This window comes from Vibrio sp. T3Y01 (genome assembly GCF_013114525.1).
In the GTDB taxonomy this organism is placed as follows: domain Bacteria; phylum Pseudomonadota; class Gammaproteobacteria; order Enterobacterales; family Vibrionaceae; genus Vibrio; species Vibrio chagasii_B.
In genome coordinates this window covers 1-57,671 of sequence record NZ_VTXJ01000017.1, presented here as the reverse complement: position 1 = coordinate 57,671, position 57,671 = coordinate 1, and the positions used below count along the sequence as shown (strand labels likewise).

The 57,671-nt window shown below is 43.4% G+C and carries 48 protein-coding genes (1 of these 48 running past the window's edge); 36 read left to right on the top strand and 12 right to left on the bottom strand.

Annotated features, from left to right (window positions below):
• From der to ureG, 17 genes are all read left to right on the top strand, one after another.
• On the top strand, nucleotides 1–70 hold the end of the coding sequence (gene der / locus F0232_RS17485) for a ribosome biogenesis GTPase Der (protein ID WP_004740325.1). The gene continues 1,412 nt to the left of window position 1, outside the view; the window shows 70 of its 1,482 coding nt (coding positions 1,413–1,482); its start codon lies beyond the left edge, outside the window; it ends in the stop codon at nucleotides 68–70.
• 131 nt (nucleotides 71–201) lie between these two features.
• Nucleotides 202–1,101: a metal-dependent hydrolase gene (locus F0232_RS17480; protein ID WP_105059079.1), complete on the top strand. Its 900-nt coding sequence runs from the start codon at nucleotides 202–204 to the stop codon at nucleotides 1,099–1,101.
• Between the two features lie 289 nt (nucleotides 1,102–1,390).
• Entirely contained in the window at nucleotides 1,391–2,392 is a 1,002-nt protein-coding gene (locus tag F0232_RS17475) for a sensor domain-containing diguanylate cyclase (protein ID WP_105059080.1), read from the top strand.
• 36 nt (nucleotides 2,393–2,428) lie between these two features.
• Nucleotides 2,429–2,656, top strand: a complete 228-nt coding sequence (locus F0232_RS17470; protein WP_105059081.1) for a zinc ribbon domain-containing protein — start codon at nucleotides 2,429–2,431, stop codon at nucleotides 2,654–2,656.
• Nucleotides 2,657–2,951: 295 nt separating this feature from the next.
• On the top strand, nucleotides 2,952–4,238 hold the full coding sequence (gene urtA, locus F0232_RS17465; RefSeq protein ID WP_105059082.1) for an urea ABC transporter substrate-binding protein: 1,287 nt from the start codon (nucleotides 2,952–2,954) through the stop codon (nucleotides 4,236–4,238).
• A 160-nt stretch (nucleotides 4,239–4,398) separates the two neighbouring features.
• On the top strand, nucleotides 4,399–6,027 hold the full coding sequence (urtB, locus tag F0232_RS17460; protein WP_105059083.1) for an urea ABC transporter permease subunit UrtB: 1,629 nt from the start codon (nucleotides 4,399–4,401) through the stop codon (nucleotides 6,025–6,027).
• Between the two features lie 10 nt (nucleotides 6,028–6,037).
• Nucleotides 6,038–7,210, top strand: a complete 1,173-nt coding sequence (urtC, locus tag F0232_RS17455) for an urea ABC transporter permease subunit UrtC (protein ID WP_105059084.1) — start codon at nucleotides 6,038–6,040, stop codon at nucleotides 7,208–7,210.
• Nucleotides 7,207–8,049: an urea ABC transporter ATP-binding protein UrtD gene (urtD, locus tag F0232_RS17450; protein ID WP_105059085.1), complete on the top strand. Its 843-nt coding sequence runs from the start codon at nucleotides 7,207–7,209 to the stop codon at nucleotides 8,047–8,049. Before urtC ends, urtD begins: the two co-directional genes overlap by 4 nt.
• A gap of 1 nt (nucleotide 8,050) precedes the next feature.
• Nucleotides 8,051–8,746: an urea ABC transporter ATP-binding subunit UrtE gene (urtE, locus tag F0232_RS17445; RefSeq protein ID WP_008222775.1), complete on the top strand. Its 696-nt coding sequence runs from the start codon at nucleotides 8,051–8,053 to the stop codon at nucleotides 8,744–8,746.
• The gene (locus F0232_RS17440) at nucleotides 8,743–9,690 is read left to right on the top strand and encodes an urease accessory protein UreD (protein ID WP_061033287.1); all 948 of its coding nucleotides are present in this window, start codon (nucleotides 8,743–8,745) and stop codon (nucleotides 9,688–9,690) included. The genes urtE and F0232_RS17440 overlap by 4 nt, the downstream gene beginning before the upstream one ends.
• Before the next feature lie 133 nt (nucleotides 9,691–9,823).
• Entirely contained in the window at nucleotides 9,824–10,126 is a 303-nt protein-coding gene (gene ureA / locus F0232_RS17435; protein ID WP_004735119.1) for an urease subunit gamma, read from the top strand.
• A gap of 11 nt (nucleotides 10,127–10,137) precedes the next feature.
• On the top strand, nucleotides 10,138–10,473 hold the full coding sequence (locus F0232_RS17430; protein ID WP_105059086.1) for an urease subunit beta: 336 nt from the start codon (nucleotides 10,138–10,140) through the stop codon (nucleotides 10,471–10,473).
• A 40-nt stretch (nucleotides 10,474–10,513) separates the two neighbouring features.
• Nucleotides 10,514–12,217 carry an urease subunit alpha gene (ureC, locus tag F0232_RS17425; RefSeq protein WP_105059087.1) on the top strand — a complete coding sequence of 568 codons (1,704 nt, stop codon included), beginning with the start codon at nucleotides 10,514–10,516 and terminating at the stop codon, nucleotides 12,215–12,217.
• Nucleotides 12,218–12,305: 88 nt separating this feature from the next.
• Nucleotides 12,306–12,758 carry an urease accessory protein UreE gene (gene ureE, locus F0232_RS17420; RefSeq protein ID WP_105059088.1) on the top strand — a complete coding sequence of 151 codons (453 nt, stop codon included), beginning with the start codon at nucleotides 12,306–12,308 and terminating at the stop codon, nucleotides 12,756–12,758.
• Nucleotides 12,759–12,824: 66 nt separating this feature from the next.
• Nucleotides 12,825–13,409 carry a HupE/UreJ family protein gene (locus F0232_RS17415; protein ID WP_105059089.1) on the top strand — a complete coding sequence of 195 codons (585 nt, stop codon included), beginning with the start codon at nucleotides 12,825–12,827 and terminating at the stop codon, nucleotides 13,407–13,409.
• Nucleotides 13,410–13,430: 21 nt separating this feature from the next.
• The gene (locus F0232_RS17410) at nucleotides 13,431–14,111 is read left to right on the top strand and encodes an urease accessory protein UreF (RefSeq protein WP_105059090.1); all 681 of its coding nucleotides are present in this window, start codon (nucleotides 13,431–13,433) and stop codon (nucleotides 14,109–14,111) included.
• Between the two features lie 38 nt (nucleotides 14,112–14,149).
• On the top strand, nucleotides 14,150–14,788 hold the full coding sequence (gene ureG / locus F0232_RS17405; RefSeq protein ID WP_008222792.1) for an urease accessory protein UreG: 639 nt from the start codon (nucleotides 14,150–14,152) through the stop codon (nucleotides 14,786–14,788).
• A gap of 92 nt (nucleotides 14,789–14,880) precedes the next feature.
• On the opposite strand, the gene xseA is transcribed toward ureG, so the two are convergent.
• Nucleotides 14,881–16,221 (bottom strand): exodeoxyribonuclease VII large subunit, encoded by a 1,341-nt coding sequence (gene xseA / locus F0232_RS17400; RefSeq protein ID WP_105059091.1) that lies wholly within the window; start codon nucleotides 16,219–16,221, stop codon nucleotides 14,881–14,883.
• A 242-nt stretch (nucleotides 16,222–16,463) separates the two neighbouring features.
• Between xseA and guaB the strand changes: the two genes are divergently transcribed.
• The 5 genes from guaB (at nucleotide 16,464) to F0232_RS17375 (ending at nucleotide 24,774) form a co-directional block, all read left to right on the top strand.
• Nucleotides 16,464–17,927 (top strand): IMP dehydrogenase, encoded by a 1,464-nt coding sequence (guaB, locus tag F0232_RS17395; RefSeq protein WP_061033280.1) that lies wholly within the window; start codon nucleotides 16,464–16,466, stop codon nucleotides 17,925–17,927.
• Between the two features lie 364 nt (nucleotides 17,928–18,291).
• A complete protein-coding gene (gene guaA, locus F0232_RS17390; protein ID WP_105059093.1) occupies nucleotides 18,292–19,845 on the top strand; it encodes a glutamine-hydrolyzing GMP synthase in 1,554 nt (517 codons plus the stop codon).
• 304 nt (nucleotides 19,846–20,149) lie between these two features.
• Complete coding sequence (locus F0232_RS17385) at nucleotides 20,150–21,862, top strand: chitinase (RefSeq protein ID WP_105059094.1); 1,713 nt, start codon at nucleotides 20,150–20,152, stop codon at nucleotides 21,860–21,862.
• A gap of 222 nt (nucleotides 21,863–22,084) precedes the next feature.
• On the top strand, nucleotides 22,085–23,635 hold the full coding sequence (locus F0232_RS17380) for a Na+/H+ antiporter NhaC family protein (RefSeq protein ID WP_105059095.1): 1,551 nt from the start codon (nucleotides 22,085–22,087) through the stop codon (nucleotides 23,633–23,635).
• A gap of 545 nt (nucleotides 23,636–24,180) precedes the next feature.
• On the top strand, nucleotides 24,181–24,774 hold the full coding sequence (locus F0232_RS17375; protein ID WP_004737553.1) for a GPR1/FUN34/YaaH family transporter: 594 nt from the start codon (nucleotides 24,181–24,183) through the stop codon (nucleotides 24,772–24,774).
• 119 nt (nucleotides 24,775–24,893) lie between these two features.
• On the opposite strand, the gene F0232_RS17370 is transcribed toward F0232_RS17375, so the two are convergent.
• The 4 genes from F0232_RS17370 to F0232_RS17355 all read right to left on the bottom strand — a co-directional run bounded on the left by F0232_RS17370 (nucleotide 24,894) and on the right by F0232_RS17355 (nucleotide 30,299).
• Nucleotides 24,894–26,441, bottom strand: coding sequence for a sodium:alanine symporter family protein (locus F0232_RS17370; RefSeq protein WP_008223346.1), 1,548 nt, complete (start codon nucleotides 26,439–26,441; stop codon nucleotides 24,894–24,896).
• A gap of 456 nt (nucleotides 26,442–26,897) precedes the next feature.
• Nucleotides 26,898–28,253 carry an MBL fold metallo-hydrolase gene (locus F0232_RS17365; protein WP_105059096.1) on the bottom strand — a complete coding sequence of 452 codons (1,356 nt, stop codon included), beginning with the start codon at nucleotides 28,251–28,253 and terminating at the stop codon, nucleotides 26,898–26,900.
• A 142-nt stretch (nucleotides 28,254–28,395) separates the two neighbouring features.
• A complete protein-coding gene (locus F0232_RS17360; protein ID WP_061033276.1) occupies nucleotides 28,396–29,163 on the bottom strand; it encodes a 1-acylglycerol-3-phosphate O-acyltransferase in 768 nt (255 codons plus the stop codon).
• A gap of 191 nt (nucleotides 29,164–29,354) precedes the next feature.
• Complete coding sequence (locus tag F0232_RS17355) at nucleotides 29,355–30,299, bottom strand: hypothetical protein (protein ID WP_105059097.1); 945 nt, start codon at nucleotides 30,297–30,299, stop codon at nucleotides 29,355–29,357.
• A gap of 271 nt (nucleotides 30,300–30,570) precedes the next feature.
• On the opposite strand from F0232_RS17355, the gene F0232_RS17350 reads away from it, so the two are divergent.
• The 4 genes from F0232_RS17350 to F0232_RS17335 all read left to right on the top strand — a co-directional run bounded on the left by F0232_RS17350 (nucleotide 30,571) and on the right by F0232_RS17335 (nucleotide 36,141).
• The gene (locus F0232_RS17350) at nucleotides 30,571–32,283 is read left to right on the top strand and encodes a bifunctional 2-polyprenyl-6-hydroxyphenol methylase/3-demethylubiquinol 3-O-methyltransferase UbiG (protein WP_105059098.1); all 1,713 of its coding nucleotides are present in this window, start codon (nucleotides 30,571–30,573) and stop codon (nucleotides 32,281–32,283) included.
• Between the two features lie 50 nt (nucleotides 32,284–32,333).
• Entirely contained in the window at nucleotides 32,334–33,062 is a 729-nt protein-coding gene (locus F0232_RS17345; protein ID WP_105059099.1) for a DUF429 domain-containing protein, read from the top strand.
• An 83-nt stretch (nucleotides 33,063–33,145) separates the two neighbouring features.
• Nucleotides 33,146–33,955 carry a M15 family metallopeptidase gene (locus tag F0232_RS17340; RefSeq protein ID WP_061033273.1) on the top strand — a complete coding sequence of 270 codons (810 nt, stop codon included), beginning with the start codon at nucleotides 33,146–33,148 and terminating at the stop codon, nucleotides 33,953–33,955.
• Nucleotides 33,956–34,260: 305 nt separating this feature from the next.
• On the top strand, nucleotides 34,261–36,141 hold the full coding sequence (locus tag F0232_RS17335) for a RimK/LysX family protein (RefSeq protein ID WP_105059100.1): 1,881 nt from the start codon (nucleotides 34,261–34,263) through the stop codon (nucleotides 36,139–36,141).
• Between the two features lie 397 nt (nucleotides 36,142–36,538).
• On the opposite strand, the gene F0232_RS17330 is transcribed toward F0232_RS17335, so the two are convergent.
• Complete coding sequence (locus tag F0232_RS17330) at nucleotides 36,539–37,108, bottom strand: hypothetical protein (RefSeq protein ID WP_216608302.1); 570 nt, start codon at nucleotides 37,106–37,108, stop codon at nucleotides 36,539–36,541.
• Nucleotides 37,109–37,285: 177 nt separating this feature from the next.
• On the opposite strand from F0232_RS17330, the gene F0232_RS17325 reads away from it, so the two are divergent.
• Together F0232_RS17325 and F0232_RS17320 are read left to right on the top strand one after the other, a co-directional pair.
• Nucleotides 37,286–37,558: an AlpA family transcriptional regulator gene (locus F0232_RS17325; protein WP_245639057.1), complete on the top strand. Its 273-nt coding sequence runs from the start codon at nucleotides 37,286–37,288 to the stop codon at nucleotides 37,556–37,558.
• Nucleotides 37,555–38,400 carry a hypothetical protein gene (locus F0232_RS17320; protein ID WP_171750947.1) on the top strand — a complete coding sequence of 282 codons (846 nt, stop codon included), beginning with the start codon at nucleotides 37,555–37,557 and terminating at the stop codon, nucleotides 38,398–38,400. Before F0232_RS17325 ends, F0232_RS17320 begins: the two co-directional genes overlap by 4 nt.
• A 136-nt stretch (nucleotides 38,401–38,536) precedes the next feature.
• Here the strand turns inward: F0232_RS17320 and F0232_RS17315 are convergent, their stop codons facing one another.
• The 3 genes from F0232_RS17315 to F0232_RS17305 form a co-directional block, all read right to left on the bottom strand.
• A complete protein-coding gene (locus F0232_RS17315) occupies nucleotides 38,537–39,280 on the bottom strand; it encodes a helix-turn-helix transcriptional regulator (protein WP_032551361.1) in 744 nt (247 codons plus the stop codon).
• Nucleotides 39,273–40,121 (bottom strand): EAL domain-containing protein, encoded by an 849-nt coding sequence (locus F0232_RS17310; RefSeq protein ID WP_253821972.1) that lies wholly within the window; start codon nucleotides 40,119–40,121, stop codon nucleotides 39,273–39,275. Before F0232_RS17310 ends, F0232_RS17315 begins: the two co-directional genes overlap by 8 nt.
• Before the next feature lie 517 nt (nucleotides 40,122–40,638).
• A complete protein-coding gene (locus F0232_RS17305; protein WP_053409596.1) occupies nucleotides 40,639–41,853 on the bottom strand; it encodes an integrase domain-containing protein in 1,215 nt (404 codons plus the stop codon).
• 339 nt (nucleotides 41,854–42,192) lie between these two features.
• On the opposite strand from F0232_RS17305, the gene F0232_RS17300 reads away from it, so the two are divergent.
• The 5 genes from F0232_RS17300 to F0232_RS17280 all read left to right on the top strand — a co-directional run bounded on the left by F0232_RS17300 (nucleotide 42,193) and on the right by F0232_RS17280 (nucleotide 49,273).
• Nucleotides 42,193–43,455: a tyrosine-type recombinase/integrase gene (locus F0232_RS17300; protein WP_102333745.1), complete on the top strand. Its 1,263-nt coding sequence runs from the start codon at nucleotides 42,193–42,195 to the stop codon at nucleotides 43,453–43,455.
• Nucleotides 43,455–45,170, top strand: a complete 1,716-nt coding sequence (locus F0232_RS17295) for a hypothetical protein (RefSeq protein WP_171750946.1) — start codon at nucleotides 43,455–43,457, stop codon at nucleotides 45,168–45,170. Before F0232_RS17300 ends, F0232_RS17295 begins: the two co-directional genes overlap by 1 nt.
• Nucleotides 45,167–47,161, top strand: a complete 1,995-nt coding sequence (locus F0232_RS17290; protein ID WP_102333747.1) for an ABC transporter ATP-binding protein — start codon at nucleotides 45,167–45,169, stop codon at nucleotides 47,159–47,161. Before F0232_RS17295 ends, F0232_RS17290 begins: the two co-directional genes overlap by 4 nt.
• Nucleotides 47,158–47,601 carry a hypothetical protein gene (locus tag F0232_RS17285; protein ID WP_102333748.1) on the top strand — a complete coding sequence of 148 codons (444 nt, stop codon included), beginning with the start codon at nucleotides 47,158–47,160 and terminating at the stop codon, nucleotides 47,599–47,601. Before F0232_RS17290 ends, F0232_RS17285 begins: the two co-directional genes overlap by 4 nt.
• Before the next feature lie 484 nt (nucleotides 47,602–48,085).
• Nucleotides 48,086–49,273, top strand: a complete 1,188-nt coding sequence (locus tag F0232_RS17280; protein ID WP_102333749.1) for an HNH endonuclease — start codon at nucleotides 48,086–48,088, stop codon at nucleotides 49,271–49,273.
• A 328-nt stretch (nucleotides 49,274–49,601) separates the two neighbouring features.
• Here F0232_RS17280 and ltrA read toward each other — a convergent pair whose 3' ends face one another.
• Nucleotides 49,602–51,074, bottom strand: coding sequence for a group II intron reverse transcriptase/maturase (gene ltrA, locus F0232_RS17275; protein WP_105059101.1), 1,473 nt, complete (start codon nucleotides 51,072–51,074; stop codon nucleotides 49,602–49,604).
• Nucleotides 51,075–51,778: 704 nt separating this feature from the next.
• Between ltrA and F0232_RS17270 the strand changes: the two genes are divergently transcribed.
• Together F0232_RS17270 and F0232_RS17265 are read left to right on the top strand one after the other, a co-directional pair.
• Nucleotides 51,779–52,969 (top strand): hypothetical protein, encoded by a 1,191-nt coding sequence (locus F0232_RS17270; protein WP_105059102.1) that lies wholly within the window; start codon nucleotides 51,779–51,781, stop codon nucleotides 52,967–52,969.
• A gap of 315 nt (nucleotides 52,970–53,284) precedes the next feature.
• Nucleotides 53,285–53,983: an SPOR domain-containing protein gene (locus F0232_RS17265; RefSeq protein ID WP_105059103.1), complete on the top strand. Its 699-nt coding sequence runs from the start codon at nucleotides 53,285–53,287 to the stop codon at nucleotides 53,981–53,983.
• A 321-nt stretch (nucleotides 53,984–54,304) separates the two neighbouring features.
• Here F0232_RS17265 and F0232_RS17260 read toward each other — a convergent pair whose 3' ends face one another.
• Both F0232_RS17260 and F0232_RS17255 read right to left on the bottom strand, forming a co-directional pair.
• The gene (locus F0232_RS17260; RefSeq protein ID WP_102333752.1) at nucleotides 54,305–54,622 is read right to left on the bottom strand and encodes a hypothetical protein; all 318 of its coding nucleotides are present in this window, start codon (nucleotides 54,620–54,622) and stop codon (nucleotides 54,305–54,307) included.
• Nucleotides 54,619–55,749, bottom strand: a complete 1,131-nt coding sequence (locus tag F0232_RS17255) for a hypothetical protein (RefSeq protein ID WP_004735151.1) — start codon at nucleotides 55,747–55,749, stop codon at nucleotides 54,619–54,621. The genes F0232_RS17260 and F0232_RS17255 overlap by 4 nt, the downstream gene beginning before the upstream one ends.
• A gap of 1,366 nt (nucleotides 55,750–57,115) precedes the next feature.
• Here F0232_RS17255 and F0232_RS17250 point away from each other — a divergent pair.
• Entirely contained in the window at nucleotides 57,116–57,439 is a 324-nt protein-coding gene (locus tag F0232_RS17250; RefSeq protein ID WP_004735154.1) for a hypothetical protein, read from the top strand.
• Nucleotides 57,440–57,671: the final 232 nt, after the last annotated feature.

The window sequence follows — 57,671 nt, the reverse complement described above, 5'->3', positions numbered from 1 at the left end:
GAACAAGCTAACTATCTCTCAAGAGCGCAAACGTAAGCGCATGATGAGCATGGTTAAAGGACGTAAATAGTCCTTTTGAATAGATTTGATACCCGAGCCTGTCTCGGGTATTTTTTTAAGCAAAATTTACGTTATCTGATAACCGACCTTGCGAGGAATTATCAGTAAGCGACCTAGACTAGATTCCAAAAGAAGAACGACATGACAACGAGCGACTTGATTACACCAGCAGCAATCACACCGACCATCACCCAATTCTGCCACCAGACTTGGCAGCTTGAGGCAAAAGTTCTGTATGTTGAAAGTGATGAGAGCAAAACCTACTTGATCACAGATGTGACTCCTTTTCATCCTGTTAGCCATATTTGGCCAGATCACCCAGCAGATAAAGGCACCGTTAACCTTGGTGGCGTGCAATATACCGTTGATGATTGCTTAGTTGGCGCGATAGAACAATCTACTGGCAAACTTTATGTAGCAGCAGATATTCCTGTTAAGCGAGATACAGAGGGTTGGGTGTTTGTGGTAGTCCACCAGCTACCTGTATCTGCTTCTAAGATAAGTATTAACGAGCAGGTATCGCTGTCGGTTGATAAAGAGTACCAAGCAAGCCTTAGCCGTGGCCATAGCGCTGGACATGTCGCTTTCTTAGCGTTGAATAAGGTCTTAGCTGACAGTTATTGGCGTAAAGATGCAGACCGCAAAGATCCACTGGGTAGCTATGACTTTAACAGCTACGCTCAAGTAACCAGTTTTGTAACGCCAGAGCTGTGTAAAGACACTTATCGCCTGGGTAAAACCTTGAAGAAGCGCGGCCTTAATGTGGCAGACATGCTGGTGAACCTTGAGGTCATTGAAGCTGATGTTAACGAACTGGTATCTGTTTGGTTAGCACAACCAACAGCAGTGACGATGAGGTTAGAGGGCGAGACGTTAACAGACTCTCGTTACTGGGAGTGGCAGCTTGATGAAGATACTCAGGTCACTATTCCTTGTGGTGGCACACACATTGGAAATACCTCAGAGCTTGGTGCACTGTCCGTTAAGCTGACTCAGCTAGATGACCAAAACATTGAAATGCTGACGCATGTAATTCGATGATTTGAGTAATAGATCGAAATGACTTGTGCTGTTTATTCTGTTTTAAGTTGTCACTTTTAATATAATCAACTGTTTAAAATTGAAATGCAGCACATGTAACTTATGCTTTCGGTATGTGGTGATATAAATATTCTTTTTGGGGTAGATCGCTGATCAAAATAGATAAAGCGAAAGATCAACCTATGATCTTCGATTGTGTGTCGTGGTAATTAAGTGTGTTATTATTAATCAATAACAAGCTTGCATAAGAACAGGCTGTACCCGATTAAATAATTGAAAGCTTTAGTGAATGGAACAACAATTTTTATTAGAAGGCCACCGAGCAGTCAATAGGTTGCTTCGGAAGCTTGCCCTTGGGATGGATCGCAAGGACTTAAACCGCAAGATCATAGAGCTCACAGAGCAGCTTTTTGGTCAGCGTATGGCTTCAATTTTACTGCTCAACGCTGAGTCTCAGACTTTGCACCTCGAATATGCTCCGAATTTGCCTGATTTCTATAATCAACAGATAGAGGGCGTTGGTATAGGTGTTGGAATTGGTTCGTGTGGTGAGGCTGCTGCGCTTAAAAAAGCAGTGATGGTCTCAGACATCAATACTCACCCTAACTGGGCACCTTTCTTGGCGTTAACAAACCAGGCTAACCTTCATGCCTGCTGGTCTGTGCCAATTCTTTCTTCAAACGGGAATGTACTTGGTACTTTCGCTATATACAGCCAATATGTTTCCGAACCACATGCATTCGAACTTGAGATTTTGGAGCTGCTCGCTTCTCTATATTCGGTAGCATTAGAAAAGTACGAGCTGGAAAACCAGCTTAACTTTTTCGCGAATCGTGATTCTCTTACCCACTGCTTGAATCGTCGTGCCTTGTTCAATGAAGCTGAAAAGGTCTTGGCCAAGCGCTGTTTTGCACAGAAGGTGATGGCGTGTCTGTTTGTCGATGTCGATAAATTCAAATCAATCAATGACACCTACGGTCATAGCTTTGGCGATGATGTGCTATTGGCGGTTGCTAGAGTGCTTGATGATTCTACGACAGCGTGTGCCAAGATAGGCCGTTATGGTGGTGATGAATTTGTGGTGTTCTCTTGTTTTGATGACAAAGATAGCGTTGTTAGCTTCTACCACGGTTTAGAGAAAACACTACAACAAGCGCTTTATATTAATGATATGCAGTTCTCAGTCAGTGTAGGTCTTGCTTGTGAAAAAGATCCACAGGGGTTAGAGCAGTTGATCGCACAAGCTGATAAGAACATGTACCAAATCAAACAAGCTAAATCCAAGCAGTAGTAGATTGTAAAAAGAGTCGTGAATTAGGAAATACTAATGAGTGAAAATATCTGCCCTAAGTGTCAGTCAGAGCTTGGTTGGGATGGACGATACCACTGTGAAAGTTGTCAGGCACACTTTACTAAAGTAGGGTTCTGCCCAGAGTGCAGCAGCCAGTTAGAAAAACTTCAAGCTTGTGGTGCCGCGAGCTATTTTTGCAACGGTGACTGTAACGAGCTTAAATCTAAGTCTAGAGTAAAATTCGAGTTTCAAGCTGCGGACTAGCTTGAAAGCGAGAAGGTTAAGTACCGCAATCCATACTATTTAATAGAGGCCCAATACCTATGTATTGGGCCTTTTTTGTGCCCACTCTGGGGTTATGTATCATCTTGGGTCATTCTTATTGTCACTGCACCAGTATGAAACATAGTTACATGGTTGCTATGCACGCTATTGGTGTGGTTTGTTTTTAAATCTATTTAATACAATCACTTATGTTTATAATGGTTACTTATTGAGTTTGGCACTCTTCTTGTAACTCTGTAATTGAATAACAAAAATACAATTATGGAGTACTATCATGAACAAGGTGTTCAATTTATCGCTAGCTGCACTGTGTACAACACTTTCATTTTCTTCTGCATCAGTGTTTGCGGCTGACGAGACCATAAAGGTCGGCGTTCTACATTCACTATCTGGCACCATGGCGATCAGTGAAACCACACTGAAAGATACCGTGTTAATGCTCATCGAAGAGCAGAACAAAAAGGGCGGCTTGCTAGGTAAAAAGCTTGAGCCTGTAGTCGTTGACCCTGCATCAAACTGGCCGCTATTTGCTGAGAAAGCGCGTGAGCTGATCGAAAAAGAGAAAGTGGATGTGGTGTTCGGTGGTTGGACATCGGTATCACGTAAATCCATGCTGCCTGTCTTTGAAGAGCTCAACAGCATCCTTTTCTACCCAGTACAGTATGAAGGTGAAGAGTCGTCGAAAAACGTTTTCTACACTGGCGCAGCGCCAAACCAACAAGCAATTCCTGCTGTGGATTACTTGATGGAAGAGTTGGAAGTTGAGCGTTGGGTACTAGCAGGCACGGATTACGTTTACCCACGCACCACCAACAAGATCCTTGAAGCCTACCTAAAAGATAAAGGTGTCGCAGAAGAAGACATCATGATCAACTACACGCCATTTGGTCACTCTGATTGGCAGTCTATCGTTTCAGATATCAAGAAGTTCGGTGAAGCGGGCAAGAAAACCGCTGTCGTTTCTACTGTGAACGGCGATGCGAACGTCCCATTCTATAAAGAACTGGGCGCACAAGGCATTTCATCTGAAGACATCCCAGTTATTGCATTCTCTGTTGGTGAAGAAGAACTGTCAGGTATGGATACCGAACCACTGGTTGGTCACCTTGCGGCTTGGAACTACTTCATGAGTGTTGATACTGAAGCTAATGAAGAGTTCGTTGAAACGTGGCAGTCATTCATCAAGAGTGAAAAGCGTGTCACCAACGACCCAATGGAAGCGCACTATGTTGGCTTCAATATGTGGGCGCAAGCGGTAACCAACGCGGGCACAACCGATCCTGAATCTGTGCAAGATGCCTTGATTGGCGTGTCTGTTCCTAACCTTTCCGGCGGCTACTCAACCATGCTGCCAAACCACCACATCACTAAACCAGTCCTGATCGGTGAAATCCAAGACGATGGTCAATTCGATATCGTTTGGGAAACCACAGGTCTCGTTGCGGGTGACGCTTGGTCGAGTTACCTACCTGAATCAGCGAAGCTGTTCTCTAGCTGGTCTAAGCCATTCTCATGTGGTGCGTTTAACGTTGAAACCAAGAAGTGTTCTGGCGGTAACTAGAGCGTTAATTTAGGAGCATTGAGCCTCCTTGTTTGGGAAGAGCGCCTCTGTTTAAGAGGTGAAGCAAACGGAAGGCTCATCGTTTCAACTAACAATAATTCTCCACATGTCCACTGAGCAAAAATAACAATATCTAGCTAGGTGGATTAAGGAAGCAGGGATGAAAAACGTATTGAACGTACTTAAGGCGTTATTGCTTATGGCAGTCAGTGCTCAGTTGGCTTTTGCGGGAATAACGGATGAAGCTAGCTTTACCAAGGCGCTAGTTGGTAAGAAAACATCGGATAAAGAATTGGCTATTGATTGGGTGATTGAGACGCAAACGGAAGATGTGTCGAAACCTATTCTGGATGGTTGGTTAAACGGAAACCTTTACTATTTTAGTGACAAACAGAGCGAGCAATACAAACAGCTCTACCTCATTCAAAGCATCAAAACAGCGACGTCAGCTCAGTCGGTATGGGATGATTCAACGCTGAATATCGAGAATGCGAGACAGTTTAAAAAGGTTCGCGTGAATAACAAGCTTCGCGGGATCTTACGTGGTGAAATTGCCTCGATTGGCTTAAACAGTAGTAATCCAGATGTGCGTTATCAGGCGGTCTCTGATCTATTGGGAACCAAAGATGCCGATATCATTAACCGCCTGTCTGAGCTGAGAGCAAATGAGCCCGAGACTAAGGTCGCTGATCTCATGGATCTCTCACTCGCGATTTATACTTCTCTGGATAGCAGTGCTGCTACACAAGCTCGTGTGGCTTCAATTGAACGAGTTAGCGACTTCAAACAATCCGTCGTGCTAAGGACGCTAAACCAACTGCTCAACAGCGAGCAAGATCCAAAAGTATTGGCCGCGGCAGAGCGTGCTCTTGATAGCTATCAACAGAGCCAAGCACTGTACTCGGGCGTTGAGACCGTATTCTTCGGCTTGAGTTTAGGTTCGGTATTAGTGCTGGCAGGTATAGGCTTGGCGATCACCTTTGGTGTGATGGGCGTGATCAACATGGCTCATGGCGAGCTGATCATGATTGGCGCATACACCACCTATGTATTGCAGTTATTGATGCCTAATCACATCGGTTTAGCGCTGATTCTCTCTATTCCGGCAGCGTTTATCGTATCTGGTCTCGTTGGTATTGCGATTGAGCGAAGTGTGATTCGTCACCTTTACGGACGCCCATTGGAAACCTTACTCGCAACCTTCGGTATCAGCTTGATCTTGCAACAAGCCGTTCGCTCTATTTTCTCTCCTTTGAACCGCTCAGTAAGTACGCCTGAATGGATGTCTGGCGCATTGCAATTGAACCCAATGCTGTCTCTGACCTACAACCGACTTTATATCATCTTGTTCTGTGGTTTGGTGTTTATGGGGTTGTTAATGGTTCTGAAAAAGACACCGTTAGGTTTGCAGGTTCGTGCGGTTTCTCAAAACCGTGGCATGGCGCGTGCGATGGGGATACGTTCTGAACGTGTTGATGCGATGACCTTTGGTTTAGGTTCTGGCGTGGCGGGTGTTGCGGGTGTGGCACTGTCTCAACTGACGAACGTTGGCCCGAATATGGGACAGGCGTACATCATCGATTCTTTCATGGTGGTGGTGTTCGGCGGAGTTGGCAACTTGTGGGGAACACTCGTCGCAGGTTTGAGTCTTGGTTTGTTCAATAAGATCTTGGAACCATGGGCTGGCGCTGTACTCGCCAAGATTCTAGTACTGGTTTTCATCATTCTATTTATTCAAAAACGCCCACGCGGATTGTTCCCGCAGCGTGGTCGTGCGGCTGAAGGTTAAGGATAACATCATGCAGTCTAAATCATTTGTACTTTCGGCGATGCGTGGTGACAAAGGTGGGCAACTGACCATCCTTGCCATTCTTGCAGCCGTGATTCTTATCCCACTGGCTAACACCATGTTGCCAAGTGGGCATCCACTTCATGTTGAGACTTTTACTATCTCACTGATGGGCAAATACCTGAGCTACGCAATGTTGGCGTTGGCACTCGATCTTGTATGGGGCTATCTCGGAATACTGAGCCTAGGCCATGGCGCTTTCTTTGCACTTGGTGGTTATGCGATGGGCATGTACCTGATGCGTCAGATTGGTGACCGTGGGGTTTATGGTGATCCTATCCTGCCTGATTTCATGGTGTTCCTTGATTGGTCTGCGTTGCCGTGGTTTTGGCAGGGCTTTGATCAGTTCTGGTTCGCTTGTCTGATGGTGGTGTTGGTGCCTGGCGCATTGGCTTATTTGTTCGGTTATTTGGCTTTCCGCTCTCGCGTGTCTGGTGTTTATCTTTCGATCATGACTCAAGCATTAACTTACGCCTTGATGCTGGCGTTCTTCCGTAATGAGATGGGCTTTGGTGGCAACAACGGGCTGACGGACTTTAAAGACATCATCGGCCTGAGTTTACAAAGTGATGCGGTCAAGATTGGTCTGTTTGTCGCGACGGGTATCTCGCTCATTCTCAGTTACATCGTTTGTCGCATGGTAGTGACCAGTCGATTGGGGCGTGTGGCACTGGCGATTCGTGATACCGAGTCTCGCACGCGCTTTATGGGTTACGACGTCGATGGCATCAAGCTATGGGTATTTGTACTGTCTGCGGTTATCGCAGGTATTGCGGGTGCTTTATACGTTCCTCAAGTCGGCATCATCAACCCTGGAGAGTTTGCACCGCTTAACTCGATTGAGATTGTGGTTTGGGTTGCCTTGGGCGGTCGCGCCACTCTGTTTGGTGCCATTGTTGGTGCGCTGATCATCAACTACGCCAAGAGCTGGTTTACGGTCGAGTTCCCTGAGGTGTGGCTTTTCGCTCTCGGTGGTCTATTCGTTCTCTCGACCATGTACTTCCCACAGGGTGTGATTGGTTTTGTCAGTGAAAAGTGGCAACAGCTACGCAAAGCATCGAATTCACAAGACGCAGGACAAGAGCAGGATGATCAGCATAAAGCCAAGGAGGTGATCGCATGACTAAATTCAACAGCGTGAAGGAATCGGTTCAGGCGTTCACTCGTCGAGATGAAGTCTTCGATTACCTCAAGCCCGATATTCATCCCGCGATCGATACCCGTCATAACGTGCTGCTGTATGTAGAAGGGGTGAATAAGAACTTCGATGGCTTCCAAGCGATTAACGACCTCAATCTCTACATCAAAGAGGGCGAACTGCGCTGCATCATCGGCCCTAATGGCGCAGGTAAAACCACCATGATGGACATAATCACCGGGAAAACTAAGCCAGATACCGGAGAAGTGTGGTTAGGTTCGAACATCAATCTACTTAAGATGAACGAAGCTGAAATTGCTAATGCAGGTGTTGGGCGTAAGTTCCAAAAGCCGACCGTGATTGAGTGTTTAACCGTGTGGCAGAACCTTGAGTTGGCGATGGCGGGCGATCGCTCTGTGTGGGCAACTTTCACCGCCGTGATGTCTGGTGAGCAGAAAGACAAACTCACCTCGGTACTAGAGCTTATTCACCTCAAAGACGAAGCCGCAAACTTGGCGGGCAATCTGTCTCATGGACAAAAACAGTGGTTAGAGATCGGTATGTTGCTGATGCAAAACCCTAAGCTATTGCTGGTGGATGAACCCGTTGCAGGTATGACTCACCAAGAGATGGATCGCACCTCTGAGCTACTCAACTCACTGGCAGGTAAGCACTCAGTGGTTGTGGTTGAACACGATATGGATTTCGTACGTTCGATTGCTAGCCACGTCACCGTGCTTCATCAAGGTCATGTGTTGGCAGAAGGCACCATGGACCAAGTACAGGCTCACCCTGAAGTTAAACAAGTTTATCTCGGAGAATAGGATGCTAGAGGTTAAATCAGTTAATCAATATTACGGTGAGAGCCACACCTTATGGGATTTGGATATGCAGATCCCAGAAGGCAAATGCACGGTGTTAATGGGGCGCAACGGTGTCGGTAAAACCACCTTGCTGCAATGCATTATGGGGTTGGTGAAGGTTGAAAGCGGTGACATTTCTTTATCGGGTGAGTCACTTTTGAAAACCGATGCTGAGGACCGCCCACGCCAAGGGATCGGCTATGTACCGCAAGGTCGCCAGATCTTCCCAATGCTCACTGTTCAAGAAAACCTAGAAGTCGGTTTACCGATTCGTAAAAAGGGCGACCGCAAGATCCCTGAATTCATCTTCGATATTTTCCCAGTGTTAAAAGAGATGCTGCATCGCCGCGGTGGTGATTTATCGGGTGGCCAGCAGCAACAGCTAGCGATTGGGCGTGCGCTGGTGGTCAATCCAAAGCTATTGATCTTGGATGAGCCGACGGAGGGTATTCAACCCAATATTGTGCAAGAGATTGGCGACATCATTCGCATGCTTAACGAGAAAATGGGGCTCACGGTTCTGTTGGTTGAACAGAAGCTGCCGTTTGCAAGAAAGGTCGGTGACCGTTTTTGTATTCTCGACCGTGGACGCCAAGTGGCAGAAGGTGAAATGACAGGGCTCGATGAGTCCTTGATAAAGGAGTACCTAACCGTATGAATTCTCTCTTTTCTCCGAATGAAGTAAGCAAGGCTTCTTTAGTAGAAGCACTGTCTCTGAATGAGACCATCGAACAAGATATTCGTGATGGTTGGCAAGCGAGTTTAAACCTCACCTTTGTCGATCGCGGTGATAAAACCGTATTAAAGAATCGTCAGCAGTCTGGTCCGCTTGCGGTGCAACGCCCCCTGTATCCTGATGGGGAAACGTGTCACACCTACTTACTCCATCCCCCCGGCGGAGTGGTAGGTGGTGACACTCTCAATATTAACGTGAATCTTGAGCACGGTGCTCACGCGTTGATTACTACACCTGGTGCGACCAAGTTCTATCGTTCCAACAACAAGTACGCCAAGCAGAAGCAAACCTTACGTGTGGAGAAAGGGGCTCGCTTGGAGTGGATGCCGCAAGAGAACATCTTTTTCCCCAATGCACATGTTCGACTCGATACTGAAATACGCCTAGAAAAGGGTGCACAGTTTTGGGGTTGGGAGATGCACTGTTTTGGACGGCCTGCACAGAATGAGGGATTTGAGCATGGTCACCTCGTCGGGAAAACGGAAATCTATCTTGATAATCAACGGCTTCTAACGGAAGGATTTAACTTTCACGGTGGTGATAAGTTGATGATAAATATGGGGTTACTTGACTATTCTATGATGGGAACCTTTTATCTCACCTCAAATGAGAAGCAAGATTTAGAGTTGGTACAGAGCTTGCTCTTATCTATTACACAGCAAGCTTCACAGCAATCAGACTCATCGAAAATGTCGAGTGACCCCACATTAATATTGGGCGCGACACAAATAGAAGGATTGATTGTGGTGCGAGCCTTGGGCAATTGGAGTGAAGATATTCTCCAAGCCTTTGGTCAGATATGGCAAGCAACTCGCTCTCATTTGTATGGTACGACTCCTGATTTACCAAGGATTTGGGCGACTTAGCGATTAGCCCTATTTGTACCGAGGGTGACTTCCGGCCCTCGGTACATTTTTTCAAGCTTGCTGTGAATGAATCCCACTTACTGTTCATGCGTTTCTGAGCAATAAGAAAACAACACTAACAGCGGGCGGCTAAATGGAATTAACACCAAGAGAAAAAGATAAGCTACTTATCTTCTGCGCAGGAATGCTAGCACAGCAGCGTAAACAAAAAGGCTTAAAACTTAACTATCCAGAATCTATTGCGCTGATCAGCAGTGCCATTCTAGAAGGTGCCCGTGAGGGAAAAACCGTTTCGGAACTGATGGATTTTGGACGCACACTGCTTACCGTCGATGACGTTATGGAGGGGATCCCTTCCATGATCCCAGATGTACAAGTCGAAGCGACTTTCCCCGATGGCACCAAATTGGTGACCGTTCATGAACCTATCGTTTAGGGAGAAGTAGTATGGCTGGTTCCACCAAACAATATTCAGGCTTAGTTCCCGGGCAAGTCGAAACCGCTCCGGGCAACATTACTTTAAATGAAGGTCGAGACACGACGTCGGTTAAGGTGCAAAACATTGGCGACCGTCCTGTGCAAATTGGCTCTCATTACCATTTCTATGAAGCAAACCCTTCTTTGATCTTTGACCGAGAAGTCACTAAAGGGTTTCGACTTAATATCCCGGCAGGTACTGCCACCCGTTTTGAACCGGGTCAGTCACGTAGCGTCGAGTTAGTGCGTTACGCAGGTAAGTTAGAGATTTATGGCTTCCAAGGAAAGGTGATGGGCAAGCTCTAAGCGCTCCCATAGAAAGAATTAAAACAACAAAGGATTGATCATGGCGACGATATCCAAACAGGCTTATGCCGAAATGTTTGGGCCTACAGTCGGTGACCGAGTGCGTCTTGCTGACACCGATTTATGGCTAGAAGTTGAAAAGGATTACACCGTATACGGTGATGAAGTGAAGTTTGGCGGCGGTAAAGTGATTCGTGATGGACAGGGGCAAAGCCAACGTCCAAGTGCCGAAACACCTGACTTGGTGATCACTAACGCGATTGTGTTGGACTATTGGGGCATAGTAAAAGCCGATGTCGCCATCAAAGATGGACGAGTTCAAGTGTTGGGTAAAGCGGGTAACCCAGACGTTCAGCCGGGCGTCGATATAGTCATTGGCCCGGGCACGGAAATTTTGGCCGGCGAAGGTTCTATCCTCACTGCGGGTGGCATCGACTCACACATCCACTTTATCTGTCCGCAACAGATTGAAGAAGCTTTGGCGTCGGGTGTGACGACCATGATCGGTGGTGGTACGGGGCCAAATACAGGAACCAACGCAACCACATGTACACCTGGTCCGTGGAACATGCACCGTATGTTGGAGTCGCTCGACCAATTCCCAATGAACTTTGGTTTACTCGGGAAAGGCAATGCTAGCCAACCGGAAGCATTGCGTGAACAAGTCGCAGCCGGCGCAGTGGGCTTGAAGTTACATGAAGACTGGGGAACAACACCTGCATCAATTGACACTTGCTTGAGTGTTGCTGACGAGATGGACGTACAAGTTGCGATTCACACAGACACCTTGAATGAGTCAGGCTTTGTTGAATCGACTTTGGGTGCGATCGGTGATCGCGTAATTCACACCTACCACACCGAAGGCGCGGGTGGTGGCCATGCTCCCGATATTATCCGCGCTGCAGGCGAGCCCAACGTTCTGCCTTCTTCTACCAACCCAACACGACCTTACACGGTCAATACAGTTGATGAGCACTTGGATATGTTGATGGTGTGTCACCACCTTTCTCCATCGATTGCTGAAGACGTTGCGTTCGCTGAATCGCGTATCCGCCGTGAAACCATTGCTGCAGAAGACATTCTTCATGATTTAGGTGCCTTTTCGATGATCGCCTCTGACTCGCAAGCAATGGGGCGCGTAGGCGAGGTGGTGACTCGAACTTGGCAAACCGCACACAAGATGAAGGTGCAGCGTGGCAGCCTAAAAGAAGATTCCGACTACAGCGATAACTTCCGTCTTCGTCGCTACGTTGCAAAGTACACCATTAACCCAGCCATCACTCACGGTATGGCGCATGAAATCGGTTCGATTGAAGAAGGCAAACTGGCGGATCTTGTTTTATGGAAACCGGCTTTCTTTGGTGTAAAGCCAAGTGTGATTCTGAAAGGCGGTATGATCGCGATGGCACCGATGGGCGACCCTAATGCCTCTATTCCAACACCTCAGCCCGTTCACTACCGCTCTATGTTTGGTAGCTATGGCAAGGCGTGTCAGAACACATCGATGCTATTTGTTTCCAAAGAAGCCAAAGCACAGAACATCGATAAGCAGTTGGGACTAAAGAGCCTGATTGGTGTAGTCAGCAACTGCCGAAACATCAGTAAGGCTGACATGAAGCTGAACGATTGGATGCCAAAGATTGAAGTCGACTCTCAGACGTATCAAGTACGTGCTGATGGTGAACTGCTGACGTGTGAGCCGGCTGAAGAACTGCCAATGGCACAGCGATATTTTCTATTTTGATAGCTCGGCTGAAGCTCGTATTTTAGCTCTTAGCTGAAGACTCTTATTTTGAACGTTATAAATCTCACAAGGAGATTGAGGTAATAGCATGATTGAACTTACTCAAATTCAAGTGGAGTTGAACACGGCTCCAGATGGCTTTTTAAGCCTACCGATCGATAGCCGCATCAAAAGCCGCCTTAAGGTGACATTGGATGATGGCCGTGATGCAGGGTTGTTTCTACCACGCGGTCATATCTTGCGTGGCGGGGAACAATTAACTAGTGAGTGTGGTTTAACGGTTGAAGTGAAAGCGGCGCCGGAAACCGTGTCGACTGTTTACTGTGAAGACTCGCATCTGTTAACTCGTGTTGCGTATCACCTTGGTAATCGACATGTACCACTGCAAGTGGAAGCGGGTTGGGTACGTTATCAACACGACCATGTTTTGGACGAAATGGTTGAAGGTTTGGGTGCGACAGTGACCACTGAAAAGCAACCCTTTGAACCTGAAGGTGGCGCCTATGGTGGTCGCTCTGGCGGTCATCACCACCATCACTAATCGAGTCATTTGAGACACATTAATTTATAAACACAACAACGATAAGAATAACGCAAGGATTACGCGATGAACTTTAAATACGCTACAGGCTTAACTACATTAACAATCGCTTCGCTAACAACACCAACGTTGGCTTTCGCTCACCCAGGGCATGATCACGGTTCTCACTCACTGCTCTCTGGTTTAACACACCCAGTTACTGGCGTTGACCATCTTATTATGCTGGTGGCATTTGGTATGTTGATTGGCGCGCTCTCTTATTCAAATAAGGTTAAATCCGCTTTAGTCGGTGGTGGTCTTGTCTCTCTTATGGTGGGTTTATTAGTCGGTAAAGTGTTGGGCTTCTCTGTGGTTGTCGAGCCAGCAATCATCGCCTCTCTATTCGCAGTAAGCTTGTGCTTATGGCATGTGTTCTCTCCGTCAACCACCAAGGTCAATACTGTGCTAGCGGTTTCAATCGGCTTCCTATTCTTCCACGGTTACGCACACGGCGTTGAAGCAGCATCTGGCCTCACACAGTTCGCTGCGGGTATGGGTATCACTGCATTTGGTCTGATTGTTGCTGGCTACTTCGCGGGTAAAGCATTGTATTCAAAATGGGCTTCAGTGGGTGTTGCTTCATTGAGCGCGCTGTTTTTGATGGCGGCTTAAATTGCTCAAAAGGAGATAAGCATGCAAGCAACAGCGAATGTCGCGAGCTATCGCCTATTTCAATTGATCAGTCCGTCGCTGCCGATCGGTGGTTTCACCTACTCACAAGGTTTAGAGCTAGCAGTGGAGGCGGGGTGGGTGACCGACCGTAGCAGTATGGAGCAGTGGCTAAATACCATCGTCAGCTCCAGTGTTGCGACTTTGGAACTGCCCATCTTAGAGCGCCTTTATCATGCTCTAGAAAAAGGTGAACTCGATGAGATTGAGCATTGGTGCAATTACTTGTACTCAAGCCGTGAAACCAGTGAATTACGAGCAGAAGAAAAGCAGCGTGGGCTGGCGCTAAACATCTTGCTAAAGCGATTAGATATCGATATTTCGGAAGTGGAGTCGATTGATAGCCACCCAAACCAGCTATTAGGAATGTGTATCGCAGCTCAACACTGGAACATTGATTTGGAAAGCCTCAAGCAGGGCTATCTATGGAGCTGGCTTGAAAATATCGTTACTGCAGGCGTCAAGTTGGTGCCTTTAGGGCAGACCGATGGGCAGTTAGCACTGATTAATATCACCAACACCTTTCCTGACGTGATTGAAAAAGCACGCACGATGGAAGACTGGATGGTGGGCAGCTTCTCGCCATCAATGGCACTAGCGAGCTCGCTGCATGAAACACAATACACACGACTATTTCGTTCATAACGCAACGAGATAGTATAAAGAATATAAGGAACAAGACTATGGAAAGTTATAAGCAACCGCTTCGAATTGGTATCGGTGGCCCGGTAGGCTCAGGTAAAACCGCACTGCTTGAGGTGCTGTGTAAAGCTATTCGCGACAAGCTCAATATTGCGGTCGTGACCAATGACATCTACACCCAAGAAGATGCAAAGATCCTCACCCGTGCTGAAGCTTTAGAACCTGATCGTATTATCGGTGTTGAAACGGGCGGTTGCCCACACACCGCGATTCGTGAAGATGCGTCGATGAACCTCGCAGCCGTTGAGGAGCTGGCTAAGTTGCACAAAAATCTTGATGTGGTGTTTGTTGAGAGTGGTGGTGACAACCTGAGTGCGACATTCAGCCCAGAGCTTGCTGACCTGACCATCTATGTAATTGACGTTGCAGAAGGGGAGAAGATCCCACGTAAAGGCGGCCCGGGTATTACTCGCTCGGATCTGTTGGTGATTAACAAGATTGATTTAGCGCCGTATGTTGGTGCGTCTCTAGAAGTGATGGAGCAAGACACGCAACGTATGCGTCCAACCAAGCCGTTTGTGTTTACCAACCTCAAAGAGAGTAAAGGGCTAGACACCATCATCGATTTTATCGTGACCGAAGGTATGCTCACTCTGAAAGAGCCAGAGAAGACAAGCTAGTCACTCGCAGCTCCTGATTATTCCCCCCCCCCCCATAAGCAAAAGCCCTATCAAATCTGATAGGGCTTTCTAATTGAGTGCAGATTAGCTGCTTACGCTTTTGCTGTTTTCTGGGTCACTTGCGATTCAATCACGCCATCTTCCACCTGAGTGGTGATCACTTCACCGACTTCGACATCGTTAATCGATGACACAGTCTTGCTCGAAGCTGAATGAGTAATGCTGTAACCACGCTTTAGGGTTGCCAGTGGACTAACGGTCTCTAACTTCTCGGCAGCCATCGCTAGCTGGTGGCGAGTGGTGAGCAGTGTCTTATCCATCGCATCTAATAGCTTTTGCTCTGAACGTTGCAGATGCAGTTTTTGTTCACCCAAGCGCTTAACAGGCGAGTTCAACTGAAGCTGATGCTGCTTACGTTCGACACGCTGTGCATGCTGTTTTAGGTATTGAGCCATACCGCGACGCAGACGCATATCTAGATCATCAAGTTGCTGGCTTTGCTTTTGCAGTTGGTAGCTTGGATGTTGTCTTTCTAAGCGGTGTTTCAATGCTTGAGTCGATTGCGCTTGCTTGATTAACACATGGCGAATCGCACTGACTAAGCGAGCTCGTTTAGAGGCAAAAGCTTGCTCTTTATGACTGTTGTCACGGCTAACCAATTCAGCAGCAGCTGATGGAGTAGGGGCGCGCATATCGGCAACGAAATCGGCAATAGTAACATCCACTTCGTGACCAACGGCGCTGATGATCGGGATTTGGCTAGCGGCAATAGTGCGAGCAACGATCTCGTTGTTGAAGCACCATAGGTCTTCCAGTGAGCCGCCACCACGGCCGACGATTAACACATCACACTCATTACGCTCATTGGCACGTCCAATCGCCTGAGCAATCTGAATCGCCGCCTCTTCGCCTTGAACCATGGTTGGGTACACCACAACAGGTAACGAAGGATCACGGCGCTTAAGTACGTCCAAGATATCGTAGAGAGCGGCACCGGTTTTAGAGGTGACAACACCAACGCGCTTTGGATGCTCAGGAAGAGCTTGCTTACTCGATTGAGCGAACAGCCCTTCAGCGGCAAGGTTCATCTTCAGCTTTTCAAATTCTTGCTGAAGTTTACCGTCACCTTCTGGCTGCATACTTTCGATGATAAGTTGATAGTCACCGCGTGGCTCATAGAGAGACAGGCGAGCTTTGACTAATACTTGATTGCCGTTCTGAGGCTTAAAGGTGACTCGGCGGTTATTGCCACGAAACATGGCGCACTTAACTTGAGCGCGAGAATCTTTAAGGGTGAGGTACCAGTGACCAGAGACAGGTGCAGAGAAGTTTGAGATTTCACCAACGAGCCACACTATTCCCATTTCGTTTTCTAATAGGAGACGAACCTCTGAGTTGAGGCGAGAAACAGTAAAGATGTTTGGATTGGTCATAGAAGCACTATCTTTCCTTGCAGGAAGGTCTTTCTTGTAATCTCACAGGGCGTGAGTATGGAAGATAGCGGCAATATAATACATATCAAGGGGGTAAATGCAAATTAAAAATACAAAAATGTGTAGCCAAGCGATTTCCCCGTGCGTATAATCCCTCCGCAATATCTAATCCAAAGCACTTCATTATGCGAAACGATGAAGTCGGATTTTTCTTTCTACTCCTCAATTGTGAGATATTGCAAATGCTAAGAATTGCCAAAGAAGCGCTGACATTCGATGACGTACTACTCGTGCCAGCTCACTCCACTGTTCTCCCAAACACAGCTGATCTTCGCACTCAGTTGACTAAAAACATTTCACTGAACATCCCTATGATTTCTGCGTCGATGGATACCGTGACGGAAGCTCGTCTGGCTATCGCACTCGCGCAAGAAGGTGGCATTGGCTTTATCCACAAGAACATGTCTATCGAGCAACAAGCTGAAATGGTTCGCCAGGTTAAAATTTACGAAGCAGGTGTGGTTTCTCATCCTGTAACAGTAAGCCCTGACGCAACGATTGCTGACGTTGTTGCCCTGACTGAGAAGCACGGTTTTGCTGGCTTCCCTGTAGTGACTGAAACAAACGAACTGGTTGGTATCATTACTGGCCGTGACGTTCGCTTTGTAACAGACCTTTCTAAGAAAGTTGACGTAGTAATGACGCCTAAATCGCGTCTAGCTTCTGTTAAAGAAGGTGCAACTCGCGAAGAAGTTCAAGAGAAAATGCACGAAGCACGTGTTGAAAAAGTACTTGTTGTAAATGATGACTTCCAACTAACAGGAATGATCACTGCAAAAGACTTCCACAAAGCAGAACGTAAACCAAACGCTTGTAAAGATGAGCGCGGCAGCCTACGTGTAGGTGCAGCTGTTGGTGCTGGTGCTGGTAACGAAGAGCGTGTTGCTGCTCTTGTTGAAGCTGGCGTAGACGTTCTACTTATCGACTCTTCACACGGTCACTCTGAAGGCGTACTTAACCGTATCCGCGAAACTCGCGCTGCATACCCAGATCTACAAATCATCGGTGGTAACGTAGCAACTGGCGCTGGCGCTCGTGCTCTTATCGAAGCGGGTGTAAGTGCAGTTAAAGTTGGTATCGGCCCTGGTTCTATCTGTACAACTCGTATCGTTACTGGTGTTGGTGTTCCTCAAGTAACAGCAATTGCAGACGCAGCGGAAGTTGCAAACGAATACGGTATTCCAGTAATCGCAGATGGCGGTATCCGCTTCTCTGGTGATATCTGTAAAGCTATCGTTGCTGGCGCATCTTGTGTGATGGTTGGTTCAATGTTCGCGGGTACTGAAGAAGCACCAGGTGAGGTTATCCTTTACAACGGTCGTTCTTACAAGTCTTACCGTGGTATGGGTTCTCTTGGCGCTATGTCTCAAGGTTCTTCTGACCGTTACTTCCAATCTGACAACGCTGCAGACAAGCTTGTTCCAGAAGGTATTGAAGGTCGTATCGCATACAAAGGTCGTCTAAAAGAGATCGTTCACCAACAAATGGGTGGTCTACGCTCGAGCATGGGCCTAACAGGTTCTGCGACGATTGAAGACATGCGTACTAAAGCTGAGTTTGTTCGTATCTCTGGTGCGGGCATGAAAGAATCTCACGTACACGATGTTCAAATCACTAAAGAAGCACCTAACTACCGTTTAGGTTAATAATACGTCCAAACGTTTGAATAATGTGCTGATTAAGTCGGCACATTACTATACCAATCGTAGTAAATAACTGGTCATCCTAGCTTGTTAAAAACCTCGATAACTTCGTTAGGGTTTTTGATTGTAGAATAACTACTTATCAGAAAATCCTGCCTTGTTCTCAAGCTTTTTTCCTGCGCTATTCCTGAACACTTACTTACTGTGATTGGTATTATATCTACCACCTGTTTTGTTGAACGTATGATTTTGCAAAACACGAGGTTAAAGATATTCAACGAAAACGTTTGCTTTATTTCTTGAAGAGTTAATCAGAGGTGAGTAAACTCGCCTCCGTTTGATCACATAGCCAATAAGACTGCTTAAAATGACTAAAAATATTCATGACCAACGTATTCTAATTCTAGACTTCGGTTCTCAATACACACAGCTAGTTGCTCGTCGTATTCGTGAGATCGGTGTTTACTGTGAACTTTGGAGCTGGGACGTAGACGAAGCGGATATTCGTGAATTCAATCCAGACGGTATCATCCTATCTGGTGGCCCTGAAAGTGTAACGGAAGAGAACTCTCCACGTGCACCTCAGTACGTGTTTGATTCAGGTGTTCCTGTATTTGGTATCTGCTACGGCATGCAAACTATGGCTGAGCAACTTGGCGGTAAAGTAGCAACGTCTACTGAGCGTGAGTTCGGCTACGCAGCGGTACAAGTGACTGGTGAATCAGCACTGTTCGCTGACCTTGAGTCTACTCAAGATGTTTGGATGAGCCACGGTGATAAAGTGGTTGAGATCCCAGCTGATTTCACAAAGATCGCTGAAACAGACACTTGCCCATACGCAGCAATGGCAAACGAAGAGAAGAAATACTTCGGTGTTCAATTCCACCCAGAAGTAACACACACTAAGAACGGCCTGAAAATGCTTGAGAACTTCGTTCTTAACGTTTGTGGTTGTGAAGGTCTGTGGACTTCAGCTTCAATCATTGAAGATGCAGTTGCACGTATTAAAGAGCAAGTAGGTGACGACGAAGTTATCCTTGGTCTTTCTGGTGGTGTTGATTCATCAGTAGTTGCAATGCTTGCTCACCGCGCTATCGGTGATAAACTAACGTGTGTATTCGTAGATAACGGCCTTCTTCGTCTGAACGAAGCTGATCAAGTTATGGAGATGTTTGGCAACAAGTTTGGCCTAAACATCATCAAGGTTGATGCTGAAGATCGTTTCCTTAAAGCACTTGAAGGTGAAGCTGAGCCAGAAGCTAAGCGTAAGATCATCGGTCACGTATTCGTAGATATCTTCGATGAAGAGTCTAAGAAACTGTCTAATGCTAAGTGGCTTGCTCAAGGTACTATCTATCCAGACGTAATCGAGTCTGCTGCATCTAAGACTGGTAAAGCACACGTAATCAAATCTCACCACAACGTTGGTGGCCTTCCTGATGATATGGAAATGGGTCTTGTTGAGCCTCTACGTGAGCTGTTTAAAGATGAAGTACGTAAGATCGGTCTAGAACTTGGTCTTCCATACAACATGCTTTACCGCCACCCATTCCCGGGTCCAGGTCTAGGTGTTCGCGTTCTTGGTGAAATCAAGAAAGAGTACTGTGATCTACTGCGTCGCGCAGATGCTATCTTCATTGAAGAGCTTCACGCTGCTGACCTTTACCACAAAGTATCTCAAGCATTCACGGTATTCCTACCAGTACGTTCAGTTGGCGTAATGGGCGATGGCCGTAAGTACGATTGGGTTGTATCTCTACGTGCTGTAGAAACGATCGACTTCATGACTGCTCACTGGGCACACCTTCCATACGACTTCCTAGGTAAGGTATCTAACCGTATTATCAACGAAGTTAACGGCATCTCACGTGTTGTTTACGATATTTCTGGTAAGCCACCAGCAACTATCGAATGGGAATAATCTCTTAGAGATTTAACCAAGGTTGATTAACATCTTAAAAGCCTCGAACTCAGTTCGGGGCTTTTTTATTTCTAACACCCGTAGGTAATGGTCGTGGTTTGAGGGTTGCTTAATGAGTGTAAGAAACCAAATCAGTTGGAAACTAGATATCAGCTCAAGAAACCATGAGACGCGTTGTTACCTTCAACTATACATAAAAATATCACTCGCACTTTTTATAAATTCATACAGCAACGGCTAGGCCATTTCACGTGTGAAGCATACTCTTTGATGGACTTATTAAGGACAGATAAGAGAATCCATCATGTTAAAAATCAAATATTTGGCGACAGTACTGGGCTGCACCTTGGCAGCGCAAAGTCATGCGTCTTTGAACATTCAACCTGATCCGCAAAACCCGAATGGTTACCTTGTTGAAAAATCGGCATTACAAGCTGCTGAACAAGCAAAAACCTCGGACCCTATGTATGCGATCTGGTCACAGGCTCTACAAACTCGTTCGAACACCATCGTTGAAGCGATTGAACCCGGTTTATCTTCCAACCCTGAGAACGTAAAGCGAGTAGAGCGCGTATTCCCTCAATCTGAATGGGACTTCCTTACTCAGATGGCAGCCCCTGAATACACTTACACTCGCTTTCTACGTGCGATTGGTAAATTCCCTGCGTTCTGTGGAGAGTACACTGATGGCCGCGACTCTGATGCCATCTGTAAGAAATCCATCATCACAGCCTTTGCTCATTTCTCTCAAGAGACGGGCGGCCACATCGCGATAGATAATACTTCTGATAACCCGTTGGGTTTAGAAGAGTGGCAGCAAGCGTTAGTCCATGTTCGTGAAATGGGTTGGTCTGAAGGGCAAGAAGGTTACACCACAGGTTGTGGTCAGAATGATTGGCAAAATGCACGCTGGCCATGTGCGGCAGGGCAGGGTTACTTCGGTCGTGGTGCTAAACAGCTTTCTTACCATTTTAACTACGGCGCTTTCTCTGAAGTGATGTTCGATGGTGATGCAACCGTGCTGCTGAATAATCCGGGTTTAGTTGCTGATTCATGGTTGAACTTGGCTTCAGCTATTTGGTTCTTCTTAACGCCACAAGCACCGAAGCCAGCGATGTTGCACGTTATTGACCGTACTTGGACGCCATCTCAACGTGAACTGGATGCGGGCATTGGTTATGGCTTTGGTACCACCATTAACGTAATCAACGGTGGCATTGAGTGTGGTGAGCAGAATAAAGACAAAGGCCAACCGGTTAACCGTATTCGTTACTGGGAAGGGCTAGCGGCGCACTATGAAATTCCTGTAGAGGCAGATGAAGCCAATACCTGTTGGCAACAAACTCCATATGGAAGCTTGAACCTTAATGGCGCAACAGATGTGCTATACACCAACTGGGATGGCAACTGGAAATACTACGCAGATCGCCCAGAAGGCTACTCATTTGAGTGTGAGTTAGTCGGCTTCCAAACCGCTTACTCTGCATTAGTACCGGGCGATTACGAGAAGTGTGTAACCAACTTTTATGGATCTCATGCAAGTTGGCCTGAAGTGAAGGTGGTCGATAAGCTTGATCCGGTAGACCCAGGAACCGACCCTGGTGGTAACGGCTGGAGTGCGACTAAGGTTTACAACGCCGGTGACCAAGTGACTCACAATGGCGCAACTTATGAAGCGAAATGGTGGACACAAGGGGATGACCCTGCCAATGGTGGCCCTTGGAAACTAGTAGCAGGTGAGCCAACACCACCAGTTGTGACAGATCCAACGCCTGTTGATCCTGCTCCTGTCGATCCAGAACCAGTAGACCCAACACCCGTTGAACCGCCTGTGACAGAGCCACCAGTGGTTGTCGATCCATCTGAATTTATTACGTGGCAAGCCGGTGTTAGCCAAGTGAGTAATGGCGATAAAGTGACGCATAACGGTAAGTGCTTTGTGGCTAAAAACGGCCCTGGCGTCTGGGAAAGCCCAGTTCAATCGAATTGGTTCTGGGATGAAATCAGCTGTAATTAATTGTTCAGCCAATTGAGTACCTTAACTGATTAATCAAAGCCGAAAGTGATTGCTTTCGGCTTTTGCGTTTCTGCTCTGCGCTCCTCGATCATCTAACGCAAAACTCCCTAGCTGAATGCTAATTTTCCATTTAGAGAATAAAGTCCTGTACAAATGCTCTTTTTGAATTTATATTCACTTTTAAACTATACTTATTCTTTATTTTAGGGTTAAGGTTTACCTATGGAACAGACAGATATCACGTCACTCATCCCCATTGTGATCACTTTGGTGTTGTCGTTGGCGACAAGGAATGTAGTGATTGGCCTTTTTGCTGGCGTACTCAGTGGCGTAGCTATGCTCACCGGAATGTTTAGTGAACTAAACCCTCTTGATACCTTTGGGAGCATGGTCAAAGGCTACCTAGTGCCACAGCTTACTGATAGCTACAATGCTGGCGTTATTATGCTGTTGGTATTCATCGGGGGCTTTGTCGCTTTGATGGAAAAGTCGGGTGGTGGTGTTGCGTTTGCCAAGCGTGTGACTGAGTGGGTAAGTAACAAGTGCCAAGCTCAACTGTCTGCTTGGTTTGGAGGAATCGTGATATTTTTCTCTGACTTAGGTACTCCGTTAATTGTTGGTCCTGTCTTTCGTCCCCTTTTCGATAAACTGAAACTTTCTAGACAGAAGCTGGCATTTATCATCGACTCTACATCATCACCTGTCGCGATCCTTATCCCTTTTATCGGGTGGGGCGTTTACATCATGAGTCTGATTCAAAAAGAGTTTACTGCTTTGAATGTCAACATGTCTGATTGGGATGCTTTTATCGGTGCGATTCCTTTTCAGTTCTATGCATTCTTAGCGATTTTCATTGTTCCTTTGGTTTCAGTTAAAGGTTTAGACTTCGGACCAATGGCAAAAGCGGAACGTGATTGCCATGCGGGAATCAACTCTGGCGTGAACAGTGAATCACTCAATCCTTTCTCGCATAAAAATGCAAAGGCTTCTTTTGTTTGGGCACCATTATTAGTGATGCTGGTGGTATTGTGTGCCATGTTAGTTCCACAAGGCTTCCCATTTCAAAAGGTCGCTGGCTCATCATTCAGAGCAGCACTGTCTTCGGCTTATTTCTTTGCCGCGATTACCTTGATCTCGCTAATGGCTTACTACGGCGTGAGAAAGCTGTCGGATGGCGTTTCTGTGTATCTAAAAGGCATGGGTAACATGATGCCGGTTGCGATTATTTTGGTACTGGCGTGGGCATTAAGCACGATCGGTAAAGAGTTAGGTGCGGCGGCTTATATTGCAGAACAAGCGCAAAGCGGTTTCCCTTACTGGTTAGTGCCTGCGGTTGCTTTCTTACTGTCGGCTATTATCTCATTCGCTACGGGCTCGTCATGGGGAACCTTTGCCATCATGATGCCGTTGGTTATCCCAACCGCGATTGCCATTGATGCACCACTGTTGGTTGCGATTGGTGCGGTACTTTCTGGTGGTTTGTTTGGTGATCACTGCTCACCGATCTCTGAAACCACCATCCTCTCTTCAACAGGTGCCGGGTGTGATCAGTTTGAGCACTTTAAGACGCAACTACCTTACGCATTAATGAACGGTTGTATTGCTTTAGTGAGCTTTGTTGTAGCTGGCTTAACTGGCAGCTCGTTGGTTGTGTTAGGTGCGCTTGTCGCTCAATTGGTTGTGGTGACACTGCTAGCCAAGCGCGACGCGAGTAAAAACGCTTCTTCAGAAGTTCAATCTCAAGTATCTGAATCTAAACCACAACAAGCGTAATTTAAGATTTCAACTGAGAGACTAGATATGGGATGCGAGTAAACGAGTATCGAAGAGCTCGCTCTCTACTGTCTAAGTTTGACGCTAAGGGTTCTCGCTTACTCAAATCTGGAGAGTCTTTTCTCATCCCGCATCTCGTTACTCGCATCTAAGTTACACTCGTTTCTTCCTAACCACCTCAATATACACTTCACTCGTCATTCCCTATAGCGAGGCACGAGCGTAGTAGGGATTATCGTTAGTGTGCATACTTAAAGGAGATTCCAGATATCTCGTCTCTCGATTCTGGAATGACGACTGAGAGACCAGCTCTTCGCATCCCGTATCCCGTTACTCGCATCTTTTCTATAGCGGAATAGTGAACTTGCAATGCATATCTTCCATGAATGCAAATTACAGAAACCAAATCAAAACCCCAATAGGATCATTTCAACAACCTTAGTTTTCGATAACTGGATTATCCCAAAATCGATTTATCAATTAAAATTTTCTTACAATTTTTATTGGTTTTTTTTAACCCCCTATTTGATAAAGGTAAATTCGCAATGTCGACCAAACTAGCTAACCCAGCGCCGTTAGGCTTAATGGGTTTCGGTATGACCACTATTCTTCTTAATATCCACAACGCAGGTTTCTTTCCACTAGATTCAATGATCCTTGCGATGGGTATTTTTTACGGTGGTTTAAGCCAAGTTATCGTTGGCACAATGTGTTTCAAACGTGGTGACACGTTCGGTACAACTGCATTTACCTCTTACGGCCTATTTTGGTTGTCTCTAGTTGGTCTAATCGTAATGCCTTACATGGGCCTACCAGCAAGCCCAGCAGCATTCATGGGTTGGTACCTACTTCTATGGGGCATCTTCACAGGCTTCATGTTCATCGGTTCTCTATGCTACCCAGTAGCGAAGCAAGTAGTATTCGGTTCACTAACGATCTTGTTCTTCCTACTTGCAGCTCGTGATTTCACTGGTAGCCAACTGATCGGCACTATCGCTGGTTTCGAAGGTATCTTCTGTGGCGCTTCAGCTATCTACTTCGCAATGGCACAAGTAATCAACAACGAATACGGCCGCACAGTACTGCCTATCGGTGAGAAGAAAGCACCTCAAATGGCAACACAAGAAATCGCTGCATAATCTCGCGTTTCTTAGAAATATAAAAAAAGGGTTAGCCATGGCTAACCCTTTTTTGCATTTGCTCTAAAGAAAAACAGAATCTAGAGCAACTTATCGTTTAAAAGCTGTAATTGAAGGCCTTATGCTGAAGGCTGTTCTACTGGCTTGCTGTCTGCCACTTCAGCTTCTGGCGACTTACCCGTCTTACGCTTGTACTTCTCTTCCCAGTAAGTAGCACCTTTGATGCCTAGTTTTACAGGGTTGAATGTGTACTCGGTTACGCCTTTACTCTGCTGTTCTTCGTAGTCAGCCAAAGCTTTAAGCGCAGGCTTAGACATGAAGAAGATAATCAGAATACCAACGATGTTTAACCATGCCATCAAGCCAACACCAACGTCACCCATTGCCCATGCAAGGTTCGCTGTTTTAACTGTGCCATAGAAAACCGCAGTGATAAGAACAAGCTTAAGTACGAACATCATGCCAGGGATCTTGATGGTACGACGTAGGTAAGCAATGTTCGTTTCTGCAATGTAGTAGTAAGCAAGAATCGTTGTAAATGCGAAGAAGAACAGAGCAAATGCGATGAATGGCTTACCAACACCTGGTAGTGCGCTTTCAATCGCTAGCTGTGTAAATACAGGGCCGTTTGCACCAACGTTTGCTGCTAGGTTTTGTACAAGGAATACGCCTTCTGCGCCACCGTGTACGTTGTAAGCACCAGTGATGATGATCATGAACGCCGTAGCAGAACAAACTAGCAGTGTATCGATGTAGATAGAGAATGATTGAACCAAACCTTGCTGAGCTGGGTGATCAACACTTGCTGCCGCAGCTGCGTGAGGACCAGTACCTTGACCCGCTTCGTTTGAGTAGACACCACGTTTAACACCCCAACCAATCGCAGCACCGAAGCCAGCCATAGGTGTGAATGCATCACCAACAATCATAGAGAACACAACAGGAACTTGGCTGATGTTTAGTAGGATGATAACGAACGCGATGATGATGTAAGCCAATGCCATGAATGGAACAACGATTTGCGTGAAGTTCGCAATACGTTTAACACCACCGAAGATGATGAAACCAAGGATGATAGCGACAACAGTACCAGTGAAAATTTTAGCGAAACTGAATGTACCGACAGCTGTTTCGATCATTGCACCTGAACCAAATGCAGCTTCTACAGCGTTACCTATGCTGTTTGACTGAACACCTGGAAGTAAAATACCACAAGCAAAAATCGTCGCGATTGCAAAGATCCATGCGTACCACTTCTGACCCATCGCTTTCTCGATGTAGTAAGCCGGACCACCACGGAACTGGCCTTCGTCTTCTTCTTTGTAGATTTGCGCTAGCGTAGATTCTGCAAACGCAGTCGCTGCACCAAAGAAGGCAACAACCCACATCCAGAATACTGCACCAGGGCCACCGAAACCGATAGCAGCAGCAACACCTGCAATGTTACCTGTACCTACACGGCCAGATAGCGAAACAGCAAGAGCTTGGAAAGATGAGATACCTTTATTCGAACTTTTACCAGATAGTAACAAACGCCACATTTCAAAGAAGTGACGGATTTGTACAAATCGAGTCATGACCGAGTAGAACAAACCAGCACCTAAACATAGATAGATAAGTACTGGACTCCAGATTATTCCATTCAAAAAATCAACGAATGACTGCATGAGTATTTTCCCTGTTATTTTCACTTGTGATTGTTTTTCGAACAACACAATACTTCACTTGTAACCTGAGTGTTAAATTATTTAACTGCGCATTCGGATTACTGTGACATAAAGCATGTTGTGGGAGCAAATTGTTAACGCTTAGTGCTATTTCGATAATTGTTCTATTTGAAATTAAATGCAACTGGTTGCTTTTGGTCGGGTTTTGCAAAGTGCATAAATAGTGATTAATACAAAAGTGTGAGTTGCTTGAAGGATTGAGAATGGGGTGAGAGCGAAAATTGCTCTTTTAGCCGATTGGCAGTAACGGCTATAACCGACGGGATGTTATCAATAAGTTAGAATATATCACCTCTATTTAGAGCACTGACAGCTTTAAGAGGAGGTCTTCTTTTGAAGGAGGGGATGGCAAGAGGGCACGCGACATCCGCAGCCGTGCCCAGTTAAAAGCCTGTTTTAAACAACATTGAATCCCTGTTTTACCAACTCTTGAGCGAATTCAGACTGGGTATCTGGTTCACCATGTATCAAATGTATCTCTTTGGGTGCCACAGGAATGCCAGTAATAAAGCGCTTGAGATCTTCTTGGTCGGCGTGAGCAGAGTAGCCAGACATGCCATGAATTTGAGCATTCACCTCCACTTGCTTGTCGTCGATCGATACTTGCATTTCACCTTGTTGAAGCTCCCTCCCTAGCGTGCCGTGCGCTTGGTAGCCCGCCAGAATTACATCGGTTCGTTTATCTGGCAGTAAGGCGGATAAGTAGTTCATGATTCTGCCTCCCTGACACATACCGGAAGCCGCGACCACAATCGCAGGCTCGCCGGTTGAACGCAGTCTATTGACGATTTTCTTATGCATTCTATGCCCATCGACAGTAATGCACTGCTCAAATGCTAGCGGATGACGTTTTAGTTCAAGCCGTTGTTTTGCCTCTTGGCCCCAGAGTTCTTTAAAGCGTCGGTAAGAGCGGGTGACTTTCAGAGCCATCGGTGAATCAAGAATGATAGGAATGTCGGCACTGAGTTGATGCTCAAAGATCAGTTGCTCAATATCAAACAGGAGTTCTTGTGTACGGCCAATACTGAATGCCGGGATCAAGATGACACCACCATCTAGAAGCGAACGATCAATGATGGCTTTAAGGCGCTCGGCTCGTGTCGCAATATCATCGTGTGTGCTCGTGCCATAGGTTGATTCGATAAACAGGTAGTCGGCCTGCTGAGGAGGCATAGGGTCGGGCAGTAACGGTGTATTACTTGGCCCTAAGTCTCCGGAAAACACCACCACTTGTTGATTAAGTAACTTTATCTCGATATAGGCAGAACCCAAGATATGCCCAGCAGGTTGAAAACGAGCATACAGACTATTTGGCCTACCATGATCCTTTCCGTTATTTTGCTGTTTAGCAGCGATAGGAAACCACTCTCCATAAGGCTTGGGAGCAATCAATGAGTGGAGTTTTTTCAGTATTAGCTTTGCTTGTTTATGGCTTAGCCCTTGCAGCTTTAAGCCATCTTCAATCATCAAAGGAGCAAGTTCAGCGGTGGCTTGAGTGCAATAAATCGGTTGGTTGAACCCAGTGGCTAGCAACCAAGGCAGTCGCCCGATATGGTCAATATGAGTGTGAGTTAACAGCAGGGCATTGAGGTGGGATGTTTCAAAATCGATATCAAGAGGGCGTGTCTCTTTACCCTGAACCTCTTTGCCTTGAAACAAGCCACAATCGATAAGCACCGCTTGGCCGGAGTCTCTTAACTCGTGACAAGATCCTGTGACCGTATGTTTACCGCCATGGTGAATCACTTCCATCGTTTACTCCCATTGCTCTATGCCGTTTCCCGCGTTTTATTTTGCGGATAACCGTCGGCAAGTAAAACAAGAACAATGAGAGTTGCGATCGTAAGGTCTCTTTTTCGGTAATTGAGCGATAACTCAATGTTTTCGCTGCGAGTTAGCTCGTAGAAGAACGGTCGGAATCAAGCCCTGGGTTTTGTTGTGATTCCAATCTAGCGACTTCAGCATCAAGCTCAGCAATCTTCTCAGCCATTAACGCATGGCAGTGGTTCGCCAGTTCTCTTGCGTCACTCAGTTTGTATCCAGATACATCAATAGGCTCAAGCATCTCGGTGATCACAATGCCGTTGTTTAGTCGGTTAAAGTCGATTTTATTGTGAGTGGTGCTCGTGCACATCGGGGTGATAGGCACACCTGCCTCAATCGCCATTCGGAAAGCGCCTGTTTTGAAAGGCAATAGCCCGCGGCCTTTACTACGTGTCCCCTCTGGGTAAACCCACACAGAAAGGTCTCGCTGATGAATTGCTTCTGCCACTTGTTTGATGGTATCGCGCGCTTTCGACTTGTCTTCACGGTTGATCAGAATGTTCCCCGTGATCCAATACAGTAGACCAAAGAAAGGCACTATCAATAAATCACGCTTTCCTAAAGAAACAGTACGCGGCCTTAGCATTCCTGGATCGGTGACAAAATCCAACACACTTTGGTGGTTAGAGATATACACGCTCTTTTCTGGTGTTGGGGCATTCTCTAGGCCACGCTGCACCAGTTTTACACCAAGGATCTTCTGTAATTGGTTGAACCAACGACAAAAAAAGTATACATGCTTAGGGTTCTTGGGGCTAAACAAGCAGTAAACAAAAGCAAATAACGTGGTGAAAATAATAAACACCGTAGCCAAGATAATACGAAGAACAGCAAGCACAATTGACTCCTTACTCACTACAAGGATGCAGTGATTAAATAGTTTTAGATAATTGAAGTTTTCACTCTATTTAACCGAAATGCAACAATTAACTGTGTGTGAGGCCTATTTTTAGATCTGTATATAAAACAATGACTAACAATCACTCACAGACAGGCTTACCGAGCTTACACGTGTTCACCAGTACAGGGTTATGAGGGCCAATATTGCTTATTTGGGTCTGATTGCTCTACCCATTCAGGATTTTGGCGAGCTTCGAAATAGAGCTGAAGGCCGTTATAAGACATGAAAGCCGCAGGGCCGCCAAGGTGTTCGAAATAGTCAAAATAATCATCTTCAAGCGCGCATAGCTGAGCTAAATCTTCCACCTTGTTCGCCAGTGCCCATTGAATCGAAAACACCGGAGCCGTTGAGCCAGCAACCGACACTTCTTCAATATTCGGGTTAAACATTGTATTAGCCTGTTCCAGCAGAATCTCTTGCTGTTCAGATTCTTGCAGCAGCACCTCATCGATGATAGCCAAACGCTTGGAATTCGAGACAATCTTGTTCAGCTTTGCAATTCTCAGTGCGTAGCTAAATCTTTCTGATGAAACTATATTGACCAGCTCAGACAGCAGTTCTTTGTCTACCCCGGCTGCCTTGGTGAAATAATCGATACAAGAGTGGATTGAAGCATAACGAGTGCCTTCAAACTCAAAGCCACTGGTTTCGTCGTAGGCCTCAATGGCGATGTTATCAAGCGACAAAGGCCAACCTTGATACTCGACTCGTTGCTTGGCTATTTGATACATCTTCCAAGCGCTGCGCCCAAAGCCGCCAAGTGTCGAGCCCGTAAATTCACTGTCTATCAGCTCTTGCTCTGTCCAGTTCTCACCAATACCTAAGTGCTTGGCATACTTATCAATGAGCGCATGTTTTATCTGGTCACGCACCGCCCAAATCGAAGTCAGGTCTTTCGCATACTTAACACTCGCGCACTCTTTACACGCTGGCAGTGCTATCGGCGCATGACCAACCTTGGCAAAAAGCGAAGCGGTTTTAGGAAACTCAACGCTGTGATTAGAAGGCTCACCACAAAACCAACAGGTGTGGCGTAGGTTGAATGGGATGTCTATGTAGGAGTATTGAGTCATTGAACGTCTATCGGCTGAGTGTTGAGTTTGGGGGACATTACGGTAAAACAATTATCTCTGTTCGAGTGTCGCCTTGCACCTGGTTTGTTTCACTTTTCTTTGAAGCTTGATTTTAGGCGCTTCCTATCTGAATGGGTTGGTGGAGATATGTTTATATAAAACAGCGACTAATGATGAATGTTGATGGGAGTGGCCGAACCGATATGTGCCGCTAGTAATCTTGTTAGGTCACTATTACTATGGAGCTAGACTCCTTACTCCGATAGCGCATATGTCTTCATCGATTCCTTTTTACGATAAAAATGCTCACCTACTTTGCCAGCAGTACCACTCTGTGACTTTCGAAGCTGTGCATAAAAGCTGGCAAGCTTATTGGCCTTTAGAGGGCTATAAGGTGCTAGATGTAGGGGCGGGATGTGGCCGTGATGCGTTATGGATGCAAAAGGCTGGTGCGGAAGTCATCGCGATAGAACCCAGTGCGTCATTACGTGAGCAGGGCTCAGAATACACTGGGCCAAATGTTACATGGTTAGATGATTCACTCCCATCGTTGAGTCGAACTGAAAACCTTGGAATGCGTTTTGACTTGATACTGGTGAGTGCTGTGTGGATGCACCTTGCACCGTCATATCGAGAGAGAGCATTCAGAAAGTTATCTAACTTGCTCGCCCCAAATGGCAAATTGGTGATTACGCTACGTCACGGAGAGTTTCATGACGACCGAGAGGGGTATAAGGTCTCGGTTGAAGAGCTTGAGCGTTTGTCGAAGAACAGTGCTTTATTAGTGCGTCATGTCGATAACAGCCAAGACACCTTGAAGCGCAGTGAGGTTTGGTGGCAAACCGTAGTGATGACATTGCCAGACGATGGCTCCGGAGACTTAAACAAGGTGCGCCACATTATTGTGAATGACAATAAGTCAGCCACATACAAATTGGCCCTGTTAAGAACTTTGCTACGAATCGCAGATGCCCACTCTGGTGCTGTGCTTGATCGGACCGATGGCAAAATATCTCTACCTGTGGGTTTGGTTGCTCTGTATTGGGTTAGGCAATTTAAGCGTCTAATTGATATCGATATAGAAGGCATTGGGATTCAGCAAAATAGCAATACTAGTAAAGGCCTAGGGTTTGTAAAAGACGATGGCTGGAACAAGCTCAAGCACCTCAGTGCCGATGATTTAGCGATTGGCACTCTGTTTATTGGTGATGAAGCCAAAGCACTGCAGAAGTTGTTTTCACAGACGATCAGCACCATTAAATCGGGCCCAGTGACCTTTATTTATCAAGGTTCCAAAGAGAATAAGTTGTTTGAGATACTCCCACCTCAACAGCGACGAAAGAGTCGAGAATCACTGGTTATCGATAGTGAGTTCTTAGCAAGCTTTGGTTACTTCACACTGGATGAAAGCTTATGGGAATGTTTCAGAATCTATCACTCTTGGATTGAGCCGCTAGTCGTGAATCAATGGGTGATGGAGATGCAGCGTTTTGAGTTAAATCGACAGCGCAACATTTCACTACAGACCTATCATGACTGTTTAGTCTGGATTGACCGAAGCCACGACACTCGTGACGTACGCAAAAGAGTTGAGCAACTTAGAGCTGAACATGCAGACATTGTCAGTGTTTGGAGTGGGAAATCGTTAAAAAATGAGTATCACGTTGATCACTGTCTGCCTTTTGCTTACTGGCCGAATAACGATAAGTGGAACCTTTTTCCAACCACAAGCAGAGAGAATCTAAGCAAAAGTGACAAAGTGCCTACCGCTGAAAAACTTCGCGCGTCTAAACCTCGTATTCTCGAATGGTGGCAATTGGCGTGGAGTGATTCGGCTCATTTTGAACAGCAATTCTTTTCTGAAGCGGCCCTTTCTTTACCTAATATTCCACCACAGTGTCGAGACTTTGAAGAGGTGTTTGACGCAATGGGTCTGCAGGTACGTGGTGTGAAAAGTCGACTGCTAATCAATGAGTGGCATTGAGCGCCACGTTTACCCGCAAATTTAATCCTTTAACAACGGTAGAGTAAACAATGAAATACATCGGAATTGATGGCTGTAAGGCGGGTTGGATCGCTTGGATTGTCTCTGATGATCAGGAGCCAGTGTTCAAAGTAGTAAAGGCACTTGATGAGCTAGCGAGTGATTTTATCGGTTCAACGGCGCTTATCGATATGCCGATTGGTTTTAGTGATGCACAAACTCCGGATCGCTTGTGTGACAAAGCAGCAAGGCGCTTTCTAACCAGCAAGCGTGGTTCGTCGGTGTTTCCGGTTCCGTCTCGTGAGGCGGTTTACCAAACCGATTACATCGCGGCGTGTAACGCTAATGTGCAGCAGCTTGGTAAGAAGTTCTCTAAGCAAACTTGGGGGATCGTTCCTAAAATACGAGAGTTAGATAAGCTCATCGATGATCACCCGAACTTATCGATCAGAGAGTCCCACCCAGAGGTGGTGTTCGCTGCTTTGAAAGGGGAACCGCTAACGTTTTCGAAGCGAACTCAAGAGGGCAAAGAGGAAAGGCTTTCGATTATTCAACAACTCGCCCCGCAATGGTGTGAGGGTTTGGCGTTATCTATTTCTAACACCAAGCGTAAAGATGTCGCGATAGATGATATTTATGACGCATTTATATTGATGCTGATTGCTTGTCACGCTCCAACGTTGTCGTGCTTGCCTGAGCTTTCTGAGCTTGGCGGAAAGGCTGATAAAGATCAGAATGGTCGAGTTCGCGAAATTGTTTATTGGAACAAAACGCACTAGCAAGTATGCGCTCTGTTAGGTTGAGTGTGTTATTTTCCACATCCTATCTTTTCTTTTTACTCTTACTGTTTTTGAGCCTTGATATGAAACGTTTAATTGTTGGTTTGCTGGCAACCTTGATCAGTGCGGCGAGTTACGGCCAAGTTGCGCCTGTCTCTCAGTGGCAGTGTGACATGATGAAAAAGAACAAGGTATTGAGTAGCGGAGCACCCGTTGGTTGTGAGCGCCTATCCAAAGTGGACTTTGATTTCATTAACTTTAAAGGCGAAACGCAGCAGGGGAATATGATTGTGCTTGATGTTATCGCCCCTTCAGTTGAACAAATCTTTTTAGCGCTCAAACAGCGTAACTTCCCACTGCATTCTGCGCGCCTAATGCGTGAGTTCAACGGTGACGACAATGCTTCGATGGAAGCCAATAACAGCAGTGCGTTTAATGCTCGGCCTATCACTGGCGGAGGAGGTTGGTCGAAGCATGCATACGGTGTGGCAATCGACATCAACCCAGTTCAAAACCCTTTCTTAGCGTTTGATAGCAACGGAACCATCACGGTAAAGCCTTCGCAATCGGCAACCAGTTACGTGAATAGAACACGCTTTCGTGCTCGTAATGACATTGAACGCCAAGGCATGGCAGAAGATGTGGTCGAGCTGTTTGCACATCATGGTTTCATGATTTGGGGAGGTGACTGGAATTCTCCAATTGATACTCAGCATTTCGAGGTCGGGTCGAGAAAGTTCGTCAATCAACTGCTCTCTAAACCCAAACCAGAAGCCAAAGTGTTATTTGAGCGATACGTCGAATCTTACCGCCAATGTTTTAATAAAAATAAAGGCGAGGGCGCAGAAAAAGCTCGTGCTATCTGTGCAAAGAAAACAGTCGGGACTTTTTAGTGCTATGTTTATCTAGAACCGTTTGTGTTTTAGCAAGTTAAGCTCGCTTCACGGGTATTTTGAATCGCTAAGGTCAACGCGCGTCGTTGGCCTTTTTTGTATTCGTTTCTCTAATAGAACTCCGAGCAATTAAAAGGTTATTGGGTATCCGTTAGTCAATACTTGATGAAGTAATCCGACACAAAGTCATCGGTTTGTCATTGAAAAAGTCATAGCGTAAACGTTATGTGAGAACCATCGCTGGTGGGGGAACTTATTGTCTTTTCACCAGTATTATTAGTGAACTGATCACAACGGACCAACTAATGAAAAAAATACCTTTGGCTCTAACTCTTTTAAGCACTTTACTTTTTTCACAATATTCTTTGGCTACAGATACTTCACACACTACGCAAAACCCGACTTATGAACTCGATGGTAAGGCGGTGTTAGGCCGTACTGAGAATGTGTACCTCTCTAGCGTTCAAGGGCTTAAAGACGTTCCTTTCATTGGCAAAATCGACACTGGTGCCGAAACCACTTCCATGCATGCAGAAGACATCCATGTAAAAAGCACATATGCCGATTATAAGAACCTCAAAGATAAAGAGCTGATGGCGGCATTAACTGAAGATGTGCTGAACAATAGTGACGTTGATTACGACGATTGGGAAGGTAGCACCTTTGCGAAATATGAAGCCGTGGTCTCTTTTAAGGTTCAAAACCCACGTACAGGTGAGATGGTATTGATTGAGGCGCCACTAGAGCGTGTCAGCATGATCCGTAGCCGCACCAGCAGCACGCCTTTGCTTCGCCCGACCATTAAAATGTCGCTGACCATCGCAGACCAAGAGCTAAAAACCGATGTTAACCTGACAGACAGAAGCCACTTCTCTGCGCCTGTATTGATCGGTAAAACCTTCCTAGCGGATAACGCACTGGTATTTGCTGGCTACGACTATTTGCAAGAGCAAGAGAACGCAACCGTGGTTGGCCGTAAAGAGGTGGTGTCTATCTCGGGAATGGATATGAATGCGACTTTCTCGTTAAAGAACCGCTACAGCATTTTGCATGCAAAAGACATCGACATAGACAAAAAGAACAAACAAGTGACGTTTGATATGTTCGACAACAATGGCAAGCAAAAAGAGATGACATTGCCGTTGGTTCGTATGCTAAGCGTGAGTGGTAAGAAGAGACCTTTAGTCTATGTTCCCGTTCAACTGGATGAGAACACCACCAAAGACGTTCTGGTTTACCTACGTGAGCGTTCAAGTAGTGAGTCACAGTTGAGATTTGGAACCAGTACCGCTAGCGAACTCTTCATGATAGACACCAGTGCTGAAAACATTTTATCAGAAGGTTCAGAGAGCTTTAGTGATGTGGCGGAGTCTGGTGAGCCTATGATTATCTCACCTGAAGAGGACATCACACTGGATGACTTCCCGCTTAAGGCTGTGGCTTCTTTTACTGTAAACACGCCTCTATTGAAGGTGGACAGCTTTGAGATTGTCGGCAAGGGTAAAGATGAATCGGTTGAGTTTTACCTAACTGACGCGAATGGCGAACAGCAGAAGGTCACAAAGCCAATCATTAAAAAGCTTAAAGTCGGAGATGATAGTCGCCCAGTTGTAAGTGGTGAGTTCTCGGCCTCTGGCAAGGTTCGCACACAAGAGTTTGCTATCGATGTGCTAAACAGTAATGAAAAAGAAGCTTACTTCATTCTCGGTAAGAAGATGGCGAAAGAGGGCGTTTACGTAAACACGCGTTCTGATTATCTATTGAAAGCCGAGCCGCTGTTTAAGGTCGGGCACATTGAAGTGGTTGAAGTGAACGGCATGACATTCCCTGCCAAGCTAGACACAGGGGCTGATGTGAGCTCTATGAACGCGGTGAACATCAAGCGATTCAAGAAAGATGGCCAAGACATGGTGACCTTTACTTATCAAAACAATCAAGGCGATAAGCAAGAGTTTACCAAGCCAGTGATTGATGTGATGCGCATTAAAGCGAAGAAAGGCGAGAAGGTAAACATTCGCCCCGTTGTAGAAATGAAAGTGAAGTTAGGCGATCTAGAGAAAGAAGTGAGAGTGAACCTTCAAGATCGTTCTCGATTTGAATACAGCATGATTCTAGGTAAGAACTTCCTGAAGTACGGCGCGGTAGTAAGTAGTGATGAAGATTACGTCCTAGGGAAAATGGAGTAACGACTCAACTTACTAAAGCTAAATTGAACAGTTCTAAACGGCCACACATTTCAGTAATGGGATGTGTGGCTTTTTAATAACTAACTGTTTTTATACGTCATTAGCTCGTTGTTTTACCGCTGAACGCATCTCATTTGTGAACTTCAGACAAACAAAAAGGGCGATAACTCAATGAGTTACCGCCCTTTCCAAACGTTTGGTGGAGCTGGCGTCATCTGAAACTGCTTATTATGTTACTGATTTTAAAGTTAAAATCTAAATTTATTTATTGGTTTGGGTAACTTAATGGGTACTAAAATAAAAACTGAGTTATTTTGAAAAAGTGTGACCAATGTCGAGTGTGTTCATGACACCTTACTCTTGTGACCTAAACTCTTGCACCAGATAGATGACATTTCTATTCTGAGAAATCTTCTTCTCGAAACACTTCTGATTCTCTTCTTACGTGAGGTTTCTTGCGAATTACTCTTTTTGGACGACGACACTCGCCAATGAGCTGGATTTGTTTTTTAATATAGCTTTCCTTTTTTAATCTTACTATAAGTACCTCACTCCATTTCTCTACCATTCTTAAACGATGTTTTTGTGTACTGACCACTCGTTTAGCGATGAACGGTGTCTCATATCCCGAGTCTTCAAGAAAGTTAGATATAGCTTTGTCATTGAATCCTTGTTGTTCTTTGAACTTAACTATGTTGTGGATTTGCATCAGGTATAGAGCTTCTTTGCGGCTCGCTTTACCTTCAAAACTTCCGTCTAAAAAAGTACCAAGACAAAGCTCGATAATAGCGGATAAATTTTCACTGTTACGGAGTTCCTTTCTTGAGAAGCCAAGTTTAGTTCCAATTGCATCAAGTATGTCTAATGAGATATCTGACACGTGAATTCTCTTGGTTACGAGTCCTGAATCTTTTCTTCTCTGTGTTACAAGTTGTTGTCTTATAGCGGCATCACTTTTACGTTTCATAATCCATTCTCGTTACTTGTTACCAAATACACGCTACACGATCTGTCTATCTAATTGAATGTTTTTTATGTGAGACTCACAATGTGTGGTTGTATCATTATGTTTTTTAGGTGTTTTTATTTTGTGAGGCTCACAGGTTTTGTGAGCCTCACAAGATACCTTTTTCCGTTTGATAAGATGGCTCCATTATTTGAAGCAGAGAAAAAAGACATGGCGAATGATAGATATATGAAAATTGGAGAAGTGCTTGAGAGAACTTCCTACAGCCGAGCTCAGATCTATCGCTTGATGAAATCAGGAGAGTTTCCAAGTGCATATAGACTCTCAAAAAACCGAGTAGCATGGAAAGAATCTGAAGTAGATGCTTGGGTTGAAGAGCGGCAAAGTATTTTTCTAGTACCGCAATTAGATAAAGGACAAAAGCTACTCGAAGAGGTATGGAGAAGATGAAACTAGACATATTCTTAGCTGGCATCAGATTAGAAGAGTGTGATTGGTTAATGAGCGAGTACGAAGCCTATTTAGAGAACGATTATCGTATTAAGCTGCTCAGAAAAATGGCTGATCATGTCTATCAAAGTCGTGGTCAAAGATATAGTTGTGGTCAATTGCATGAGTTGGCAGATAAGCTAGAGTCTTGCAATGAAGGTTTATACCAGTGTAAGAGTGTGGCATGTAAAAAATGCAATCGTCTGTTTAAAATAGAACGTGTTAACAACATCATTGCTTCAATCTTGCTTGACCAAGAGCAAGTACTGGATGCTGAATACGGTATCTATACTATTGTTCAATACTCGCGTGGAGTCGATGCATATGACTTCGTCAATTATGATATCCCTAAAGATAAGGACAGATTGAGAAAGTTACTATCTAGATGTGGTATCAGTGGTCCGGTATTGGGGGCGTTCGAGTTAGATTTTCATGATTCACCACAAAAATGGTTACCTCATTATCATGTTCTTATGCGTAAATCGGGTAACGAAGAAGCGATTGAGCGGCTAGGAGAGAGGTTATCGAAGCTTCACCCTAAGCACATTAAGCAGAATAGACAAGCTAGGCCATTTATGAAGCAGGAGTTCAGAGATCCTCTCAAGCAATTGAGTTATTTACATAAGTTGGCTTGTTTTGAAGTTCGCGATTATCAATCGTTTTGGGGGAAGAATCTGACTAAAAAGTATCGGCTGAACAAATTGATGTTCTGTGAATCACTTTGTTGGTTAGATGAACAAGACAGAAGAACGTTGCCATTTCAATGGAATGCGAGAGCATGGTTAAAGAAGTCCAAAGTGTAATCTACGATTTTTGTTGACTACACGAATACCACCTATCTCGAATGCTTAAATAGGTAGTTTTAAGAAACACCAATACAACACTAGTCGACTATTAATTGTGTTCTAGTCACAAGATGTTCATTTCAAATTTTTTGACTTAATAGACGCGCTCGCGCTGCGTTTCTTTTTGTTTATAGTCCATTAAGTTAACAAATTGCTTGGGAGAATTTCCATATGTTTCCTTAAATTTTTTGCAAAAGTAAGATGCGCTAGAAAAACCTGTTAAGTGAGCTACCTTTTTTATAGGATGTTTTTTCTTTAATAGTAAATACGCAGCTTTATTCATTCTTGCTGAAAGTATCAAGTCTGATAATGTGGTTTTTTCTTGAGATATCCTCCTCATAAGTGTAGCTTTTGACATATTAAGACTTTTGGATATTTCTTCTGCTGTCCAACGATGTTGGATTTTTTTAGATATTAGACGATGAATACGTTCAGATATAGAGTCAGTTCTTTTAAGATCAAATTTCTTTAGAGTTCTAAAAGCATCTCTATTTATCAATTCGTGTAAAAAATCAGTATGGTCGAAAATGCCATTTTGAACATGGATCAACGAATCGATATAAGGTTTCATTTTTTTAAACGTATAGCTATCATAATCCATATCACACATCACTAAATATAAAGAAAAGTCATCGGATAACTCTTCTTTCAACGAAAAATTTATTAATGTATTTGAGGGTAACTGAATCAAAGCTTCACCCTCTATCACGATGACGCATCCTGGGTATGAGATAGCCCCGAAAAAATCAGTAAGTTTAATTATGTGTTTTGACTTAGATACAAAGCTTCCGGTATCTTTTGTTTTTAAATTTACTCTTATCTTTCTTATCTTAAACATGTTCTTTATTCATTATGTTCATCTTTCTTTTTAGCTGTGTCCAGCTCACTGGAGGAGAATAAAAGTATCCTTGAACCAGAACATTAAGGTTCTTCACAACGTCATGCTGATAAGAAGTTTCGACGCCTTCTAAAATAATACCTTTCTTGGCGTAAGGAGATATTACTCTCAATAGATAGTTTATTGTATTAATGTCGTCGCAGTTATGGTGAAGGAAAGACTTGTCTATTTTGATGTAATCCCAATCAATAAATCCTAGTGATATGTTTGCAACATTGTTTTTATGATAATAATCATCTAATAACAATCCTACACCAGAGCGCTTTAATAATCTGATACTACTTTGCAAGCGGCCACAATTTACATCACAGTCGATATCTGTAATCTCAATATCAAAGTTAACGTCACGTTCATTTAAGAGGCTCTGCAAAAAAAACCTATCCTTTAAACATGACAAAGTGATATTAACAGTTATAGGAATATGGACTTTTAGATCACTACAGAACTTAATTTGAGCTAGCGCGACCATTTTTATGAACTCTTGATCAATTTCAGAGAAAAACGTTTCGTTGTAACAAATCTCACCGGAATCGCTCAAGACTTTAGATAGGATCTCAAGGTGCCTTACTTGTCTATGCTTCAAGTCGATTATTGGTTGAAACAAAAATTCAAGCTTAACAAATGATGCATCGCTTCTTACGATGACTCCACTGTCCGTGTAGTTATATTCGTACATATTATTCTTCAATGAACTGATGTTGTTTTCCGTATCATCTATATGCATCACTTTTCCGTCTACTAAGCGCGTTGATCTTACAAAAGATTGAGTTGATATTTTCATTATTAATAAGCGTCATAATCCTGACGCACAAGAAACTATTGAAATAACAAAACGTCATACCTTTTATTTGCTATCTTGTTAGGGGCTAGACGGTTACGATCAAAACGTGATTTCGGTTCAGAGATTGCGTTAAAATCCTTCCTTTTGCTTGATAATGATCTCTATTTGTTATGGGTGTCACATTTTTTTTCAAATTGACGAGTAACAGTTTCTACTTGGGAGGGTTAGAAAAGAAAGACTGATTGCTCTCGCTCGAGATCGCTTAATCAACTAACGGATTCTCACTCAGCCTTCCAATGCTAATATTTAACAGTATTTCACTACATATAAAGCTATCAGATGTTCATTTTGAAACGTTGTCGTCAAAATTAATGTCATTATCGCCTGAGGCTGATCTACAACTCTAACGGCTAAGTCAGTTCTTTTACTCCTGTTCGATGACTTAGCAGTTCTTCGCTGTTTAGAAGCAACTAAATTTCTTTTTAGCATCACGATAATTGTTGTATTTCAAAGTGCGCTAGCTCAGCGCAATACCTGTTCGAGTTGCATCAACAATATGCTTGCTCCACCAAGCCATAAGATCTCTTCTACGTTCTAGGTAATCTGTTCGGCTATATGCACGATGTGTTTTGTTACCAATAAGGTGAGCGAGTGCTGATTCAATTAAAATGTAGTCGTGTCCAGCTGCATTGAGCGTTGAGCTAGCTATGGAGCGTAAACCATGGGAAACTAACCGACCTCCAAACCCCATGCGTTTTAGAGCCATATTAGCTGTTTGACTATGCATTGGTTTTTTTGGATCTGTTGCCGACGGAAAAACATATTCGCTTTTTACTCTCATCGAGCTCATCACATTTAATAGAACGATGACTTCGTCCGTTAGAGGTATTCGGTGTTTTTTGCGCTTTTTCATCCTTTCTGCAGGTATTGTCCAAACTCGACTTTCTAAATCGAATTCTGACCACTTGGCTCCAGCTGCTTCGTTTGGTCTGGTCATTGTATGTAGTTGAAACTTGATAAGGTTTCGTGTCGAACGCTTGATACTTGCTTCGCTTAAAGTTGCCATCAATTCGGGTAATTCGTGTGGCTCTAGCGCTTTCATATGCTCTTGTTGAGGCTTTTTAAAAGTAGCAAAAATATTGCTTATTGGATTGGCGTTAATTAAGCCGCTGTGCATAGCGTACAGCATGACTTCATTTAGCCGTTGAGATAATCGTTTGAGTGTTTCTAAAGAACCTTTGGCTTCTACAACCCTTAGAGTTTGAATTACAGTCTGAGCTGTAACCATAGAGATAGGTTGTGAGCCCAAAGAAGGAAAAACATGTAGTTCAAGTGAACGCCAGATATCTTTCGCATAATCTTCGGTAACTGTTGATTTCTTTTGCTCCATCCATTGCTGTGAAACATTGAATAACGTGTGCTTATATATAGCGTCGGCTTTTTCCTTTTCCTCTTTTTTGTGGTGTTTTGGATCAATGCTTAGTGCTACTAGCTCACGGTGACCTTCGGTTATTTTCCGTGCATTAGCTATTGATAGATCTGGGTACTTGCCTAAGGTTATATTGCTGCGTTTCCCTGTTGCTGGACTCTTGTATACGAAACGCCAAGATTTAGTTCCATTTGGCATTATTCTAAGCTGCAAGCCTCGTCCATCACTGAGCAATTGCTCTTTGCCAGTTGGTTTTGTGCTTTTGACTTTTTTATCTGTCAGTTGAACTGCTGGTCTTGCCATTTTAAACCTATTTAGTACCCGAAATATCTTGGATGAGAGTATAGGGTAACTGGGCGGGTACTAAAAACGTGAGCAGATATGAGACGCGATGAGACAGAATAAGACAGGGGAGTGAGCTAAGTGATTGAATTTTTGATATTTTAGGTACAAAAAAGGCCACCCGAAGGTGGCCTTTTCCAAACGTTTGGTGGAGCTGGCGGGAGTTGTATCGTCAAGTCTTAAATTATGAACCAACCCTCAACTCTTTCATTCTTTGTAATATGAACAACCCTAAAGTCTTGAATTGGCTTTTTTTATGAACGAATCTGATTCTATTGCTAGCTACTAAGTTGCCTTCGTATGTATATGACTCACAAGATCAAAAGTCTAAATCTTCTATCCGATTTTTATGAACAGAAAAATTTATCCTTGAAAGAGGGAGTACTCTATGCTGAGTCAGATAAGAAAACTTGTGATAATTTATACGTTGTTATAGAGAGTGAAACAGGTGTAGTAGTACCGCCTGTATTATCATTTATAGTATCCCACTATAGAAATCATTCAAAAACTTCATCAGCAACACAAGCTAAAGCGTTACGGCTATATTTTGACTTTCTGCATCAGCACAACCTCTCTTGGAATGTAGGGGCACTAGAGCCTGTGGATAGACCTTTTACTGGATTTAAGTGGTGGTTAAAAGAACAGTACGAAGAGGGCAACATTGCTGGTAGCACCGCTCGGTCATACTTTAGCGTTGTCGCTAATTTCTATATATTTCATTTGGATATTAATACTCCATTTACCTCTATTCCTATGGAATATGAGGAAATAGAAATAAGACAGTTTGATAATGACCCATTTGCACATATAGCAGGAAGAAGCATAGTTAGGCGAGTATCTACAGAAAAATTGGATGTATCAGCTCGAAGTCAGGAAGGGTCTTTAAAGCCGTTTACTATACAAGAGCAAGAGATGTTTTTTACGAAGCTGAAAGAGCATGGTTCGGAAGAGTTTTTGCTGATTTGTGTGCTTGCTATCTTATCAGGGCTTAGAGCAAGCGAAATTGCAGACCTTCGGACAGACATGTTTGCGATCTACAAAGATGATGACCCACATTTTGAGTTAGAACTCGGCGCAAAAGTACAACACAAAACGAAGCAGAACAGTGAGCTTCCAGTTACGATTGCTGGCTCTGCCGTTAAGCTGTTAAAGCGTTATCACATCAGCAGTCGCTATGTAAATCGACTAAATAAGTTCATAAATAATGGTGGTGAAAGAGCTAACGTCTTTATTACACAAAGAGGCGGAGCTTATTCCCAACACACAATATCGACACTTTTTAATCAGTTTGTACATAAACATATATACCCTGAATATCCAGACTTCTCACATGACTTTCATGATTTAAGAGTCACGTTTGGAGTTGATGTAATGAATGCAGCTCTAAACGTAGAGACTCTTAGCGATAGTGAAGCTCTGAGATTCACAAAGAGTCAAATGAGGCATAAGAATATTACAGATACGTTGCAGTATCTCTCTTACTTTCAGAAGTCTAAAGCTTTGGTAGAACAATCAAAGCTAAATGAAGAGTTATTAAGCTTAATCTTTAGTGAGACGGCTTAATGGTAAAGAAATCAAGAAAGATTGAAGTATCGAAGAGTTCTTATTCGAGGGAAACTAGGGCTAACGATATCGGATACTGCATTAAATTCGATAAAGAGTTTGGAAACGAATATTCGGAAAGTGTGTTGAGTTGGATACAAGAGACCGAGCTAGATACAAAGGATATTAGGCAGGAGTTATCTTTATTTGTTAAGTATATTGTAAATAGTTCATTCGCTTCAGAAACGAAACTGACAAAAATTCGAGATTTTAGACTGTATGTACGGCACTTAAGATCGTATGACACTGTTCGGTCAATTGCAGCCAAAGAAAGTATTGAAAGTTATCAAGGAGTACTGCACAGAAAATATAACCTTGAGGAGATATCAAAAGCTACTTTTGAAAAAAAAAGAAAAATTCTCAAGCAAGTTATGTATGACTGCTTTGGTATCGGTAAACTTGACTTTGATAAGTATTTTCCATCTTTAGGTAAGCGAACAGGAGTACTATTTGGCGCGACTATTAATGGGAAAGATAACTCAAAAGGCTACAGTAAAGAAGGGTACAAAGCCCTCCTTAAATTCTTAATTAATGCCGCTGATTTTTATCATACTTTGAGTGTTCAAAACGCTCCAATTGAGAGCCTAAACGACACTCAATTCAAGCATGATATTGGAGGTATAACCTATATCATCAAGCACAGAGTAGCAGGTGCTATCAATACTAAGGGGTATATCTCGAACCTAGCTTCGATGTTTTACTCTTCGGTGTTTGTTGCTATAACTGGTATCAATCAGTCTCCTGCTTTCAGACTGAAGAGAAGTTCTATATCAGAATCAGAAATCATAGATGGCATGATAAAGATCTCGATAACAGACAAAAGAAAGAAGAAAAAAGATGCGGAAAAAATACTATTAGTAAAGAAGCATTTTAAAACGTTGCTTGAGAAAATTATTGATCATTCAAAAAGAGTCGATCCAGAAGGAGGATTCCTTTTTCCTTTTGTTAACCTCGATGGTAGCGTTAGCTCTATACAGTCCCATGCGTACAGAGGTCTACTACGTAACACTCTAAGCCCTTTAAATCTATCACTGGGAGCCGAGAGTTTAAAACTAGATACTCGAAAGTTACGACATTCCTATGGGCTATTCTTCAATGACATTCAACAAAGAGCAGAAGTGCTTAACAACTCGGTAGTTGTTTCTGAGAAGTACTATAACCAAGGCTCTGTCGAAGAAAATAATAAAGCTCTGAAAAAAGGTATGGCTGCATATCAAGACCTGTTTCAAGTAAAAGTGATCGATGAAGCAGCCTCGAAAGCTGTACTTTATGATAATGAAAACTCAACCAAAACGCCTTCAGGTGGGGTGTGTATCAATGCAGTTTCATCTAAAGAGGCTGACCGAAACACACGAAAAATCAAGAAGTCTGGCTTACGTAAAGAGGGGGAGGTTATTTATTGTACAAGTTTTTTATCATGTATTACCTGCCCAAATCATCTGTTTGTAAAATCCGAAAGCCACGTTTATCAACTGTTGTCGCTACGACAAGTATTAATCAACAGTCGATACGAATGCGAAGCTGGAGGTCTTTTTGGAAGTAGAAAAGTAATAGAGAACACTATCAATAATATAAAATACCTAGCTGAACATAATCTAGATAAAAAGCTAGTTAAGATAGCTAAAGATATGATGAGAGAACAAGGCATTTCACCATTATGGATGTATGATCTATGAGTAATTATTCAGTTACATCAGCAGCCTCTGTTAAAGAGCCTTGTAATAATCTATCAGATATGAGTACTTTTGAGTTAATAACTCAAAACCCTGCTGTTGCTTATGATTTAAAAGGCGAAGTTGTTTCTAGGTTTAATGATCCGGTATGGGATTTCAGTGCATATCGAGACCTTAGGAAGAACAGTTCGAAATCAACGTATAAAGTCTATTTTCCAACCGATAAGATGTCGGCAAGCTTACTTTTAGAGCTGAGAGTCATTGTTTTAGCTATCTTCAAATCAGAGTACAAATCCAGTGGCCGTGCAGCGGTTGCCACGGAAACCATGAGAAGATTACGACCGCTCTTTAATGAGCTACAGGAATGCAATCTAATGTCAGTGACTAAGCTAAACAGTAGTATAGGCATGATTAAATACTTAGAATCTGTCAAAGGAAAGTACTCTCATTCAACACTAGAAGGCAGGTTTGGGAGGCTTAACTCTGCTTCCCGTTTAAATTTAAATGGCTTGAATATTAGCCTTCCACTAAGCAGAAATGTACTAAACGACAGTTGGGCTTCGCTAAAGCAGCTAACTGCTCCTTACGTGGCAGAGAGTTCTCATGTTAGGCAAACCTTGTACATACCACTAGAGCTTCACTCAAAGCTATTATCTGAATCGTTAGAGATCATTAATGATGCACCAGATGTGATAACGAAAATTAATCGAGTTTTAGAGAAAAAGTTCAAGCAAGTTAGAAAATCCAGAATAGTTGCACAATCAAAGTATCCTATAGATGTTACATACCAAGCCGAAAGGCATCGAGTATCTCAAGAAAAGAAAGGAAAGTTCAAAAGCTTAAAGCAGCTCTTGATAGATGAAGGCTTAGGTCATCTTGCCTCAAAAGACAAGAATACTAGGGTTTACCATGGATATATAAGCCGTGTGTTTGCTGCTTGCTATGTAATCATTTCATCTTATACAGGAATGCGGTTTGATGAAATTACATCATTAAAAGATGATTGTTTTCGGTGCACTCCTGATGATGAAGATAAGTATTATTATGTCCGGGCATATGAGACGAAAATATCAGGAGGGGCTGATGTAGATTACATTACCATTCCTGAAGTTAAAAAAGCTATTGATCTCATAAAGTTGATACATAGACCTGCCAAAAAATTAGTACCATCCTTGAAGGGGAATGACTTTCTGTTGATCAGTGCAAATGTCAGCATTCTCCCAACATTCGCAGCCCTAAACCCAGTGACAAAGTCGTTGCAAGACTTAGCTAAACACATCGGACTCATAGTCACTGAGCCTGCTTTAGAACAAAGCAAAGCGATGAATCGAGGGCGTGAACACATAATGGTTGGAAGCTTGTGGAAGTTGAATACACATCAATTCAGAAGAACTCTAATAGTTAACTTTCTTACTCATGATCTTGCTTCTGCTCCAGCGGTAAAACAGCAGGTAAAGCATATGTACCAGTATATGACGGAGTATTACGGGAAAGGGTCAGAGTTAGCATTTACTCAAAGGTTGCTAAGAGATTGGTCTATCATGGAAGATATCGCTAATGAGCACATCTTGGTTAAAACTAACATATACAGAGATTTATACTACTCAGATTGCCACTTAGAAGGTGTTAAGGGTAAAGAGATCGAGGCAATGAGAGAATCCGCCATTCAGTTAACTGATGATGAAATTAGGGTTTTGATAGAGACTGGAGAGTGGGATATAACTAAAACTCCTTTTGGCTATTGCACAAAAGCGCATAAGTGTGAAAAAACGGATACCATCGATCCGTCAGTTTGTGGAGAAACTTGTGATACAACGATAATCACACTAAAGAATGCTATTAACTGGAAAAAACTATACGACAGAAATATCAAGTTACTCAGTCTTGAGAGTTTGGAAGGTTTTGCAGGGAATGAAGGTATGATGAAAAGTCAGAATGTTGTAGCGTTACGAATCATGAAGGCATTTAACTTAGAACCTGAGGTACAAGCATGAGTGGCGAACAAAAGTTAAGAGCAGCTTTAGCAAGGTTGAAAGAGGGGAAGCCGGTTCATGTAAGCCCAGGTAAGAGAATATCGCTTTCTTCTATAGAAGATGAGGCAGGAGTTGGTCGCAGTTTAATAAGACATTACCCTGATTTACATAAAGAAGCTCTAGATGTAATAAAAGCTCAAAAGCGGGAGCCTTTAAGTTCAAATACCAGACCAGAAAAAGCAGAAGATATTGATAAGATAAAGAAAGAGTTAGTTGAAAAGAAGGCGGAACTATCCAAGCTACGTAAAGCCAATAGTGCGTTAATTAGAACAAATGCCGAGTTATTTACCTTGTTGAATGCGGTAGCACATAAGAACAGACGAGATATCGATTTGGAAAGTGTAGTTGGTTCAGTAACAAAGGTTAACATTTCGGATAACATAAGGTCTTTATTGAAGTGATTGTGGCCTTTAACTAATCCATCTTTTACTTATTTTTAAAAGATGGATTTTTTTGAGGGAAAAATCTCTAGCTCACTTCTGTTCAATTGTAAGCTAGATTTTTTACTCATTCATTGAAGCTTTACTCATGGCACGTGCCAGCTAGCTCAAATCTGCCCCAAAACGAGTTAGTATGAGTCTACGTTTAATATCCCATTATCAGTGACAGCCATACTAAAGCTAATACATAGGTGAATGGCAAGGCTTTCTTGCTAGTGATTATTAATAACTAAATGTTAGCGTGGTGGGGTATGTGTTTTACCTGAAGTTTGTAAAAATAGTTTCATATACAATAACATAGCAGCAAAGCCTGTTCATCCTTTAAACAAAGCGCTGAGATGAATGTGCTCCTATTTTTAGAGTGTGATTTAAAATTCCTGCTTGAAAGGTCTTTTAGCATTCCAATTTATAAAAACTGTAGTAACGATTACCAAGGAAACTTGCCATGAGCACTTGTGCATTAAATGGAATCTTCGAGGGTTGTACTGGCGGGGTTGGTAGCAAGGAACATATAATTCCCAATGGTATTGGTGGAAGAAAGACTAACGACAATTTAATTTGTAATCATTGTAATAATGAATCTGGTCGCAGGTGGGACGCCTTACTTTGTAATCAGTTCAAACTTCTAAATGTTCTGTTTGGAATTACCAAAGAGAGAGGCGATGATAGGTTTGTCAATATCACCGATAGAGAAAATGGCGAACAAAGCGTCCTTTCTACTGATGGAAAAATACAGCCCCGCAAGCCGACCTTCCAAGAAATAGACATAGACAGTCAGAAGTCTGTTATATCCATCCGTTCTAGCAACGAAAAAACCGCAAGGGATATTATAAAAAGCTACTGTAAGAAAAGGAATCTAGTAGCAGACTACGCAACATTTGAACATAGAGAAATCATTGTTGATGATGAAGATTCATTGAATATAAGCAACAGTATAGACCTTGCTGGACCAGAGGTCGGTCGTGCGGTTTCAAAGATGATTTACTTGCACGCTCTAGATGTTGGTGTTAAACAGGCCGATTTAAAGAATGTGTTTGAGTACCTTTCGAGTCAGGTTGAGGCTCTGCCTTTTGTTCCATACTATGATACAGATTTAGTTACCAACCGGCCTGAAACCACTCCCATACATGTTGTCTCAGTATGTGGAAGAAAGGGAAGAATAACTGGTTACGTCGAATTATACGGTCTCTTTAAGTACATCTTTGATATATCAGGTAAACATGATGGAGACTGTTTCACCAAGACTTACAGCATTGATCCAGTAAACGGAAGTGAAATAGATCTCACTCTAGACTTTAGCCTCCTTGAGTTGGATTTAAGTCATTATCTAAATATGTCTATTGCTTCGAACAAAAAAATGATGGACTGGATCAATACTAAAATGCCTAGCTACAGTGAATCTTGGAATAAGAAACGGAATGAACATCTAAATAAGGTGTGTTTAATGGAGCGGTCAGAAAAAATAGAAAAGAAAAAAAAATATAAGGACATCATTCTTGGTGAAGTTCAAAAAGAGGTAGCTGAAAAGCTCGTTTCAGGAGATTTATCCAAAACAGGTGTTGAAGCTGAAGTCAAGAGACTTATCGGTGAAAAGCTTCGCCAGAGAGGCTTAACTAACGAATGCAATAATTGAAATGCACCTCTGCCCTATCCGATATTGGCTAGAAACATTTATTGTACAATTCGCAAGGCTATGTTTTAAAGTGTGCTGATCCAGAACAGCTCTGACAGTCTCCCCCCCAAACTTGGCTTATCTAGAGTTCAAAATATAGGTTTCGGACTCTAAATCGCTCCTGTTCAAGAATTTCTCAGGTTGAATTTTTACCCGTGGCACTTTCTAGCTCGAAAGTGTCGGGTGGACGACACTTGTTACCAAGTGCCGTCTCCCTAAGAACCCAGCGTGCAACTTTCACTGCACTAGGCTCAAGCCTCCACAAAGGCATCAGATGATACCCAGCAACTTATAAAGCAGTCGGAGCAGGTTCGTTCCAAGAGTTACGAGCTAACCTTTTTGACTTCCTTTTAGCCAAGTATTCTTGGTAAAGAGGGTCAAAGGGTGTCGCTGCACTTCTGATTTTCACATGTCTTTCTATCGGCACTTTAGCTATTTGGAACAGATTGAACTGGCAATCCATATCCATGATCTTCTGCCAACCGTGAAACTGCCACTGGCCTTTTCGGTTGATGAAGTATTTTAGGGCAATCCAAGTTTTAGACTTTGTTGGATGACGCCTTTTAGACCAGTGCCATAACGAATGGAATAGCTTGTGACCTATATATCCGAATACCTGTTTAGCCACGCAGTGTCGATAATAGTTCGACCATCCCCTGAGCTTCGGATTTATCAGTTTGATAAGATCATTCACTGGAAGGGTTACGTGCTTTTTGATGAGTTCACGCAGGTTACTTAAGAACATCAACGTATTGGACTTACTCGGCTTAATGAGCAGTTTCCCTTTGTACTTTCTATGGTTGAACCCAAGAAAGTCAAAGCCATCGTTGATATGAGTAATATGCGTTTTCTCTTCGGATAAGGTTAAGCCTCTTTCCGCTAAGAAATCAGCAATCAACGGTTTGATATCGTTCTCCAGCACTTCCTTTGAAGCGCAAGTGACGACGAAGTCGTCGGCGTATCCAATGAAGTTAGCTCTTGCACCCTTTTTGAGTGCAGTAGACTTAATGTGCTGTTCGAGACCAGAGAGTGTCATTAACATCAAGGTTGGGGATATAATCCCGCCTTGAGGCGTGCCTTCATCGGTGTCGTGAAATAGCCCTTTGTCTACAAAACCAGACTTTAGCCATTGCTCCAACATACGTTTATCAACAGCAACATTGTCCATGAGCCATTGATGACCGATTTTGTCGAAACACGCTTTGATGTCCCCTTCAAGAACCCATTGCGCTGACCGTTTCTGACTCAAGCAGATAAAACACTGGCCGATTGCGTCAGCAGTGCTTCGCCTTGGTCTAAAACCGTAGCTGTTAGGGTCGGCAAGACTTTCTGACACAGGCTCTAATGCTAATAGGTGAAGTGCTTGTTGCGCTCTGTCTATCATGCATGGAATGCCCAGTGGCCTAAGTTTGCCATTCTTTTTAGGGATGTAGATACGCTTGAGCGGTTGGGCTTTGTATGCCTTTCGACTCAATTGATTCACTGCTTTCATACGGCGTGTATCTGTATTCCAGATAACACCATCTATTCCAGACGTTTTACTGCCTTTATTTTGAGACACTCGCTTAACAGCAAGAAGTTTTGCTGAGCGAGAGTGAGTTAGTATCCATTGCAAGGCTTTCAACTTGCCGTGTTTACCTTCTCTAGTTGCCTTTGCGATACGCATCTGGAGCTTTAATACATGTGCCTCAACGGATTTCCAGTCTATTGACTGCCATTGAACGCTGTCAGGAGAGGCACTAATCTCTGTTGAAATCATCATTTGCATTTCTCCTTTAATAAAGTTCTTCAAATTCTCTCGCAACGGGAGACCAGTCGGAAGTGGGCTCACTTTCGTGACCAGACACAAGTCTGTATCTGCATCGTTACAATGCAGCCTTCGCTTTTTCCAACCTCCTATACCTGCATCACTATCGGCCACATAGGCTTTCCCAGAGGGAGTGATACAGGCTTACCGTGTTCCGTATGTCGCGCAATGTCAGGGTAGATGCCCGCTATGGTGCGAAGAGTTCAATGATCACGAAAGAGCATGGGGCAATCTCTTTCCGACTCTCGTGCCTTTTGGCTACAGCGTGTTAACCACTTCCGCTGTTTCATCACATAACGCACCTTAAGCGGATTCACATATGTTCATCATGCTGACTACCTAGCATTCACCCGATTGTGGTTATCAGGAGGATCGTCCTCTCACGATTCAAATCCCGAATGGTCAAGACCATTCTTCATTACATTGTCAGGCTCGCTACTTTATTCAGAGCCCTAGGTTCATCTGGTGATACAGATGGTTCACACATTAAGCGGTGAACAGCGCTTCATACGACTTCACGTCGCACGCCCCAAAGTGAGTTGCGATTGCCCGATGTCTCACTTCAACAAACTATGATTTAACCAAATTTTTCTTATGCATGTAGTGTCTATGGAAACGTTGTAGTATATGGACAAGTTACTTAAGAATGAATTGAGGCTATGATGTACAAGATTAAGTTGGATGAGAGGCCTGTAGGGTATGCAGTTGCCCCTGCTAAGTCAGGAGATAGAGCTGCGGTTGAGTACAGAGGTTTGACAGTCCAATCTGAAGGTCGAGAATTTATACGAAAAGTTAAATCTCTTGATGCCATCCTAAGCAAGTTGCCGACTGCATTTCAACCTCATACGATTAAGACATTTGTCGCTACTATAAACAATGACTTGGAAGCAAAGATCTACATAAACGAATCTGATGTACTTGCCAAAATTTCGGTAAGCAGAGTTGGTGAAATAGAAAAGGGAGACCCTGTCCGTTTAAATGATATATTGCATGTTCAAGAAGTATCGTTTGAAGGAATTGAGTTCCCGAAAAACTGCGCCTATTTAGTCTTGCTAAATCATGGTTGGGATCGGGTCTTTTACTATGATTTCGGCCCACTCCTAGAAAATGAGAACAAGAGGGAAATTGATTACTCTGTTACAGATTTTTTGAGTTATGGCTATAGTAGAGCATTGTTCTACGAGACATATGACGTATCCGAAGATGACTGGAAAAAAGTTACCTCATCTGGTTGGTTCCCATTTGCCTTTACAACATATGAGCAACAGAAGTCACTGATACAACACATCATTTATGATTGGGACCACTCACATATCATAGAGGATATAAATAAAGATTTCCGCTTTGGCCATCAACAGTGGTTGGATAGTATATTTACCAACACTGACTCCTCTTTAGCGAAGCACAAAGGAAGAGTTGAAAAGGCATTAGAGTTTCACAATCAAGGTGACTATGATACCGCCGTTCATTTGCTTTACCCAAGGCTAGAGTCTGCTCTTAGGGATGATTTCCTAATGTCTAATCCTGACAAAAAAGGCCAGAACCAAGGCAGTCTATCCAAACATATTTCCCAAAATGTATCCAATCGTTCATATTCATTTTCACGCTATTTTCCAGAACAATTCAGTACCTTCTTAACTACCACATTTTTTCGCAACTATGATCCACACAGTGATGCTAACCCTGCCAGCAGAAATTCAGTCTCACACGGAGCCATAGACGAGTCAGCAATTGGTATGAAGGAATCACTAATAGGTTTCTTGATTTTTGATCAAATACATAGGTATATAGAATTTAACAAGTCCGTGGTTGCTGAGTTACAAAAGAAAACATGCAATTCAGATGGATAAAATGATGGGTGTTCCCGTGGACTTTTGACCGTTATCGATACGTTAGATTATGCAAACTTAGTGAAACCATAAAAGGTTTCTAAGATGCCTTTGTCCAGAGACTTCACAGAGTGATATTTTTACACATGTTACTTTTCTCCCAAAGTGCCTGCTAACTATGATCCGCCCGCCCCAAGCTAGTCGGTAATATGTAATTAACGGTTTTAATTGCTTTGATGCAAACATACTAAATGATGAGTAAAATATGACTGCTCCCTACTATGTAAAGACTGTCGAACACACACTGAACAATCAGAACTAGAGGTAGTTATTAAAATGCTAAAACATTTTATATTGGCATGCATGTTATTGGTTTCTTTTATCAAGTTCACATCTGTAGCACTGGCAAACGATGATTCGCTTGGGTTGTTTATCGATGCAAGCCCGCAATGCCCTTTTAGTCAGGACGAATTAATGGGTAAGGTCCAAGGGGAGTTCGTTAAGGCGAGAGTAAAGCCATCACAAGATCGCATACACTTCTTACGCATTTCCTTGCACTGTATTGAAATAACACAGCGCAATGGATTTAAAACTGGGGTGGCTCTGCATCAAGACATAAGATTTGGTACCACACTCGATAACGGCACAGTCGTCTTGGAAGAGCACAATCGCGGAATGATGCTAGTTGGTTCAGGCGATGTGTCTTCAAAGGTTTTCTTTTTCAATAGCATCAAAGATATAGTTTCGGAAGCACTTATAACCTATATAGAAACCCCGAATGCTACTACTTTACAGCAATATAATTACATTATTCAGTTAATGGCATTACGAGATATAAATAACGCAGAAGCAGTAACAAAAGATTTAAGAAAGCGTGGCTACAATACACACGTAAAAGAAGAAGAGTCATTTAATAGAATCATTGTTCTCCCAGAGTCTGAATATGGGTATGAGCAGATTATTCAAATTGTTGAAGAACTTGAAGATATCACAGGCTCGCGAGGGCAAGTGTTAAAATTTAGGCCTAAATTATAACCAAAAGACCAGCAATACTGGACATATGACTATGCGACTTTCCATATCTGATCTAATTTATGAGCTTCTAGTTTATACAAATCCGTAACAAGGTTTTGTCCAACACCTTCACAAAAAGACAGATTCGCCACTCTCGGCTATTCTGATTTGATGTTAGTGATGTTAGTGATGTTAGTGACTAAACTACTAACTATTTTAATGTTTCTTGAAAGCTCAGAATGATTTTGGGCAAGAAGTGGTAAATCATTTACCACTTCTTAACCAAACGGGTTACCCGATGATTATGTCCCCCGTTTTTTCTTCTAGTTTTGACTGGAGGCTCTACATCTCAAGCTCTTGCAGCGTAACCACTTCCACACAGAAGTGTGGAGGAGCAGAAGAGATGATCTTATCTAGGAACACCTTATCACTAACTGGAATATTCCCTTCTAGGTTTAAATCTAGTTCGTAGATTGAAGAGCTTTGTGGCCAATAGATAGACCTTTCAGTTATCTGCTCAATGGTTTCAACGCTGTCTGCGCCACTACTCAAACGCCACTCCCCATTGCTCCACAACCCGAATATTCTATAGTGTGTGCCATGTTCATCCGAACTAACACGCAATGTAATCCAACCGATATCGGGCTTATGGTATCTCATGAGAATTCCTCTTCAGTTTTTAAAATTTCGTGATCGAAAGAAATTTCAAAGTAGTTCATGATGGAATCGAGACTACATCTAGCGTCGTCGTCATAACTATCATCTAAATATTGTTTTATGTTAGTGCAAAAGTTGTGTCCAAAGGTGCTGCACGCTGGAAAGGTATATTCAGGCATGCGTGTCTGTGCCAAATTGCTTAGGATCCACTCAGCTGTTGAGCTAAGCGAACACTCGTCGAGTAGCGTTATTCCCATCGGAATACTGATGCTTTCGAAATAACTAAGAGCTTCTGCTTCTACTGAATAATAAGGGGGATCTATACACTCTGAGAAACGGTCTTTGATCTGGTCAATAAACTCGTCTTTTAGGAACCCTAGCTTGGATACAACAAACCTACATGACATCTCAGCGAGTTCTGCTTGATTAAGTTTGCGTTCCAGTGGAATGGGATTGGACTGTGCTTCTGAGATCAGCATATGTAAAATTTCACGTAATAGATTGTGAGTTGCTGGTGTGAAAAATGAGAGCTGGTATAAGCAATGATGGGATGAAACGGGTGTGTAGTGACCTGTGTAAGCTAAATTTTTGTTTTCAATTCTGAGCCCAGAAGAACGTGCATTTTTGTTTTTTATTCTATCCCCATCGGCAAACCACTTTCCGAATCCATAAACCTTTATCTTGGAACCTAATCTAGACTCGAACTCAACCAAAGCAAAAAAAGGGTCTAGTTTAGTAATTATCGGGCATAGTGTCTGATAAATTATGCTTTGAATCTGACAAGGATCTAAAGGAACTAGTACTTCCTTTCCAAGGTATGAGTGACTATCTAGCTGTACATGACGGAGCTGTTGAAAAGCTCTATTTAAGATGCATAGACTGCCATCTTCAAGTACATCAAAATTCACACCAATGAAACCATTGGGATTTTTTTGAAAAAACTGTTCTATCTCAGATCTTGTTTGACCAAAAAAAACACAGCAAGCTAAATTTTTTCGATTGCCAAACCTGAGTTCTTGAGGACCTTTTTTACATGGAGGTAGTTCAAGATAAGATGTCTTAACTTCATTCTCTAATGCTTTAGAGAATGAATCGAGGATAATTTTAAAAGAAGTTCTATTTAAATACATAACTCATTTCCTGAAGACTTAACGCTTTCGGCTGGCGAACTAAAGCGCATTGGTCATTTCAACTAATGAATTATCAAGTATTAGATTGTGAATTTTACGACCTAGGTGGAACCGCCAGCAGTCCCGTGTATGTCATCCAAAATCAATGTTAGACACTAAACGGGAAAAAGCAAAGTTGTGCAGCCGAAAAAGCATATTCTGTCTTTATAAGTATAAAATGAAAATTTTTATGTTGTGACAAAGCTAGATGAGCAACCAAGCATCAGCTCACTGAAGGTGTTTCTCGAAATCAGTGGTACCTTTGGCAATGAGTAGTTCTGTATATAAACTATTTTTATAGTCACGAAGGGAGGCCTTCTATATGGCTCACAAAGCTAGCCTAATTGACAAATCTAGGCTTCCTAAACTCCTCCCCAAGAATGTTCCATCCTTTGACTAATCTTGGAATGGATATTAGTTGGATTAGGCTGATTACAACTTATCTATTTTGCAACCTCACCTCACAGCTGCACTCAGTTGTTCCTACCTCTTCTTTTGTTTGGACTGATTCAATACATTTTCACTGAGTTGCACTATTGGAAGAAAAAAAGTACAGGTTTAGGTGTTCTTTAATACCGAAATTCACATGTAAAATATGATAGATCATTAGCGATAGGGGGGGGGTGCATGAGAATGCTCCTTGAAATGCGTTACCGCCGCACAGGACAATTTATTTACACGAAAGATGAGATCTGCTCGATTTTTCAAACTGACAATGTTGAACAGATATTGGCTAGGAGTCCTTATCTCGTGAATATTCAGTTTGATTTGATTGTGTTTTTGGGCTCTCAAACACCTTCAGGTGCCATTTAGTAGATCACTTTATCACTCCGTAAAGACCAACAGTGCTATATATCATTCGAAGACGCTCTATCACGTTGGCATGTAATCTCGCAGATACCCATGATGTTAATCCTTGCGACAACAGGAGAATCCGGTCTGTACTCAACACCATTTGATCGTATTGAGTTTGTGCATGTTGAGCATACCAATAAAGAAATTTTAGAAAACACTGTCGAGCTTTATACTGAAAGTTGAGTAAGGCACTTCTACCAGTTCCATACTGTCTCACCTTTGCCCCGAAACAACTTAGCTCAAGTGCTTTACAGAATCTAGAGATATGCGTTTCCCCTACTAAAAGTTATCTGAAACTAGTAATTGTCAAAACTAAACGGTGCTGTGTGCCCCAACCCTTTTAATGGTTGCTATCTTATTGATTTATCGTTGAAGATTAAAAAGAAAGAAGGCATTATTTCGCCATGGAATACGGACAATCGCCGTATAGAAAGCGTTAGCTGCAATCAGTATATAACGAGTATTATCGAAAATGTATAAACTAGAAATATTCTGTAATCCAGATCAGCAGATGTTAGTACAAAATGTACTACATGAATCTGGAGTCGATAAAATTGGCAATTACGACCATTGCTGGGCGATTGGTTCGGTCACAGGATCTCATCGAGCATTAGAGGGCTCAAATCCAGTATTTGGTTCTAAAGGTAAGGTCGAAAACTACAAGTTACTTAAAATTGAAATCAACGTCTCAACAGAACAAGTGAGGCCAATTGTAGAGTCTTTGAAAGAGAGTCTTGGGTGGGAAGAGCCATTGGTTAATGTGTTCAAACTCTACAATATAGAGTTTGACCTTTAACTGTAGAGTTTGCAGCAAACAAACGTTTAAGGGTTCAAGATACTTTGTCTAATCCCAATCTCGCATGTTAGGACCAATACTCTAACGTGCTTTTGTCCAGCTTCGTGCTGGCGGTGTAGATCAACGTATTGTGATCACCAAGCGATTCTGTCGTACCTTAATTACCAAGCGACTTTGTCATTACACTAACTACCGAGGGAAAATGTCGGGACTGATTTAGCGTACTTTTTAA

Bases quoted from the DNA above. Each gene is read 5' to 3' on its own strand.
- F0232_RS17480 (WP_105059079.1), top strand. From the start codon at position 202: ATGACAACGAGCGACTTGATTACACCAGCAGCAATCACACCGACCATC.
- F0232_RS17475 (WP_105059080.1), top strand. From the start codon at position 1,391: ATGGAACAACAATTTTTATTAGAAGGCCACCGAGCAGTCAATAGGTTG.
- F0232_RS17470 (WP_105059081.1), top strand. From the start codon at position 2,429: ATGAGTGAAAATATCTGCCCTAAGTGTCAGTCAGAGCTTGGTTGGGAT.
- urtA (WP_105059082.1), top strand. From the start codon at position 2,952: ATGAACAAGGTGTTCAATTTATCGCTAGCTGCACTGTGTACAACACTT.
- urtB (WP_105059083.1), top strand. From the start codon at position 4,399: ATGAAAAACGTATTGAACGTACTTAAGGCGTTATTGCTTATGGCAGTC.
- urtC (WP_105059084.1), top strand. From the start codon at position 6,038: ATGCAGTCTAAATCATTTGTACTTTCGGCGATGCGTGGTGACAAAGGT.
- urtD (WP_105059085.1), top strand. From the start codon at position 7,207: ATGACTAAATTCAACAGCGTGAAGGAATCGGTTCAGGCGTTCACTCGT.
- urtE (WP_008222775.1), top strand. From the start codon at position 8,051: ATGCTAGAGGTTAAATCAGTTAATCAATATTACGGTGAGAGCCACACC.
- F0232_RS17440 (WP_061033287.1), top strand. From the start codon at position 8,743: ATGAATTCTCTCTTTTCTCCGAATGAAGTAAGCAAGGCTTCTTTAGTA.
- ureA (WP_004735119.1), top strand. From the start codon at position 9,824: ATGGAATTAACACCAAGAGAAAAAGATAAGCTACTTATCTTCTGCGCA.
- F0232_RS17430 (WP_105059086.1), top strand. From the start codon at position 10,138: ATGGCTGGTTCCACCAAACAATATTCAGGCTTAGTTCCCGGGCAAGTC.
- ureC (WP_105059087.1), top strand. From the start codon at position 10,514: ATGGCGACGATATCCAAACAGGCTTATGCCGAAATGTTTGGGCCTACA.
- ureE (WP_105059088.1), top strand. From the start codon at position 12,306: ATGATTGAACTTACTCAAATTCAAGTGGAGTTGAACACGGCTCCAGAT.
- F0232_RS17415 (WP_105059089.1), top strand. From the start codon at position 12,825: ATGAACTTTAAATACGCTACAGGCTTAACTACATTAACAATCGCTTCG.
- F0232_RS17410 (WP_105059090.1), top strand. From the start codon at position 13,431: ATGCAAGCAACAGCGAATGTCGCGAGCTATCGCCTATTTCAATTGATC.
- ureG (WP_008222792.1), top strand. From the start codon at position 14,150: ATGGAAAGTTATAAGCAACCGCTTCGAATTGGTATCGGTGGCCCGGTA.
- xseA (WP_105059091.1), bottom strand. From the start codon at position 16,221: ATGACCAATCCAAACATCTTTACTGTTTCTCGCCTCAACTCAGAGGTT.
- guaB (WP_061033280.1), top strand. From the start codon at position 16,464: ATGCTAAGAATTGCCAAAGAAGCGCTGACATTCGATGACGTACTACTC.
- guaA (WP_105059093.1), top strand. From the start codon at position 18,292: ATGACTAAAAATATTCATGACCAACGTATTCTAATTCTAGACTTCGGT.
- F0232_RS17385 (WP_105059094.1), top strand. From the start codon at position 20,150: ATGTTAAAAATCAAATATTTGGCGACAGTACTGGGCTGCACCTTGGCA.
- F0232_RS17380 (WP_105059095.1), top strand. From the start codon at position 22,085: ATGGAACAGACAGATATCACGTCACTCATCCCCATTGTGATCACTTTG.
- F0232_RS17375 (WP_004737553.1), top strand. From the start codon at position 24,181: ATGTCGACCAAACTAGCTAACCCAGCGCCGTTAGGCTTAATGGGTTTC.
- F0232_RS17370 (WP_008223346.1), bottom strand. From the start codon at position 26,441: ATGCAGTCATTCGTTGATTTTTTGAATGGAATAATCTGGAGTCCAGTA.
- F0232_RS17365 (WP_105059096.1), bottom strand. From the start codon at position 28,253: ATGGAAGTGATTCACCATGGCGGTAAACATACGGTCACAGGATCTTGT.
- F0232_RS17355 (WP_105059097.1), bottom strand. From the start codon at position 30,299: ATGACTCAATACTCCTACATAGACATCCCATTCAACCTACGCCACACC.
- F0232_RS17350 (WP_105059098.1), top strand. From the start codon at position 30,571: ATGTCTTCATCGATTCCTTTTTACGATAAAAATGCTCACCTACTTTGC.
- F0232_RS17345 (WP_105059099.1), top strand. From the start codon at position 32,334: ATGAAATACATCGGAATTGATGGCTGTAAGGCGGGTTGGATCGCTTGG.
- F0232_RS17340 (WP_061033273.1), top strand. From the start codon at position 33,146: ATGAAACGTTTAATTGTTGGTTTGCTGGCAACCTTGATCAGTGCGGCG.
- F0232_RS17335 (WP_105059100.1), top strand. From the start codon at position 34,261: ATGAAAAAAATACCTTTGGCTCTAACTCTTTTAAGCACTTTACTTTTT.
- F0232_RS17330 (WP_216608302.1), bottom strand. From the start codon at position 37,108: ATGAAACGTAAAAGTGATGCCGCTATAAGACAACAACTTGTAACACAG.
- F0232_RS17325 (WP_245639057.1), top strand. From the start codon at position 37,286: ATGGCTCCATTATTTGAAGCAGAGAAAAAAGACATGGCGAATGATAGA.
- F0232_RS17320 (WP_171750947.1), top strand. From the start codon at position 37,555: ATGAAACTAGACATATTCTTAGCTGGCATCAGATTAGAAGAGTGTGAT.
- F0232_RS17315 (WP_032551361.1), bottom strand. From the start codon at position 39,280: ATGTTTAAGATAAGAAAGATAAGAGTAAATTTAAAAACAAAAGATACC.
- F0232_RS17310 (WP_253821972.1), bottom strand. From the start codon at position 40,121: ATGAAAATATCAACTCAATCTTTTGTAAGATCAACGCGCTTAGTAGAC.
- F0232_RS17305 (WP_053409596.1), bottom strand. From the start codon at position 41,853: ATGGCAAGACCAGCAGTTCAACTGACAGATAAAAAAGTCAAAAGCACA.
- F0232_RS17300 (WP_102333745.1), top strand. From the start codon at position 42,193: ATGTATATGACTCACAAGATCAAAAGTCTAAATCTTCTATCCGATTTT.
- F0232_RS17295 (WP_171750946.1), top strand. From the start codon at position 43,455: ATGGTAAAGAAATCAAGAAAGATTGAAGTATCGAAGAGTTCTTATTCG.
- F0232_RS17290 (WP_102333747.1), top strand. From the start codon at position 45,167: ATGAGTAATTATTCAGTTACATCAGCAGCCTCTGTTAAAGAGCCTTGT.
- F0232_RS17285 (WP_102333748.1), top strand. From the start codon at position 47,158: ATGAGTGGCGAACAAAAGTTAAGAGCAGCTTTAGCAAGGTTGAAAGAG.
- F0232_RS17280 (WP_102333749.1), top strand. From the start codon at position 48,086: ATGAGCACTTGTGCATTAAATGGAATCTTCGAGGGTTGTACTGGCGGG.
- ltrA (WP_105059101.1), bottom strand. From the start codon at position 51,074: ATGATGATTTCAACAGAGATTAGTGCCTCTCCTGACAGCGTTCAATGG.
- F0232_RS17270 (WP_105059102.1), top strand. From the start codon at position 51,779: ATGATGTACAAGATTAAGTTGGATGAGAGGCCTGTAGGGTATGCAGTT.
- F0232_RS17265 (WP_105059103.1), top strand. From the start codon at position 53,285: ATGCTAAAACATTTTATATTGGCATGCATGTTATTGGTTTCTTTTATC.
- F0232_RS17260 (WP_102333752.1), bottom strand. From the start codon at position 54,622: ATGAGATACCATAAGCCCGATATCGGTTGGATTACATTGCGTGTTAGT.
- F0232_RS17255 (WP_004735151.1), bottom strand. From the start codon at position 55,749: ATGTATTTAAATAGAACTTCTTTTAAAATTATCCTCGATTCATTCTCT.
- F0232_RS17250 (WP_004735154.1), top strand. From the start codon at position 57,116: ATGTATAAACTAGAAATATTCTGTAATCCAGATCAGCAGATGTTAGTA.